The sequence below is a fragment of the Stenotrophomonas sp. genome, from assembly GCF_032099025.1.
GTDB lineage: Bacteria > Pseudomonadota > Gammaproteobacteria > Xanthomonadales > Xanthomonadaceae > Stenotrophomonas.
This window is the reverse complement of the sequence record NZ_DAMCID010000003.1, coordinates 125,831-183,501: the sequence shown is the minus strand read 5'-3', so window position 1 is coordinate 183,501 and position 57,671 is coordinate 125,831. Positions and strand designations below refer to the sequence as shown.

The 57,671-nt window shown below is 67.7% G+C and carries 43 protein-coding genes (1 of these 43 cut by a window edge); 17 read left to right on the top strand and 26 right to left on the bottom strand.

Annotated features, from left to right (window positions below; translation table 11 throughout):
* Together RT456_RS04065 and RT456_RS04060 are read left to right on the top strand one after the other, a co-directional pair.
* Positions 1-525, top strand: the 3' end of a protein-coding gene (locus RT456_RS04065) for a long-chain fatty acid--CoA ligase (RefSeq protein ID WP_313342840.1). Its footprint begins 1,152 nt before the window's first position; 525 of the gene's 1,677 nt are visible here — the last part of the coding sequence; its start codon lies beyond the left edge, outside the window; the stop codon is at positions 523-525.
* Positions 526-688: 163 nt separating this feature from the next.
* Positions 689-1,555, top strand: a complete 867-nt coding sequence (locus RT456_RS04060; protein WP_313342837.1) for a crotonase/enoyl-CoA hydratase family protein — start codon at positions 689-691, stop codon at positions 1,553-1,555.
* 14 nt (positions 1,556-1,569) lie between these two features.
* On the opposite strand, the gene RT456_RS04055 is transcribed toward RT456_RS04060, so the two are convergent.
* The 6 genes from RT456_RS04055 to RT456_RS04030 all read right to left on the bottom strand — a co-directional run bounded on the left by RT456_RS04055 (position 1,570) and on the right by RT456_RS04030 (position 11,781).
* The gene (locus RT456_RS04055; RefSeq protein WP_313342835.1) at positions 1,570-3,723 is read right to left on the bottom strand and encodes a response regulator; all 2,154 of its coding nucleotides are present in this window, start codon (positions 3,721-3,723) and stop codon (positions 1,570-1,572) included.
* Position 3,724: 1 nt separating this feature from the next.
* Positions 3,725-4,864: a two-component system response regulator gene (locus RT456_RS04050; RefSeq protein WP_313342833.1), complete on the bottom strand. Its 1,140-nt coding sequence runs from the start codon at positions 4,862-4,864 to the stop codon at positions 3,725-3,727.
* Between the two features lie 203 nt (positions 4,865-5,067).
* Positions 5,068-6,585, bottom strand: a complete 1,518-nt coding sequence (gene lysS, locus RT456_RS04045; RefSeq protein ID WP_313342831.1) for a lysine--tRNA ligase — start codon at positions 6,583-6,585, stop codon at positions 5,068-5,070.
* A gap of 123 nt (positions 6,586-6,708) precedes the next feature.
* Positions 6,709-7,834, bottom strand: a protein-coding gene (gene prfB, locus RT456_RS04040) for a peptide chain release factor 2 (protein WP_313342829.1) whose coding sequence is annotated in 2 segments (ribosomal slippage) — positions 6,709-7,758 and positions 7,760-7,834 — 1,125 coding nt in all. Because the reading frame shifts where the segments join, the coding sequence is not laid out codon by codon here.
* 55 nt (positions 7,835-7,889) lie between these two features.
* Entirely contained in the window at positions 7,890-8,819 is a 930-nt protein-coding gene (locus RT456_RS04035; RefSeq protein ID WP_313342827.1) for a LytTR family DNA-binding domain-containing protein, read from the bottom strand.
* Positions 8,820-8,835: 16 nt separating this feature from the next.
* Positions 8,836-11,781 (bottom strand): VIT domain-containing protein, encoded by a 2,946-nt coding sequence (locus RT456_RS04030; protein WP_313342825.1) that lies wholly within the window; start codon positions 11,779-11,781, stop codon positions 8,836-8,838.
* Between the two features lie 150 nt (positions 11,782-11,931).
* On the opposite strand from RT456_RS04030, the gene RT456_RS04025 reads away from it, so the two are divergent.
* Positions 11,932-12,993 carry a DUF1176 domain-containing protein gene (locus RT456_RS04025; RefSeq protein WP_313342823.1) on the top strand — a complete coding sequence of 354 codons (1,062 nt, stop codon included), beginning with the start codon at positions 11,932-11,934 and terminating at the stop codon, positions 12,991-12,993.
* Between the two features lie 8 nt (positions 12,994-13,001).
* Here the strand turns inward: RT456_RS04025 and recJ are convergent, their stop codons facing one another.
* The 9 genes from recJ to RT456_RS03980 all read right to left on the bottom strand — a co-directional run bounded on the left by recJ (position 13,002) and on the right by RT456_RS03980 (position 24,480).
* Positions 13,002-14,735 (bottom strand): single-stranded-DNA-specific exonuclease RecJ, encoded by a 1,734-nt coding sequence (gene recJ, locus RT456_RS04020; RefSeq protein WP_313342821.1) that lies wholly within the window; start codon positions 14,733-14,735, stop codon positions 13,002-13,004.
* 182 nt (positions 14,736-14,917) lie between these two features.
* Positions 14,918-15,838 carry a phosphoglycerate mutase gene (locus RT456_RS04015; RefSeq protein ID WP_313342819.1) on the bottom strand — a complete coding sequence of 307 codons (921 nt, stop codon included), beginning with the start codon at positions 15,836-15,838 and terminating at the stop codon, positions 14,918-14,920.
* 7 nt (positions 15,839-15,845) lie between these two features.
* Positions 15,846-16,310, bottom strand: coding sequence for a transcription elongation factor GreA (gene greA, locus RT456_RS04010; RefSeq protein ID WP_313342909.1), 465 nt, complete (start codon positions 16,308-16,310; stop codon positions 15,846-15,848).
* A gap of 8 nt (positions 16,311-16,318) precedes the next feature.
* Positions 16,319-19,561, bottom strand: coding sequence for a carbamoyl-phosphate synthase large subunit (carB, locus tag RT456_RS04005; protein ID WP_313342817.1), 3,243 nt, complete (start codon positions 19,559-19,561; stop codon positions 16,319-16,321).
* Between the two features lie 153 nt (positions 19,562-19,714).
* Positions 19,715-20,845 carry a glutamine-hydrolyzing carbamoyl-phosphate synthase small subunit gene (gene carA / locus RT456_RS04000; protein ID WP_313342815.1) on the bottom strand — a complete coding sequence of 377 codons (1,131 nt, stop codon included), beginning with the start codon at positions 20,843-20,845 and terminating at the stop codon, positions 19,715-19,717.
* A 226-nt stretch (positions 20,846-21,071) separates the two neighbouring features.
* Positions 21,072-21,800 carry a 4-hydroxy-tetrahydrodipicolinate reductase gene (dapB, locus tag RT456_RS03995; RefSeq protein WP_313342814.1) on the bottom strand — a complete coding sequence of 243 codons (729 nt, stop codon included), beginning with the start codon at positions 21,798-21,800 and terminating at the stop codon, positions 21,072-21,074.
* Positions 21,801-22,115: 315 nt separating this feature from the next.
* A complete protein-coding gene (locus RT456_RS03990; protein WP_313342812.1) occupies positions 22,116-22,370 on the bottom strand; it encodes a DUF6587 family protein in 255 nt (84 codons plus the stop codon).
* A complete protein-coding gene (gene feoB, locus RT456_RS03985; protein WP_313342810.1) occupies positions 22,370-24,229 on the bottom strand; it encodes a ferrous iron transport protein B in 1,860 nt (619 codons plus the stop codon). The genes RT456_RS03990 and feoB overlap by 1 nt, the downstream gene beginning before the upstream one ends.
* Entirely contained in the window at positions 24,226-24,480 is a 255-nt protein-coding gene (locus RT456_RS03980; protein ID WP_093536239.1) for a FeoA family protein, read from the bottom strand. The genes feoB and RT456_RS03980 overlap by 4 nt, the downstream gene beginning before the upstream one ends.
* Before the next feature lie 117 nt (positions 24,481-24,597).
* Here RT456_RS03980 and RT456_RS03975 point away from each other — a divergent pair, with 117 nt between their 5' ends.
* The 7 genes from RT456_RS03975 to RT456_RS03945 all read left to right on the top strand — a co-directional run bounded on the left by RT456_RS03975 (position 24,598) and on the right by RT456_RS03945 (position 31,399).
* Positions 24,598-25,386 carry an enoyl-CoA hydratase-related protein gene (locus RT456_RS03975; protein WP_313342802.1) on the top strand — a complete coding sequence of 263 codons (789 nt, stop codon included), beginning with the start codon at positions 24,598-24,600 and terminating at the stop codon, positions 25,384-25,386.
* Positions 25,387-25,396: 10 nt separating this feature from the next.
* Positions 25,397-25,783 (top strand): VOC family protein, encoded by a 387-nt coding sequence (locus RT456_RS03970; protein ID WP_313342800.1) that lies wholly within the window; start codon positions 25,397-25,399, stop codon positions 25,781-25,783.
* 156 nt (positions 25,784-25,939) lie between these two features.
* The gene (locus RT456_RS03965) at positions 25,940-26,833 is read left to right on the top strand and encodes a hydroxymethylglutaryl-CoA lyase (RefSeq protein ID WP_313342797.1); all 894 of its coding nucleotides are present in this window, start codon (positions 25,940-25,942) and stop codon (positions 26,831-26,833) included.
* Positions 26,830-29,394 carry an EAL domain-containing protein gene (locus tag RT456_RS03960; protein WP_313342794.1) on the top strand — a complete coding sequence of 855 codons (2,565 nt, stop codon included), beginning with the start codon at positions 26,830-26,832 and terminating at the stop codon, positions 29,392-29,394. The genes RT456_RS03965 and RT456_RS03960 overlap by 4 nt, the downstream gene beginning before the upstream one ends.
* Before the next feature lie 78 nt (positions 29,395-29,472).
* Positions 29,473-30,243, top strand: a complete 771-nt coding sequence (locus tag RT456_RS03955; protein WP_313342792.1) for an SDR family NAD(P)-dependent oxidoreductase — start codon at positions 29,473-29,475, stop codon at positions 30,241-30,243.
* A gap of 38 nt (positions 30,244-30,281) precedes the next feature.
* Positions 30,282-30,848 carry an elongation factor P-like protein YeiP gene (gene yeiP, locus RT456_RS03950; RefSeq protein ID WP_313342790.1) on the top strand — a complete coding sequence of 189 codons (567 nt, stop codon included), beginning with the start codon at positions 30,282-30,284 and terminating at the stop codon, positions 30,846-30,848.
* Between the two features lie 2 nt (positions 30,849-30,850).
* Complete coding sequence (locus RT456_RS03945) at positions 30,851-31,399, top strand: hypothetical protein (RefSeq protein WP_313342787.1); 549 nt, start codon at positions 30,851-30,853, stop codon at positions 31,397-31,399.
* A 21-nt stretch (positions 31,400-31,420) separates the two neighbouring features.
* On the opposite strand, the gene RT456_RS03940 is transcribed toward RT456_RS03945, so the two are convergent.
* The 4 genes from RT456_RS03940 to RT456_RS03925 form a co-directional block, all read right to left on the bottom strand.
* Positions 31,421-32,155, bottom strand: a complete 735-nt coding sequence (locus tag RT456_RS03940; RefSeq protein WP_313342784.1) for an MliC family protein — start codon at positions 32,153-32,155, stop codon at positions 31,421-31,423.
* Positions 32,156-32,373: 218 nt separating this feature from the next.
* Complete coding sequence (locus RT456_RS03935; RefSeq protein WP_313342782.1) at positions 32,374-34,164, bottom strand: DUF4105 domain-containing protein; 1,791 nt, start codon at positions 34,162-34,164, stop codon at positions 32,374-32,376.
* Positions 34,164-34,460 carry a DUF2388 domain-containing protein gene (locus tag RT456_RS03930; RefSeq protein WP_313342779.1) on the bottom strand — a complete coding sequence of 99 codons (297 nt, stop codon included), beginning with the start codon at positions 34,458-34,460 and terminating at the stop codon, positions 34,164-34,166. The genes RT456_RS03935 and RT456_RS03930 overlap by 1 nt, the downstream gene beginning before the upstream one ends.
* Positions 34,461-34,522: 62 nt before the next feature.
* A complete protein-coding gene (locus tag RT456_RS03925; protein WP_313342776.1) occupies positions 34,523-35,911 on the bottom strand; it encodes an FAD-binding oxidoreductase in 1,389 nt (462 codons plus the stop codon).
* Positions 35,912-36,082: 171 nt separating this feature from the next.
* On the opposite strand from RT456_RS03925, the gene serA reads away from it, so the two are divergent.
* Positions 36,083-37,324, top strand: coding sequence for a phosphoglycerate dehydrogenase (gene serA, locus RT456_RS03920; RefSeq protein WP_313342774.1), 1,242 nt, complete (start codon positions 36,083-36,085; stop codon positions 37,322-37,324).
* A gap of 49 nt (positions 37,325-37,373) precedes the next feature.
* On the opposite strand, the gene RT456_RS03915 is transcribed toward serA, so the two are convergent.
* On the bottom strand, positions 37,374-37,955 hold the full coding sequence (locus tag RT456_RS03915) for an NUDIX hydrolase (protein WP_313342771.1): 582 nt from the start codon (positions 37,953-37,955) through the stop codon (positions 37,374-37,376).
* 203 nt (positions 37,956-38,158) lie between these two features.
* On the opposite strand from RT456_RS03915, the gene RT456_RS03910 reads away from it, so the two are divergent.
* From RT456_RS03910 to mtnC, 5 genes are all read left to right on the top strand, one after another.
* The gene (locus RT456_RS03910; protein ID WP_313342768.1) at positions 38,159-39,634 is read left to right on the top strand and encodes an amino acid permease; all 1,476 of its coding nucleotides are present in this window, start codon (positions 38,159-38,161) and stop codon (positions 39,632-39,634) included.
* 3 nt (positions 39,635-39,637) lie between these two features.
* Complete coding sequence (locus tag RT456_RS03905) at positions 39,638-41,062, top strand: amino acid permease (RefSeq protein ID WP_313342765.1); 1,425 nt, start codon at positions 39,638-39,640, stop codon at positions 41,060-41,062.
* 152 nt (positions 41,063-41,214) lie between these two features.
* The gene (locus RT456_RS03900; RefSeq protein WP_313342762.1) at positions 41,215-41,853 is read left to right on the top strand and encodes a methylthioribulose 1-phosphate dehydratase; all 639 of its coding nucleotides are present in this window, start codon (positions 41,215-41,217) and stop codon (positions 41,851-41,853) included.
* Between the two features lie 320 nt (positions 41,854-42,173).
* Positions 42,174-42,731 (top strand): acireductone dioxygenase, encoded by a 558-nt coding sequence (locus RT456_RS03895; protein WP_313342759.1) that lies wholly within the window; start codon positions 42,174-42,176, stop codon positions 42,729-42,731.
* A 3-nt stretch (positions 42,732-42,734) separates the two neighbouring features.
* A complete protein-coding gene (gene mtnC, locus RT456_RS03890; protein WP_313342756.1) occupies positions 42,735-43,433 on the top strand; it encodes an acireductone synthase in 699 nt (232 codons plus the stop codon).
* Positions 43,434-43,471: 38 nt separating this feature from the next.
* Here the strand turns inward: mtnC and RT456_RS03885 are convergent, their stop codons facing one another.
* From RT456_RS03885 to RT456_RS03860, 6 genes are all read right to left on the bottom strand, one after another.
* Positions 43,472-46,093 carry a glycoside hydrolase family 2 protein gene (locus RT456_RS03885; RefSeq protein ID WP_313342753.1) on the bottom strand — a complete coding sequence of 874 codons (2,622 nt, stop codon included), beginning with the start codon at positions 46,091-46,093 and terminating at the stop codon, positions 43,472-43,474.
* A 23-nt stretch (positions 46,094-46,116) separates the two neighbouring features.
* Positions 46,117-47,310, bottom strand: coding sequence for an AGE family epimerase/isomerase (locus RT456_RS03880; protein WP_313342750.1), 1,194 nt, complete (start codon positions 47,308-47,310; stop codon positions 46,117-46,119).
* Entirely contained in the window at positions 47,307-48,305 is a 999-nt protein-coding gene (locus tag RT456_RS03875) for a carbohydrate kinase (RefSeq protein WP_313342747.1), read from the bottom strand. Before RT456_RS03875 ends, RT456_RS03880 begins: the two co-directional genes overlap by 4 nt.
* A gap of 7 nt (positions 48,306-48,312) precedes the next feature.
* On the bottom strand, positions 48,313-49,626 hold the full coding sequence (gene fucP / locus RT456_RS03870; protein ID WP_313342744.1) for an L-fucose:H+ symporter permease: 1,314 nt from the start codon (positions 49,624-49,626) through the stop codon (positions 48,313-48,315).
* A 44-nt stretch (positions 49,627-49,670) separates the two neighbouring features.
* Complete coding sequence (locus RT456_RS03865; RefSeq protein ID WP_313342742.1) at positions 49,671-50,744, bottom strand: LacI family DNA-binding transcriptional regulator; 1,074 nt, start codon at positions 50,742-50,744, stop codon at positions 49,671-49,673.
* Between the two features lie 119 nt (positions 50,745-50,863).
* Entirely contained in the window at positions 50,864-53,326 is a 2,463-nt protein-coding gene (locus RT456_RS03860) for a GH92 family glycosyl hydrolase (RefSeq protein ID WP_313342739.1), read from the bottom strand.
* 548 nt (positions 53,327-53,874) lie between these two features.
* Here RT456_RS03860 and RT456_RS03855 point away from each other — a divergent pair.
* On the top strand, positions 53,875-56,955 hold the full coding sequence (locus tag RT456_RS03855) for a TonB-dependent receptor (protein WP_313342737.1): 3,081 nt from the start codon (positions 53,875-53,877) through the stop codon (positions 56,953-56,955).
* Positions 56,956-57,671: the final 716 nt, after the last annotated feature.

The following is a 57,671-nucleotide window of genomic DNA, read 5'->3' as shown; positions in this document are numbered from 1 at the left end:
CCGATCCCGTCCACCGACGCCTGCGTGAAGGACGACAACGGCGTGACCCTGCCGGCCGGCGACGTGGGCGAACTGTGCATCCGCGGCCCGCAGGTGATGAAGGGCTACTGGCAGCGCCCGGAAGAAACCGCCAAGGCGATCGACGCCGAGGGCTGGCTGCACACCGGCGACATGGCACGCATGGATGAGCAGGGCTTCTTCTTCATCGTGGACCGCAAGAAGGACATGATCCTGGTGTCCGGCTTCAACGTGTACCCAAATGAGGTCGAAGACGTCATCGCGATGATGCCCGGCGTGCTGGAAGTGGCGGCAGTGGGCGTGCCCGACGAGAAGTCCGGTGAAGTGGTCAAGGTGGTCATCGTCAAGAAGGACCCCAACCTGACCGCCGAGATGGTCAAGGAGCACGCCCGGGCCAACCTGACCGGCTACAAGCACCCCAGAATCGTCGAATTCCGCAAGGAACTGCCGAAGACCAACGTCGGCAAGATCCTGCGCCGCGAACTGCGGGATGCGCCCGCCGCGTAAGGGTTTCACCCAGCAGACAGGGCCGTGCCAGCGCCCGCAGGGAGTCTCCTTGCGGGCGCTTCACTTTGCGCGCATAGAATCACTGGCCACCGCGCGTTTCCTCCCGCCCCCTTGATTCTCCGTCCGCAATGCGGTCGGCCGGACGGTCCTACGGAGAACTCCCATGTCTGCCATCCATCCCTTCGTTCGTCCCCACCTCCACCCGACCCTGCGCATCACGGAAGAGACCCAGCGCGACGTCTACTGGATCCACATGCACGCCAACCTGGTGGAACAGCCCGGCCGGCCGTGCTTCTCCTCCGGCCTGGTCGACGACATCGTCAACTACCAGCGCAACCTCGCCGAGCGCCTGGTCATCGCCCATGCGCAGTCACCCCATGTCGTGCTTGCCTCGGACAGCGACGTCTTCAACCTGGGCGGCGACCTTGACCTGTTCTGCCGGTTGATCCGCGAAGGCGACCGCCCGCGCCTGCTCGACTACGCGCAGCGCTGCGTGCGGGGCGTGCACGCCTTCCATGCCGGCCTGGGCGTGCAGGCCCACAGCATCGCCCTGGTCCAGGGCAACGCGCTGGGCGGCGGGTTCGAGGCGGCACTGAGCTGCCACACCATCGTGGCCGAGGAAGGCGCGATGATGGGCCTGCCCGAAGTGCTGTTCGACCTGTTCCCCGGCATGGGTGCCTATTCCTTCATGTGCCAGCGCATCAGCCCGCGTCTGGCGGAGAAGATCATGCTGGAGGGCAATGTCTACAGTGCCCGTGAGCTGCTGGCGATGGGCCTGGTGGACCGGGTGGTGCCGGCGGGCGAAGGCGTGGCCGCGGTGGAACAGGTGATCCGCGAAAGCAAGCGGATTCCGCATGCCTGGAAGGCGATGCGCCAGGTGCGTGAAGTGGCCGGCATGGTGCCGCTGCACGAGATGATGCGCATCACCGAAATCTGGGTGGATACGGCCATGCAGCTGGGCGAGAGGTCGCTGCGCACCATGGACCGGCTGGTGCGGGCGCAGGGCCGTCGCACCAGCGAACCGTCCTGACCCGGCTCATGTCGTCAGGAAGGGGAGCACTCGTCGCCGTCCGAGCGCCGCAGGGATGCGGCACGGGCATCGAGTGCCTTCCTGCCCTGGCGCAACGCACCGGTGACGCCGGCCACGCGTGAGCGCCACTCCGCGCTGAGCTGCCAGTCGGGCATCGACATCAGCTCGCCGCCGGCCTGGGCTACCCGGACCAGGCCCAGGTTGCTGGACACGCCGCGCAGTGCATGTGCGTGTTCACGAAGTTCGTTCCATGCCTGATCGTTGCCGGCACGCTGGATCTGCATCAGGCAGTTGTCGGCATCGCTCATGCACTGAGCCACGAATTCCGCTTCAAACCCGTCGCCCATGCCCAGTGCCGCCAGCTCGTCGAGCAGGCTCGGGTCGAGCGCGCCGCCGGCCAGCCTCGGCGTCGCGGTCTCCACCACCTGGGTGGTTTCCAGTCGTGCCTGGGCATTGCCGGCGACATCGGCCAGCGTATCCAGCAGCCGGGTCGCCACCACCGGCTTGGCCAGGAACGCGCGTGCGCCGGCCTGCTCGCAGCGCAGGATGGAATCGGGGGTCACATCGGCGCTGAGGATCAGCACCGGCGTGTACGGCAAGCCGCTGACCTGCATCACCCGCAGCTGCTTGAGCATGTCCAGGCCACTCATGCCCGGCATATGCAGGTCCGCGATGACCGCATCGAAACTGCTTTCCGACAGCAGGTCCAGCACCTGCTCGCCGCCGTTGACGCAGACCACCTTGTGCCCCGCCTTCTCCAGCAGCCGCTGCATGACCATGCGGTTGGCCTCGTGGTCGTCGGCCACCAGCAGGCGCATGCTGCGGACCCGCGCGCGATGGCGCAGGAATGGGTTGGAGAAGGCGATGATGTTGCCGCCCTCCACCGGATCCGGCACCGGCGCGGTGGACACCGTGGCGGCGCTGAAGCCGATCTCGAACCAGAACAGGCTGCCGTGCGGCAGGTTCGGCTGGTAGCCGATCCGCCCGCCCATCGATTCGACCAGGCCCTTGGCGATGCTGGTCCCCAGGCCGGTGCCTTCGTGGCGCCGGGCCAGGCCCACGTCGGCCTGCTCGAAGGGGTCGAACAGGCGTTCCTGCAGGGAGACCGGCACACCAATGCCGCTATCCAGTATTTCGAAACGCAGCTGCACCCGCTCCGCGGTGGCCTGGGCGGCGCGCACCACGCGCAGCTGCACGAACCCGGCATCGGTGAATTTCACCGCGTTGCCCATCAGGTTGAGCAGCACCTGCTGCAGGTGCCCGGCGTCGCCGCTGAGTCGCGGCGGCACGCTGTCGCCGACCAGCACGCGGTAGTCCAGGCGCTTGCTGCGCGCCTGCGGGGTGAGGATCAGATCGACCGCCTGCAGCACGTCCGCCAAGGCGAACTCGTGCTGTTCCACGCGGACCTTGCCCGCCTCGATCGCCGAGATGTCCAGCACCTCCTCGACCAGTGCCAGCAGGCTGCGCGCCGACGCCTGGATGGTGTTCACGCACTCGCGCTGTTCCTCGTCCAGGCGCGTGGTCGCCAGCACTTCGGTCATGCCCGACAGGCCGTTCAAGGGCGTGCGGAACTCATGGCTCATGTTGGCCAGGAAGCGGCTCTTGGCCTCATTCGCTTGGCGCGCTTCCGCCACTGCGCGGGTCAGCGCGTGAAGCAGCGAATCGAAGTACAGCGGAATCGCACCCAGGCCCAGCAGCAGGCCCCACGCCAGGTAGCTGTGCGCCTGCCAGTACGGGGAGAACAGCACCGCGCAGAGGAAACCGGTGCAGCCCATGGCCGTGGCCACGCGCAGGTAGGTGCTGCCATAGCGCATGCCGTTGCCGATGGTGACCCACATCAGCACGGCATACAGGGGCGCGGCCGATTCGCCCTGGATCAGCATGATCACGCCCATGCACGAGTAGTCGGTCAGCATGCCGATCACCCGGCGCACGTGCGACACCCCCGGCTGGACCAGGATCGCGGCCAGCAGGCCCGCGGACACCGTCAGCTCGAAGCCCAGGATCAACCAGGTGGCCAACGGCGTGCCGCCACGTCCATCCAGGTAACGCCAGCCCAGGAACGCGATGAACAGCGTGGTGATGGCGATGCGGATCAGGTTCTGCGCGTGCTCGCTGTCCGGGCGATTGGACAGGCGTTCCTTCAGGCGGGAAAACGGCCCATGCATGTCACATCCCCGGTCGGGATGAGGCGGTGGAGTGCTGCGCACAGATCGCGTCCAGCTGCTCGCGACCGCGCAGCAGCGCGTCCACGCAGCGCGGATCGAACAGGCGTCCGCGCTGGGCGTACAGATAGGCCAGCGTGGCTTCCATCGTCCAGGCTTCCTTGTACGGGCGCGGCGAGATCAGGGCGTCGAACACATCGGCCACTGCCACGATCCGCGCTTCCAGGGGAATCGCTTCGCCCACCAGGCCGTCGGGATAGCCGCTGCCGTCGTAGCGCTCGTGATGGCGCAGCGCGATCAGCGCGCCCACCTGGATGAAGCGGTTCTGGCTGCCACTGAGCAGCTCATAGCCGATGCGCGGGTGACGGCGCATGATCGCCATCTCTTCCTCATTGAGCTTGCCCTGCTTGAGCAGTACCGAATCGGGAATGGCGATCTTGCCCATGTCGTGCAGCGGCGCGGCCATTTCGATCAGCTTGACCTCGTCTTCCGGCAGGCCGAGCTGCTCGGCGATCAGGCCGGTGACGTGCGACATGCGCTCCAGGTACGCGCTGGTGCCCGCATCGCGGAACTCGATGGCGCGGGCCAGCCGCGACAGCGTCTCGCGCTCGCGCTCCTCGACCTCATGCATGCTGGCCAGCAGGCGCTGCTCCAGCGACAGGGCGCGCTGTTTGACGTTCTCGGTCTGCTGGCGCAGCTGCAGCAGGTTGTAGCAGCGCGCACGCAGTTCGCGCGGGCGGATCGGCTTGACCAGGAAGTCGATCACGCCCGCTTCGAGCGCGGCCTGGCGGATCGGCTCGTCACCCACCACGGTGATCAGGATCACCGGAATATCGCGATGCTTGGGCAGCCGACGGAAGCGGCGGGCGAACTCCAGCCCATCCATCTCCGGCATGCGGTAGTCGAGCAGCAGCAGGTCGACCCCATGCGACTCGCACCACGCCAGCGCCGTGAGCGGGTCGCCGAAATCATGCACGCTCAGTTCTGGCGCGATGTCTTCGATGACATGCCGCAGCATGGTGCGCGCGGACGTTTGATCGTCAACGATGACTATGTTCAAGGCTGCTTCCGTCGTCTTCCTGGACCACACTGGAACATGCTGCGGAAAGGATACTCCGCCGCTTTGCATACCGGCACCTTGCATCGGACCACCTCCGTCATGATCTCCCCAGTTCATGATCGTGGTCATGGTGTGATGCGCATGTCATTCACACCTGGTCCCGTCATGGTCCGTGGCCACAACGTCCCGGGGGACGCTTCTCAAGGCCACGCGGAAACCATACCCGCCCGGCCACGGTAGCGGAACCCCACAGGACGGCCCGGATGGGGGCCATCCTGACGGAAGTCTCAGTTTTCCGGGCGCATATAGGGGAACAGCAGCACATCACGGATGGAACTGCTGCCGGTCAGAAGCATGACCAGGCGATCAATACCGATGCCGAGGCCACCGGTCGGGGCCATACCGTACTCCAGCGCACGGATGTAGTCCGCGTCGAAGTGCATGGCCTCGTCGTCGCCGCCTTCCTTGGCCGTCACCTGCGCCTGGAAGCGTGCCGCCTGGTCTTCGGGGTCGTTCAGCTCGGAGAAGCCGTTGGCCAGCTCCTTGCCGTTGATGAACAGCTCGAAGCGGTCGGTGTAGCCCGGCTGGTCGTCGTTGGCGCGGGCCAGCGGCGAGACCTCGACCGGGTGGTCGGTGATGAAGGTCGGCTGCACCAGGGTGTGCTCGACGGTGGCCTCGAAGATCTCCAGCAGCAGCTTGCCCCAGCCGTAGGACGGCTTGACCCGGATCTTCAGGCGTTCGCAATGGCGCAGCAGCGCCTCGCGGTCGGTGCAGTCGGCCGCGCTGATCTCGGGGTTGTGGTGGCGGACGGCCTCGTCCATGCGCCAGCGGCGGAACGCCGGGGCCAGGTCGATGGTCGCGCCGTCCCACTCCACCGTGGTGGTGCCCAGCACCTTGCTGGCCACGTCACGGATCACGCCCTCGGTCAGGTCCATCACTTCGGTGTACGTGGCGTAGGCCTCGTACAGCTCCATCATGGTGAATTCGGGGTTGTGGCGGGTGCTGACGCCTTCGTTGCGGAAGTTGCGGTTGATCTCGTACACGCGTTCCAGGCCACCCACGACCAGGCGCTTGAGGTACAGCTCCGGGGCCACGCGCAGGTACAGGTCCAGGTCCAGCGCGTTGTGGTGGGTGGTGAACGGCTTGGCCGTGGCGCCGCCGGGGATGTAATGCATCATCGGCGTTTCGACTTCCAGGAAGTCGCGGTTGTCCAGCCAGGCGCGCATGGCGCGGATGATCCGCGAGCGCTTGATGAACACCTCGCGCGACTCCGGGGTCACGATCAGGTCCACGTAGCGCTGGCGGTAGCGCTGCTCGACGTCGGCCAGGCCGTGCCACTTGTCCGGCAGCGGGCGCAGCGACTTGGTCAGCAGGCGGATGCTGGTGGCCTTGACCGACAGCTCGCCGGTCTTGGTGCGGGTCAGCCCGCCCTCGACAGCGATGATGTCGCCCACGTCCCAGCCCTTGAAGGCGGTGTAGACATCGCCCAGCGCGTTGCCCTGCAGGAACAGCTGGATGCGGCCGGACTCGTCCTGGATCTGGGCGAAGCTGGCCTTGCCCATCACCCGCTTGGCCATCAGCCGGCCGGCCATCTTCACGTGGCGGTCGGTGGCTTCCAGGGCCTCCGCGGTCCACTGTTCGGCGTCGGCAAACTCGGTCTGCAGCGCGCCGGCGAAGTGTTCGCGGCGGAAGTCGTTCGGGTAGGCGATGCCCTGCCCGCGCAGCGCGGTCAGTTTCGCGCGGCGCTCGGCGATGAGGCTGTTCTCGTCGACGGGAGGCTGCGGCGCGGGGGTCTGATCGTTCATGGCGTGGGTCTATGTCCGTGGGGAGGTGCGAACCCCGCCATCATGCCGATGGACGGGGCAGAGTGCGAAAGCCCCGGCAGTGGCCGGGGCGACAGCGCCGGGCCGCGCGTGGCGGCCCGACGGTCAGGCGTCGATGCGTTTGGAGCCGACTTCCAGGCCGGACTTCAGGCTGGCCTCGACGAACTCGTCGAGATCGCCGTCCAGCACCTTCTGCGTGTCCGAGCGCTCGATGCCGGTGCGCAGGTCCTTGATACGGCTCTGGTCGAGCACGTAATTGCGGATCTGGCTGCCCCAGCCGATGTCGGACTTGGTGGCTTCCACCGCGTCGCGTTCGGCGTTGCGCTTCTGGATTTCCAGCTCGTACAGCTTGGCGGCCAGCATCTTCATCGCGTTGTCGCGGTTCTGGTGCTGGCTGCGGCCGGTCTGGCAGGCCACGACCGTATTGGTCGGAATGTGCGTGATACGCACCGCCGACTCGGTCTTGTTGACGTGCTGACCACCGGCACCGGACGAGCGGTACACGTCGGTGCGCAGGTCGGCCGGGTTGATGTCGATTTCAATGTTGTTGTCGACTTCCGGCGACACGAACACCGAGGTGAAGCTGGTGTGGCGGCGGTTGTCGGAATCGAACGGCGACTTGCGCACCAGGCGGTGCACGCCGGTTTCGGTCTTCAGCCAGCCATAGGCGTAATCGCCTTCCACGCGCAGCGTGGCCGACTTGATGCCGGCAACATCGCCACCGGACACTTCCATCAGCTCGGTCTTCCAGCCACGCGATTCGCACCAGCGCAGGTACATGCGCAGCAGGATTTCCGCCCAGTCCTGGGCTTCGGTACCGCCGGCACCGGCCTGGATGTCGACGAACGCCGGGGCGTTGTCCATCTTGCCGGAGAACATGCGCTGGAATTCCAGCTGCTCCACGTGCTTCTGGTACTTGTCCAGGTCGGCGACCACGGCCAGGGCGGTGTCCTCGTCCTGTTCGCTTTCAGCCAGTTCCAGCAGTTCGCCCGATTCGGTCAGCCCATCGAGGATGGTGGCGATGCCGCCCACGGTCTTTTCAAGGCTGGAACGCTCGCGGCCCAGGGTCTGGGCGTATTCGGCGTTGTTCCAGATATCGGGGTTTTCCAGTTCCCGGGTTACTTCTTCCAGACGCTCTTTCTTGGCGTCGTAGTCAAAGATACCCCCTGAGCGAGAGCACGCGATCGGTCAGATCGGTGATTCGCTGGCGCACGGGATTGAGCTCGATCATATCGGCGGTTTTTAAGGCTTGGGACAAGACCGGAATTGTAGCCCAGAGTGCCCGTTCATGTAGATGCACCTGCCGGCGCACCGGCCGGGGCGGTTTCCACGCCACCCGCGCCACTGCCCTGCCCCAGCGCGGCGCGCAGGCCAGGCAGCTGGCGGCGGCTGCACGGCAGCACGGTGCCGTCGGCCAGGTGAACCCGGGCCTCGCCGCTGTCCAGCGGCTCGATCGAGACCAGCACCGCCAGGTTGAGCAGGTAGCTGCGGTGGATACGCACGAACCGCGCCGGGTCCAGCCGCGCCTCCAGCGCCGCCAGGGTACTGCGCAGCGGGTAGTCATGGCCGCGCACGCGCAGGTTCATGTAGTTGCCGGCCGCTTGGGCGTACTCGACATCATCCGTGGCGACCAGGAAATCACGGCCCAGCTTGCGGACCAGGAAGCGCCCGGGCCGGTCCACCGGCTCCACCGGCGGCGCGTCCTCGGGCGCGGCCAGCAGGTGGGCCTCGCCCTGCCGACGGCGTCCGAACCAGCTGAAGAAGTGCTCGATGGCCACGAAGGTGAAGAACGCGCGGACGTCCTTCAGGTACTCGTACAGCAGGCGTGTGGGCCAGCTGGACCCGTCCACGTAGTGTTCGCCGACGCCGGCATAGGCCAGGTGGCGCAGCCCCATCATGCCCACCACGTGGACCAGCGACCAGGCCACGCTGGCGAGCAGGTACACCGGCAGCCGCCGCCGCCAGGTATCGGCGTGCAGCGGCCAGCGCTGGCAGCCCCACCACAGCACCGGCAGCGTGAACAGAATCAGCGTGACACTGCTCAGCTCCCAGACCATCGGCTCCCACAGCGCCAGCACCTCGCCGCGGCGCTGCGCATCCATCACGTCGACGAAGGCATTGGCCACCCCGCTGCCGAGCAGGATGGCACCCCACACCAGCAGGCGGGCAGCAGGTCGCCAGCGGGCGGGGGTGCGCGAGGTCGTTGATTGATCCATCTGCAGAGCTTAAGCGCTAGCGCACCTCGAACTCACCCACCAGCACGGTGTCGGCTTGATCCTTCAAGCGCATCGTGACCTGCTGGTCCTGCTGACGGCGGCTGCCCCAGTGCGTGGTCAGGCGCAGGCTCAGGGTGGTGGCGCCGGTGATCAGCTGCTCGCGGCTGCCGAAGTAGTTTGCCTCCACCTTGTACTTGCCCGGCTTGGCCGCGCGCAGCGAGAACTGTTCGGGTCCGTAGCCGCCGGTGAAGTCCTGCGACATCTGCCCGCCCTGGTAGGTCAAGCGGTTGCCGTAGTACGCACGTTCGCCGTTGGGGTCGGTCACCCACAGGTCCATGTCGCTGTTGTCGCTGTCCCAGCTGAGCACCACGCGCAGGTCGAGCGGCATGGCGCGGCGCAGGCGCGGATCGATCGCGCTGGCATCGACCCGCTCGCGGGCGACCAGGGTGGTGAGCTCGTCCAGCGCGATCAGCGAAATGCCATCGAAGCGGCTGTCCCACGGGCGCACCACGACCTCGTACAGCGACGCCACCGCCGCCGGGTACTGCCCCGCCGCTTCCAGCGCCAGGCCCAGGTCACGGAAGCTCTGCGGCTCTTCCTCGCCCATGGCCAGTACATCGCGGAACACCGGCACCGCCAGCGCCGGCGCCTTGGCCTGCACCAGCCGGTAGCCCAGCACGCGCAGCACGTGGCGGTTCTCCAGCTGCATCTCGGCCAGGTTGGAGAGCACGCGCAGTGCCAGGTCGCGCTGGCCCTTGGCCAGCAGCAGATCGGCCACGTCCAGATAGAACGCGCTGCTGTCGCTATGCTGTTCGCGCTCGGCCAGGTAGGTGGCGTACAGCTGTGCAGGACTCGCGTCGCGCAGCCGGCGTGCGTAGGCCGAATCGGGTTCCCACGCCGCCAGCGTGACCGCAATGGCACCCCGGTTGGCCGGGTCCGCGGCCCCCTTGGACCGCATGCCGCCCGCCAGCTCCTGGCGCGCTTCGGCAGCGCTTTCGCGTGCCGCGCTTGCCCGGCTGCGCAACGCCGTCGCATCGGCCGCCGCGGGTGCAGGGGTCACGATGTCGTTCGGCCTGGGCTCGGGGACCTCCACCACGGGCGCCATGGGCGCCGGCGGCGCGGATGCAACCGCCATGACCATCGGCGCCTGTTTGGCCACAGCCTGCTGCGGCGGCGCGCCCTTTGGCCACGGCGTGTTCCACCAGCGCTCGCGCTCGGCAAACTGCAGCGCGACGCGGTCCAGCCGCTGCGCGCGCGAGGTCTGTTCGTCATTGATCCGCACGGCATGCAGGCGGTCATACGCCTCGCGCAACGGCGCCGGTGCACGGATGCCGTAACGCAGGTAGTCATCCAACGTTTCCAGCACCAGCAGCGAGGTCTCCGCGTCCACCAGGCCGAAGCGCTGCGACAGCGCCCGGATGGCCTCGCGGTTGGCCTCCGGCGCGGCGGCCAGCTGCTGCCGCCACGCCGCCGCCCAGGCATGCGCAACGAGCGCGCCGCCGCTGTCCCTTGCCTGCGCCAGCGGGACCGTGACGGTTCGACGCGTCCCGTCCGCCGCCGGCAGCTGCAGCCGCAGCTGGCCATCGGCACGCTGCACGCGCCCCAGCACCCGCACCCAGCCCTGTCCGGCACCCTCGGCATCCACCGAAAGATCCGTTACGCCATCGCCCTGCACCGCGACGTCGCCTGCATCTTCGCGCAGCAGGCGTGCGCCCACGGCCTCGACCTCTTCCGCACCGGACAGCACCAGCAGCTGTCCCCGCCCCGCACGCGCCCATGCGCGCAGGCGCAGGCTGTCGGTACGCGCACCGGCGCCGCTCAGTGCATACAGGCGCTGGCTCTCACGCAGCGCCGGACGTTCGCGTCGGCCGTAGTTGGCCAGCCCATCGCTGACCAGCAGGTACTCGTCGATATCGGCCTGCGCGGTCCAGTCCCCCAGCGCACTGGCACCGTCGTAGGGCAGCGCCTCGATGTGCTGACGCAGCGCGCTCCAGTCGCCGTTGCGGATCGCGAAGCGGCGGGTCGGCTCGGCACGATCACGCAGTACGGTGAGCTGCACCTCGCCATTGCCGATCGCGCGGAAGTAGCGGTCCAGCACCGCAAGCTCAGCGGCCGTATTGCGCGTGCGCGCCGAACCAGACGCATCCCAGAGCAGGCCGATGCGGTGTGGCAGCACGCGGGCGCGCGGCTGCACGGACACCGGCACCTGCACCATCACGTAGTGCTCGCCCGCGAAGTCACCCCGCACCGCCTCCACGCCGTGCGCCATCGGCAGGGTCCACCCGAGCTGCGCAGGCAGCGCGCTGCCCTGCCCCGTCCATGCGGCCTGCCATGCACCGTCGCGCAGCGCCAGCGCCAGCGGTGCCTTGCCGGTGGCGGTCGGCACGCCGACACCCACCGCCTGCAGACGTATCTTCACGTTCTGCGCGCCGAGCGCGAACTGCAGCGGCAGCGTCCAGCGCAGGCCCTGCGCGCCTATCGGCAATGCCTCACGCACGGTCAGCGCCACCCGCCGCGTGCCGAGCGCCGGGATCGGATAGATGCGCAGACGGAACTGGTTGCCGGCGGTCTGCTCCAGCAGGCCGGGGTCGACCCGGCGCCGCTCGATGGCTTCAAACACCTGGCGTCCCTGCGCCTTGGGCACCGGCACCGCATCGCGCAGCACGCCGTCGATGTCGAGCGCGAACCCCGCCACCTGCTGGCCCTCGGCCAACGGGAATTCCAGCGCGCCTTCCAGCACGCGGCGGTTCGGATTGCGGAACACCAGCTCGATGCGCGTCTCGCCCAGGCCGGCGGCGACACGGCTGTCGATCTGCGCCAGTTCAAGCTGCACCGGCTGCTCGGCGCCGGCCACCTTCAGCACCGGATCGGCGGTGCGCTGTGCCAACGCCGCCGGCATGCCCGCTCCCATCCCAATCCACAGCACCATCCCCATCCCGATACCGCGCAGCACGCTGCCCATGTGACGCTCCAGATCCGTTGACGAAGGGTTGAACGCACCAGCGCCGCAAACGGGGTTGCACCGGCCAGCCGCCCGTCCCGGTCATGGACAAGCACGGTCCCCGGGTTCAGGATTCCAGCCCCACGGAACGTTGTCCAACAAGGATCGCCCATGCGCCAGTACCTCACCCTCCTGATGCTCGCCGGCCTGCTGCCCGCAGCGGCCCATGCCGCGCCCACGGCGGCCGTCGCGCCCGGCATCGACTTCGGTCACGAGGACTGGACCGTGGCCTGCGACAACACCCGCACCTGCCGCGCAGCGGGCTACCAGCGCGACGACGGCGACAGCGAACCGGTCTCGATCCTGCTTACCCGCGAGGGCGGGCCCGGGCAGCCGGTGACCGCGACGGCGATGCTGGGCCAGTACGACGAGACCACCCTGCCGCAGACGCTGCGCCTGCAGATCAACGGCACCGCGCTGGGGCCGCTCGAGTACAACGCCGGCGACGGCACCGCCGAACTGTCGGCCAAGCAGGTCGCTGCGCTGCTGGCCGCGTTGAACCGCGACAGCCGCATCGTGCTGGTGGGCGACGATGGCCGGCAGTGGACCGTGTCCGATCGCGGCGCCTCGGCCGTGCTGCTGAAGATGGACGAATTCCAGGGCCGGCTCGGCACGCCGGGCGCGCTGGTGCGCAAGGGCACGCGCGCGGAGGCCTCGGTGCTGCCCGCCCTTCCGGTTCCGGTGATCGTGCTGGGCAGGACGGTCCCCACCCGCCCCGCCGACCTGGCCCTGGCGGACGCGCCGGCCTTGCGTGCGGCGCTGGTGGCGGCCACCCCGGCCGACGAATGCGAAGCGCTGCGTCCCGACGGAACCATGTTCGGCGACGAGGGTCCGCAGGACATCACCGTGCAGCGCCTGTCGACGGGCAAGCTGCTGGTCTCGCAGAGCTGCTGGCGTGCCGCCTACAACACCGGCGACGGCTACTGGGTGGTCAACGACCGCGCGCCGTACGCACCGACCCTGGTGACCGCGTCGGCCGTGGACGATGACCTGCGCACGATCCAGGAAGCGCACAAGGGGCGCGGCCTCGGCGACTGCTGGCACACGACCAGCTGGGGCTGGACCGGCACCACCTTCGTCAAGACGGCAGAAGCGGGCTCGGGCCTGTGCCGCCTGGTCGCCGCCGGCGGCGCGTGGGACATGCCGACGCTGGTGACCAACGTGCAGCCGTAGGCCTGGCGCTACGCGTCGGCGCAATGCTCGACGATCAGCTGGATCGCGCCGCCGCCACGGTAATCGTCACTGACCAGCCGATACGCGATGTGCACCTGGTTGGCCGGGGCATTGCCCCGCCAACCGCTGAAATGAATCGCGCTGATCGGCTCCGCGCGACCGGGCACGCGCAGGCTCAGCTTGAGGTGCTTCTCCTTCAGCACCTGCCAGCGCGCCACCTGGAAATGCCCGTCGAACAGTGGCTCCGGGAAGCCCTGCCCCCACGGACCGGCCAACCGCAGCGCTTCGGCGTGGCGGAAATCCAGCTCATCGGGGGCCAGCTCACCATCGCTGAGCAGCATCTGCTGCAACGCGGCCGGGTCCATGCTGGCATCGACCACCGCGACGAAGGCCTGCTGGAACTCGGCGAAACGCGCCTGTGGCAGGCTCAATCCGGCGGCCATGGCGTGGCCGCCGAACTTGTCGATCAATCCGGGATGCGATGCGTTGACCAGCGCCAGCGCGTCACGGATGTGGAAGCCGGCGATCGACCGCGCCGACCCGCGCAGCGAATCGCTGCCCGGCTCGGACGGTGCGAACGCGATGACCGGACGATGCAGGCGATCCTTCATCTTCGATGCAACCAGCCCCACCACGCCCGGGTGCCACTCCGCGTCGAACAGGCAGGCCGCCACCGGGCGCTCGCCCTCGGCAAGCAGCAACGCGCGCGACACGGCCAGTTCGGCGTCGTCGGTCATCAGCTGCTGTACCGCGCGGCGCTCCGCATTGATCTGCTCCAGCGTCTGCGCCATCTCGCGGGCCTGGCTGCGGTCTTCGGTCAGCAGCAGCTCGATGCCCAGCGCCATGTCTTCCAGGCGGCCGGCGGCATTGAGGCGTGGGCCAAGTGCGAAGCCGATGTCGGTGGCACTCAGCCGTGCCGGGTCGCGCCCGCTCGCCTCGATCAGCGCCTGCAGGCCCACGCAGCCCTGCCCCGCACGCAGTCGGCGCAGGCCGGCCGAGACCAGGGCGCGGTTGTTGGCATCCAGTGCCACCAGGTCGGCCACCGTACCGACCGCCACCAGGTCCAGCAGCGTCAACAGATCCGGCTCGGCCGTAGCAGCGAACGCGCCCTGCACCCGCAGGTGGCGGCGCAGCGCCATGAGCACGTAGAAGATGACGCCCACGCCGGCCAGCGCCTTGCTGGGGAAGGCATCGCCATTGATGTTCGGGTCGACGATCGCGTCGGCGCCCGGCAGCTGTTCGCCCGGCAGATGGTGATCGGTGACCAGCACCTTCCAGCCCAGCGCCTTGGCCGCCGCCACGCCGGCATGGCAGGCGATGCCATGGTCGACCGTGACCAGCAGGCCGGGGTGCAGCGGGGCCAGTTCGGCCACCAGCGACGGTGACAGGCCGTAGCCGTGCAGCATGCGGTTGGGCACCGCATGCACCACGTCGCGTGCGCCCAGCATGCGCAGGCCGCGCACGCCCACGGCGCAGGCCGTGGCGCCATCGCAATCGAAATCGCCCACCACCAGGATCCGTTCGTCGGCCGCGATGGCCGCCGCCAGCAGGTCAACTGCCGCCTGCATGCTGCCCATCAGTTCCGGCGCATGCAGCTGGGCCAGCTTGGGCTGCGCCTGCGCCGCATCGCTGACCCCGCGCGCCGCGTACAACCGCTGCAGCAGCGGCAGCATGTCGCCCGGCCATTGGCCAAGCTCAGCAACGGGACGGCGTCGGATCTGGAGCGAATCAGGAGAAGTCAACGCGGGCTCGATAAACAGCGCGAACGCCGATGTCCGCCATGATACCCGCGGCAGATCGATATGGCAGACCCGGCCAGCGTAGAGCCACGCCCTGCGTGGCTGCGCGGTGTCGGATGGTTACGCGGTGTCGGGACGCAGAGCAGCCACGCAGGGCGTGGCTCTACGTGCTATCGACCTGACGGTCAGACGTCGTGAAGCTGCACCGGCTTCTTCCAGAACCGCCAGCGTTGGGCCTTGTCCAGCTCGAACCGCGCGCCGTCCTCGAAATCCAGTACCAGCCGGCGCAGTTCGCCGCGCTGCAGGGCCGACAACAGCGGCCGGATCGCATCGTTGCCCAGCTGGTCGAGCGAGCGCAGCTGGCGCAGGTCCACCAGCGCGTCCACCTGCTGGTCGCCGTCGGCATGCACGCCGGCGGCCTTGGCCAATGCCTGGAGCAGCGCATCGCGACTGCGTACCTGCGCGTGCGCGGTCTGCACGCGCGCCGGCAATTCCCCGCCGCCCCAGAACCACAGCGAATTGATCGCGCGCTTGCCGGCGCTGACCCGCTCCTGGTTCCACGGGTGCTGGTGCAGCACCACCTGCGCCTCGGTCAACAAGGCGCGCCAGCGTCGGCCGGCATCGCCTTGCGGCAGGTGCTCGAACAGATCGTCGCCCAGCACATCGTCCGGTGCGGCGAACGCCGGCAGCGTGGTGCCCGGCGGCAGGCGCAGGTACCAGCGCGACGGCGTCGGCGCATCCAGGGAAAAGCCGTAGCCGGCAAACAGCGGCTGCAGCGCCGGCAGCAACGCAGCCACATCGTCGTCATCGGGCCGCAGCGTGTCGCCATGGCCCATCATGCGCGCGCCGTGCATGTCCGGCACCACGTTGGCCGGATCCGCACGCAGCCACACGCCATCGACCGCATCACCCACGTCGAGCTGGCGGGTAAGCGCGGCTACCGGCCACTGCGCCGGCTGCAGCTGGAAATGCCGCTGCAGCTGGGCACGCTCACCGGCATCCACACGACTGCGCTCGGCCTGGCCGAGCGCTTTCGCCACATCTTCCGGCAACGCCGCCGCCGGGAAGCGGTTGCGCGCCGGCAGCAACAGGGTTGCCGTGGCCATGGTCAGGTCAGTCCAGGTACTGGACGCTGACGATTTCGTACTCGCGCTGCCCGGCCGGGGCGTCGATCACGATGCTGTCGCCCTCGTTCTTGCCGATCATCGCGCGCGCGACCGGCGAAGAAATCGCGACCAGGCCGAGTTTGATGTCGGCTTCCAGGTCACCCACGATCTGGTAGCGCTTCTCTTCATCGCTTTCCACATCGGCCAGTTCGACGGTGGCGCCGAACACGACCTTGCTGCCCGCGTTGAGCTTGGTGATGTCGATGATCTCGGCATGCGAGAGCTCGCCTTCCAGCTGCTTGATGCGGCCTTCGATGAAGCCCTGCTCCTCGCGCGCGGCGTGGTACTCGGCGTTCTCCTTGAGATCGCCGTGCTCACGCGCCTCGGCGATCGCCGCGATGACCTTGGGGCGCTTGACCGACTTGAGGTGGTCAAGCTCTTCGCGCAGACGCTGCGCGCCCTTCAGGGTGATCGGTGCTCTCATGCGTTCAACTCCTTGTGCAGTTCCTGCAGCGACCAGACCGGGCCGGTACCGCGGAATTCAAGCGATTGCACCAGCGCCTTGGCGCCGGCAATGGTGGTCGAATAGGTGACGCGGTGCTGCAGCGCCTCGCGACGGATCGAGAACGAGTCGTTGATCGCCGCGCGACCTTCGGTCGTGTTGACGATATACACGATTTCGCCGTTCTTGATCGAGTCCACGATGTGCGGACGGCCTTCGACCACCTTGTTGACGATCTCGCAGTCCATGCCGTGCTGCTGCAGCCATGCACCGGTGCCACGGGTAGCCACCAGCGTATAGCCACGCTCCAGCAGGAGCTTGGCCACCGGCAGCACGCGCTGCTTGTCCGGGTCACGCACCGACACGAAGGCCTTGCCCAGCGGCGGCGCCTTGATGCCACCGGCTTCCTGCGCACGCGCGAACGCGGCGCTGAAGCTGCGGCCCACGCCCATCACCTCACCGGTGGAGCGCATCTCCGGCCCGAGGATCGGGTCCACGCCCTGGAACTTGGCGAACGGGAAGATCGCTTCCTTGACCGAGAAGTACTCCGGCACGATTTCCTTGAGGGCGCCCTGCTCGGCCAGCGTCTTGCCGGCCATGCAGCGTGCGGCAATCTTGGCCAGCGGCATGCCGGTGGCCTTGGACACGAACGGCACGGTGCGCGAGGCACGCGGGTTCACTTCCAGCAGGTAGACGATGTCTTCGCCGTTTTCACCGGCCTGGATGGCGAACTGGGTGTTCATCAGGCCGACCACGTTCAGGGCCTTGGCCAGCTCCACGACCTGGCGGCGCAGCTCGGCCTGGGTCTCGGCCGACAGCGAGTACGGCGGCAGCGAGCAGGACGAATCGCCCGAATGCACGCCGGCCTCTTCGATGTGTTCCATCACGCCGCCGATCAGCACGTTGCCGTCCTTGTCGGCAATGATGTCCACGTCCACTTCCACCGCGTTGTCGAGGAAGCGGTCGAGCAGCACCGGGGAGTCGTTGGAGACCTTGACCGCATCGCGCACGTAGCGCGCCAGGTCGGATTCGCCGTACACGATTTCCATCGCGCGGCCGCCCAGCACGTAGCTCGGGCGCACCACCAGCGGGTAGCCGATCTCGCGGGCCAGCAGCAGCGCTTCCTGGTCGTTGCGGGCAATGCGGTTCGGCGGCTGCTTCAGGCCCAGCTTGTCCACCAGCTGCTGGAAGCGCTCACGGTCTTCGGCCAGGTCGATGGAGTCCGGCGAGGTGCCGATCACCGGCACGCCGTTGGCTTCCAGCGCGCGCGCCAGCTTCAGCGGCGTCTGGCCACCGTACTGCACGATCACGCCCTTCGGCTGTTCCAGCTCGACGATTTCCAGCACGTCTTCCAGCGTCAGCGGCTCGAAGTACAGGCGGTCGGAGGTGTCGTAGTCGGTGGAGACGGTTTCCGGGTTGCAGTTGACCATGATGGTTTCAAAACCATCTTCGCGCAGGGCCAGTGCCGCGTGCACGCAGCAGTAGTCGAACTCGATGCCCTGGCCGATGCGGTTCGGACCGCCGCCCAGGATCATGATCTTGTCGCGGTTGCTCGGCGCCGCTTCGCACTCGTCCTCGTAGGTCGAATACAGATAGGCGGTGCTGGTGGAGAACTCGGCCGCGCAGGAGTCGACGCGCTTGTAGACCGGGCGCACCTTGTGGGCACGACGCAGCGCGCGCACGGCCGCTTCGTTGGTACCGGTCAGTTCGGCCAGGCGTGCATCGGAGAAACCGGCGCGCTTGAGCTTGCGCAGGCGCGCGGCGTCCAGCGCATCGATGCCGTCGGCTGCGACCTGGGTTTCGGCCTGGATGATCTCTTCGATCTGGTCCAGGAACCACGGGTCGATGTGCGAGAGCGCGAACACTTCTTCAACGCTGAAGCCGGCACGGAACGCATCACCCACGAAGAACAGGCGCTCCGGGCCCGGGGCCTTGAGCTCGCGCTTCATCGTGGTGATGTCGTCTTCGTTGGACAGGTCCAGGCCGGTCGGGTCGAGGCCGACCTTGCCGGTCTCCAGGCCACGCAGCGCCTTCTGCAGCGACTCCTGGAAGGTGCGGCCCATGGCCATCACTTCACCCACCGACTTCATCTGGGTGGTCAGGCGCGCGTCGGCGGCCGGGAATTTCTCGAAGGCGAAGCGCGGGATCTTGGTGACGACGTAATCGATCGACGGCTCGAACGAGGCCGGGGTCAGGCCACCGGTGATTTCGTTCTTCAATTCGTCCAGGGTGTAGCCGACCGCCAGCTTGGCGGCGACCTTGGCGATCGGGAAGCCGGTAGCCTTGGAGGCGAGCGCGGACGAGCGCGACACGCGCGGGTTCATTTCGATCACGACCACGCGGCCGGTGGTCGGGCTGATGCCGAACTGCACGTTCGAACCGCCGGTATCCACGCCGATCTTGCGCAGCACGGCGATGGAGGCATCGCGCAGGCGCTGGTATTCCTTGTCGGTCAGGGTCTGGGCCGGGGCCACGGTGATCGAGTCACCGGTGTGCACGCCCATCGGGTCCAGGTTCTCGATCGAGCAGACAATGATGCAGTTGTCGGCGGTGTCGCGCACCACCTCCATCTCGAACTCCTTCCAGCCCAGCACCGACTCTTCCACCAGCACTTCGGTGGTCGGCGACAGTTCCAGGCCGCGGGTCACGATATCGATCAGCTCTTCGCGGTTGTAGGCGATGCCACCGCCACTGCCGCCCAGGGTGAAGCTGGGGCGGATGATGGTCGGGTAGCCGACGCGGGTCTGGATGTCGATCGCTTCTTCCAGCGTGTGCGCCACCGCGGCGGACGGGCACTCCAGGCCGATCTCGCCCATGGCCACGCGGAACAGCTCGCGGTCTTCGGCCATGCGGATCGCATCGCGCTTGGCGCCGATCAGTTCGACGTTGTACTTCTCCAGCACGCCGTTGTCGGCCAGGTCCAGCGCGCAGTTCAGCGCGGTCTGGCCGCCCATGGTCGGCAGCAGGGCGTCGGGCTTTTCCTTGGCGATGATCTTCTCGACCGTCTGCCAGTTGATCGGCTCGATGTAGACGGCGTCGGCCATCTCCGGGTCGGTCATGATGGTGGCCGGATTGCTGTTGACCAGCACCACGCGGTACCCCTCGTCACGCAGGGCCTTGCAGGCCTGGGCGCCGGAGTAGTCGAACTCGCAGGCCTGGCCGATGACGATCGGGCCGGCACCGATGATGAGGATGGTTTTAAGGTCAGTGCGCTTGGGCATTGTCTTCTCTAAGTCAGTACAGCGTGTCGGGGGTGATCGCACGCTGTCGATCAGGAAACTTCCGGAGCTGCAGCGCCGCGCCGATGGCAGCGGCCCTGCAGGGTGTCGCGATCCGTCGCGCGGTGCCGCCGGCCAGGCCGTCGGCGTGGCGCATCAGGCCTTGGCCTGCGCCATCAGGGCAATGAAACGGTCGAACAGCGGGGCCACGTCGTGCGGGCCCGGGGACGCTTCCGGGTGGCCCTGGAAGGAGAACGCCGGCACGTCGGTGCGGGCGATGCCCTGGTTGGTGCCGTCGAACAGCGACCGGTGGGTCACGCGCAGGGTGGCCGGCAGCGTGGCTTCATCCACCGCGAAGCCGTGATTCTGCGAGGTGATCATCACGCGGCCGTCGTCCAGGTCCTGCACCGGGTGGTTGGCACCGTGGTGGCCATGACCCATCTTCACGGTCTTGGCGCCGGAGGCCAGCGCCAGCAGCTGATGGCCCAGGCAGATGCCGAACACCGGCACCTTCTTGTCCAGGAACACCTTGATCGCCTCGATGGCGTAGTCGCACGGTTCCGGATCGCCCGGGCCGTTGGACAGGAACACGCCGTCCGGGTTCATCGCCAGCACGTCGGCGGCCGGGGTCTGGGCCGGGACCACGGTGATGTCGCAGCCGCGTTCGGCCAGCATGCGCAGGATGTTGAGCTTGGCGCCGAAGTCATAGGCCACCACCTTGTACTGGGGGGCGGCGCTGGCGAACGTATTGGAATCCAGGTCGAGCTGGCCCTCGTTCCAGCTGTAGGCCTTGTCGGTGCTGGTCACCTTGGCCAGGTCCATGCCCTTCAGGCCCGGGAACTTGCGTGCGGCTTCCAGTGCGATGTCCACGTTGATGTCATCGCCCGCCATCAGCGCGCCGTTCTGGGCGCCGCGCTCGCGCAGGATGCGGGTCAACTTGCGGGTGTCGATGCCGGAGATGGCGACCACGCCACGCTGCAGCAGCCAGTCCTGCAGCGAGACCTGGCTGCGCCAGTTGCTGGGACGGCGCGGTACATCGCGCACGATCAGGCCGGCCGACCACACTTTGTGGGCCTCGTCATCCTGGTCGGTCATGCCGGTGTTGCCGATATGCGGGTAGGTCAGCGTGACCATCTGCCGGGCGTAGGAGGGATCAGTCAGCACTTCCTGGTAACCGGTCATGGCGGTGTTGAACACCACCTCACCGACGGACAGGCCGGGCGCGCCTACGGATTCGCCCTCGAATACGGTGCCGTCTTCGAGGACGAGGATTGCGGCTTGGGTCACGGGAATCTCACTTTGGCTACCGAGGGGTCACCGAAGTCACGCCACGCTTCACGGAAAAGCGGTTGCAAAAAAGCGCGGACTGCGGTGCGGGACCGGTCCGGCTGTCGTGATTCGGCGAGCGGGAATTGTAAAGGCAAGCACCCTCGGACGCCAGCGTTTGCATGCAATCGCCAGCGTACGGCTGCGTCCGGCCACCCTGGGGTTCAGGCGTGGCCGGCATGCCTGTTCAGGTTGGACTGGCTGCTACCAGATCCCGCACACGGTAGCTGCCGGGCGCGCGCCCGTTCAGCTGGAGGGCGGCAAACAGCGCGCCCCGGGCGAAGATGTCGCGGTTGGTGGCGCGGTGGACCAGCTCGATGCGCTCGCCCAGGCCCGTGAACTGGACCAGATGTTCGCCGACGATGTCGCCGGCGCGCAGGCTGGCGTAATGCGGCGCGGCGCCGCCCTTCTGGGCGGCGGCACCCAGCGTGAGCGCGGTGCCGGACGGGGCGTCCTGCTTGTGCACATGGTGCGATTCGACGATGTCGCAGTCCCAGCCGGCCAGGGCGGCGGCGGCGCGTTCGACCAGCTCGTCGAGCACGGCCACGCCCAGGCTGAAGTTGGAGGCCCACACCAGCGGAATGCGCGCGGCGGCCTGGATCAGGGCCTGGCGCTGGGTCTCGGTGATACCGGTGGTGCCCGAGACCAGCCCTGCCCCGCGCTCGACGCACAGGGCCAGGACGGGATCAAAGCCCTCCGGCAGGCTGAAGTCGATGGCGACATCGAACTGCGGCGCACCGTGCAGCTCGCTGGCGGCGAAGTGCGGCACGCCCTCGACCACCCGCTGGGCGGGCGAGCGGCGGGTAACGGCGGCAACGACCTGCAGGTCGTCGCGCTCGGCGGCCAGGCGCAGCAGGGCCTGGCCCATGCGACCGGACGCGCCGTGGATGAGCAAACGAAGGGGGGGAGTAGTCATGTCCGCAGGCTAGCTGAAAGGCATTCGAAGCGGTAGGGCAACGTCAACAGCATCGGCTCTGCGCTGTTATCTGGCTGGGCGGGACCGGGGCAGGCTTGCGGGGACGCCGTAAACCCATCCATGCGGGGCTTGGTCGCGGCTTGCGCGTGCGCGCTGTCCTGCGCGCACGGCAAGACCGGGGTTGGGCTCCTGCCCAACCCGTCGGGCGTATACGCCCGACCCATGCGGCTCACACCCCCGCAACCCTGCCCCGGCTCCACCCTCGACAGTTTCTCGATGACGGAAACGAAAACCGGGTCGCGTCGCGTCGCGTGGTCAATGCTGCTTCGGCGTGGTCGGCCCACAACTGTCGCAACCACCACATGCACCGCCACCGCCGGTAGCGGGTGGTGCGATCTTTCGGCCCAGCGCCTGCATCCAGGTGGCGCGCTGCGGTTTCACCAAGCCTAGTGCGATTGCCCCGCGCGCCTTGCGCACCGTGCCTGGAAACTGCTTTTTCAGCACTACCCAGGCGCTGAGCAGGACGATCAGCGCGACCACGATGTACTGCAGCAGCAGGCCGGTCGCCATCAGCCGCCGCCCAGCGCCACGGTCACCTGGTAGGTGACCAGCGCCGCCAGGTAGGCGGCGGCGAAGAGGTAGAAGGTGGCGAAGCCAACCTGCTTCCAGGAGTTGGTTTCGCGCTTGATCGTGGCCAGGGTGGAAATGCACATCGGCGCGTAGATGAACCACACCAGCAGCGACAGCCCGGTGGCCAACGACCAGCCATGGGCGACCACCGGCGTCAGCGCCTGGATGGCGGCGTCGTCGTCGGCGGCCGACAGCGCATAGATGGTGGCCAGCGAGGACACCGCCACTTCGCGCGCGCCCATGCCGGGGATCAGCGCGATGCAGATCTGCCAGTTGAAGCCCAGCGGGGCGAAGACGATCGCCATCGCGTGGCCGATCTGGCCGGCGAAGCTGTAGTCGATCGCCGGCATCGTGGCGTTCTCCGGCGCACCCGGGAAGGACAGCAGCACCCACAGCAGGATGGTCAGCGAGAGGATGATGCCGCCCACGCGCTTGAGGAAGATCATGCCGCGCTCGTACAGGCCTACCGCCAGGTCACGCGGATGCGGAATGCGGTAGGACGGCAGCTCCAGCATCAACGGATGCTCGCTCTTGTCGCGACGCCACTTCTTCATCACCCAGGACATCGCCAGTGCGCTGAAGATGCCGGCCGCATACAGGCCGAACAGCACCAGGCCCTGCTGGCTGACAAAGCCCCACAGCGTCTTCTGCGGAATGAAGGCGCCGATCAGCAGCGCGTACACCGGCAGGCGTGCCGAGCAGGTCATCAGCGGTGCGACCAGGATGGTAGCCAGGCGGTCGCGCGGGTCCTGGATGCTGCGGGTGGCCATGATGCCGGGAACCGCGCAGGCGAAGCTGGACAGCAGCGGGATGAACGAACGCCCGGAGAGCCCGGCCGAGGCCATCATGCGGTCGAGCAGGAACGCCGCGCGCGGCAGGTAACCCGATTCCTCCAGCGCCAGGATGAAGGCGAACAGGATCAGGATCTGCGGCAGGAACACCACCACCCCGCCCACGCCGGCGATGATGCCGTCGGTGAGCAGGCTGGTCAGCGGGCCCGGGGGCAGGTTGGCGCCCACCACCTCGCCCAGCCAGCCGAAGCCGGCCTCGATGCCGTCCATCATCGGTGTGGCCCAGGCGAACACCGCCTGGAAGATCAGGAACATCACCACCACCAGGGTGATCAGCCCGAATACCGGGTGCAGCAGCCAGCGGTCCAGCGCGTCGTCGATCTTCGCGGTACGGGTGGGCATGCTGACCGCGGCGGCGAGGATGCCGCGCACCTGGGCGTGGTAGTCCGCTTCCCCGGCCACAGCCGCCACCAGCGGGGCATCCAGGTGCGGCACCATCGCGTCCAGCCGTTCCACCAGCGCCTGCGCGCCGTTGCGGCGCACCGCCACGGTTTCCACCACCGGCACGCCCAGCGCCTGTTCCAGCGCCGGTACGTCGATCTTGATGCCGCGGCGCTCGGCCGCATCCACCATGTTCAGCGCCACGATCATCGGCTTGCCCAGCTCGCGCAGTTCCAGCGCGAAGCGCAGATGCAGGCGCAGGTTGGTGGCGTCGATCACGCACAGCAGCACGTCCGGCGCGGCCTCGCCGGGATAGAAACCCCGGCACAGGTCGCGGGTGATCGCCTCGTCCAGGCTGGCCGGCTGCAGGCTGTAGGCGCCCGGCAGATCCAGCACGGCGAACTCGCGCCCGGACGGCGCGCGCAGGCGGCCTTCCTTGCGTTCCACCGTGACACCGGTGTAATTGGCCACCTTCTGGCGACTGCCGGTGAGCTGGTTGAACAGCGCGGTCTTGCCGCTGTTGGGGTTGCCGACCAGGGCGATGCGCAGGGTGGCGGCGGCGCTCATGCGGCCGCTCCGTCTGCAACCGCGGTGATGTCGATGCGCTTGGCTTCGGAAATCCGCAGCGCGAACCGGGTGAACCCGACCTGCACCAGCAGCGGTTCGCCGCCGATCGGACCACGGGCTACCAGACGCACATCTTCACCTTTGACGAAACCCAGTTCCCTGAGCCGGCGGGCGATGGCGTCGTTTGCATGGAGGTCGCGCACCGATTCCACCAGAGCGGAGCCGTGCAGCGGCAGATCGGACAACGTCACAGGTCGCCTTCGGTCGATAAGAATGGTTATCAATTCTAGCATCGCCGCGTCGCGTCATGGCCCGGGCCCCATGGCCCGCTATGATCCATACATGTATGGAGCAGGCGCAGGTCCCCGATGAGTGACGCTTTACGGATTGAACGCAGCGCGGCCGTGCTGACCCTGTGGCTGAACCGCCCCACCCTGCACAACGCCTTCGACGCCGGGCTGATCGCCCAGCTCACGGCGGGGCTGGAAGCGGCCGGCCGCGACGAGCAGGTCCGTGCGGTGGTGCTGGCCGCCACCGGCGCCTCGTTCTCGGCCGGTGCCGACATGCAATGGATGCGCGGCATGGCCGCGGCCAGCGAGGAAGACAACCGCCAGGACTCGATGGCGCTGGCCCGGCTGATGCGTACCCTGGATGAACTGCCCAAGCCCACCATCGCGCGGGTGCACGGGGCGGCGTTTGGCGGCGGGGTCGGCCTGGTGGCCTGCTGCGATATCGCCATTGCCAGCACCACCGCCCGCTTCGGCCTGACCGAAAGCCGGCTGGGCCTGCTGCCGGCCGTGATCTCCCCCTACGTGATCGACGCGATCGGCCAGCGCCAGGCCCGGCGCTGGTTCGCCACCGGTGAGCATTTCGACGCCGACACCGCGCTGCGGATCGGCCTGGTCCACCAGCTGATCGAACCTGAACGGATCGACGAAGCGGTCCAGCGCCAGCTCGGCCTGCTCGACAAGGCCGGCCCGATCGCCTCGTCGTCGGCCAAGGAGCTGGTGCGCCGGGTCACGATCGCTCGCGATCGCGACGCAACCGACCGCGACAATGCCGCGCTGATCGCCCGCCTGCGGGTGTCCGACGAAGGTCAGGAGGGCCTGGGTGCCTTCCTGGACAAGCGCGCCCCTCATTGGGTTACCCAGGACTGAAGGACCTCCCATGCTCGACCACATCGGTATCCGCTGCAGCGATTTCGCGCGCAGCCTGGCCTTCTACCAGCAGGCGCTGGCTCCCTTGGGCATCCGCGTGGTGATGGAGGTCACCGCCGAACAGACCGGCGCCGACGCCCACGCCGGGTTCGGCCGTACCGGCAAGCCGGATTTCTGGATCGGCAACGCGCCCGGTGCCCATGGCGGCGTGCACGTGGCCTTCAGTGCCGGCAGCCGGGACGAGGTGGATGCGTTCCACCGCGCCGCGCTGGCCGCTGGCGGCCGCGACAACGGCGCGCCCGGCATCCGCGAGCACTACCACCCCGACTACTACGGGGCGTTCGTGCTGGATCCGGACGGCAACAATGTCGAAGCGGTCTGCCACCGCCCCACCTGACGGTGGGCTGGCCGCTTTGCCGCCCATCCCGCGTATCCCCCTTTCATGGCCCACAGGGAAACCTGGGCCGCTCCACGTCGCCAGGAACTTCCGTGACCCCATCCCCCACCCGTCCGCGTCAGGCTGTGCGTCTTCCCACCCACGGGGAGCATCGCCATGGATGATTTCGTGCGCATCGTCGAGGTCGGCCCGCGCGATGGGCTGCAGAATGAAGCCCAGCCGGTGGCCACCGCCGACAAGATCGAGCTGATCCGCCAGCTGTCGCTGACCGGCCTGCGCACCATTGAAGCCACCAGCTTCGTCAGCCCGCGCTGGGTGCCGCAGCTGGCCGATGCGGCCGAGGTCTACACCGGGATCGAGCGGATGCCCGGCATCGCCTATCCGGTGCTGGTGCCCAACGAACAGGGCTACGACCGCGCCCGCGCGGTGGGCGTACAGGAAGTGGCGGTGTTCACCGCCGCGTCGGAGACCTTCAACCGCACCAACACCAACGCAGGCATCGACGAATCGCTGGCCCGCTTCGCCCCGATCCTCGAACGCGCCCGCGCCGACGGAGTGAAGGTGCGCGGCTATGTATCCACCGTGCTCGGCTGCCCCTACCAGGGCGACGTGCCGGTCAGCGAGGTGGTCCGCGTGGCGCGCGCGCTGCACAGGATGGGGTGTTACGAAATCTCGCTGGGCGACACCATCGGGGTGGGCACGCCGCGCAAGGCGCGGGCCATGCTGCATGCGGTCGCCGCCGAAGTGCCGATGACGGCGTTGGCCGTGCACTTCCATGACACCTACGGCCAGGCCCTGGCCAACATCGATGCGTGCCTGGAGGAAGGCGTGCGCGTGGTCGATTCGGCCGTGTCCGGGGCCGGCGGTTGCCCGTACGCCAAGGGCGCCAGCGGCAACGTCGCCAGCGAGGACGTGGTGTACCTGCTGCAGGGCATTGGCATGCAGACCGGCATCGACCTTCCCGCATTGGCCGCGACCGGCCGCTGGCTCGCCGCCCTGCTCGGTCGCGAAACCGGCAGCAAGGCGGGAAAGGCACTGGCCGCCACATGAGTCGACGCCGCCCGCGCAAGGATGCAGCGGTCGGTGACCACCTCACCGCGCACGTGCATGCGCTGGCGGCCCTGCAGCAGGCGCTGGCGCAGCCGCCCGGCGAAGACGTGCACGGCCTGCTTCGCAACGTGCAGCAGGCCCTGCAGGAGGCGATGGACGAACGCCAGCTGGCGCTGCGGCGCTACACCGCGCTGTTCGATGCGGTGCCCGACCCGGTGAGCATCCTCAGCGAATCGGGGGTGGTGCTGGACCTCAACAAGGCCGGCGTGCGCGCCTACGGCCGGGCCCGCGAAGACATCATTGGCCAGCCCATCGAGCTGTTGAACCCGGACCTGCCCAGCGACCACCTGGACCCGGTCTGGGAAGCGCTTCGGCGCGGGGAGACCTACGTCATCGAGGTCACCAACATGCGCGGCGACGGCAGCCGGTTTCCGGTGGAGGTGCATTCGGCCGGGTTCGAACACCAGGACGAGCACTGCATCGTGGCGGTGGCGCGCGACCTGAGCAGCCGCTGGCAGGCCGAATCGCGCTACCGGCTGCTGATGGAATCCATCGACAAGGGCGTGATCCTGTTCGACCGCAACCTGCACGTGGTGTCGGCCAACCCGGCCGCGCACCGCATCCTGGGCACCCAGGGCAACGGCGGCAGCCTGAAGGCGCTGCTGGCAGCCGAGGACTGGATCAGCGTGGACGAGCACGGCCACCCGCTGACCCGCGAACAGTGGCCGGCCAGTGAGGCGTTGCACCGCGGGCGCATCGTACGGAGCACGATCGTGGGCCTGTACCACCGCCCGCGCGGGCGGATGATCTGGATCTCCACCACCAACGTGCCCGTGTACGGCACCGGCCGCGATACGCCCGACCACGTGTTCGGGCTGTTCAGCGACATCACCGAGCTCAAGCGCAACAACACCCTGTTCGACCGCGCGCAGTCGCTGGCCCACATCGGCGGCTGGGAATGGGACCGGGGCCTGCAGCGCCTGTACCTCACCGATGAGGCCGCGCGCATCCTCGGCCAGGAACCGCCGCTGCAGGACATGGCGCACCTGATGGAGTGCCTGCGCCTGGACGACCGCTCCCAGCTGCAGCAGGCGCTGCTGGATGTGATCGACCGCCAGGCACCGTTCGAGCTGGAACTGCAGGGGCAACGCAGCGACGGGCATTCGTTCTGGGTGCGCATGATCGGCGAGGCCGAGGCCGGCGACGTCAATGCCGCGCGCATCGCGGGCACCGTGCAGGACATCACCTCGCGCAAGCATGCCGAAGAAACCCTGCGCATCCAGGCGCGCACCGATCCACTCACCGGCATCATGAACCGCGATGCGGTGCTGACCGACCTGGCCACGCGCATGGCCAGCCCCACCCACTGCCGGGTGGGGGTGCTGTACATCGACCTGGACCGGTTCAAGACCGTCAACGACCTGCTCGGCCACAACGCCGGCGACGAACTGCTGATCGATGCCACCCGCCGCATCTCCACCGCGATCGGTACCGAAGGGCTGGTGGCCCGCTTCGGCGGCGACGAGTTCCTGGTGGTGTGCGACACCCGCGACCAGCCGGACCAGCCCGAGCGCCTGGCCGAGGCGATCACCCACGCCTTCTCCACCCCGTTCCGCTTCGGCAGCGACGAGTTCGCCGTGACCACCAGCATCGGCATCGCGCGGGCCCCGCAGGACGGGCTGCGCCCGCAGCAGCTGATCCAGAACGCCGACATCGCCATGTACGACTGCAAACGCCGCACCCGCAACGGCTGGCAGGTGTTCTCACCCGAACTGGCGCAGCGCCAGCACGATCGGCTGCAGATCGAAAGCAAGCTGCACCGCGCGCTGGACGACGACGAGTTCCATCTGGTCTACCAGCCACAGGTGAACCTGCACACCGGCCAGATGGTGGCCGCCGAGGCCCTGATCCGCTGGCGCAACACACAGCTGGGCGAGCTGCGCCCGGACATCTTCATCGGCCATGCCGAAAGTACCGGCGACATCGTGCGCATCGGGCTGTGGGTGTTGAACGAAGCCTGCCGGCAGGTCCGCCAGTGGCAGGATGCGGGGCTGGGCATCGTGCGGGTCGCGGTCAACGTCTCCTACCGCCAGTTCGTGGGCGAGGACCTGGCGCGCAACGTGCGCCAGGCACTGGACCAGTACGGCCTGCCCGGGAGCGCGCTGGAACTGGAATTCACCGAGCGGGTGCTGATCGAAGACGCGCCGGACACCCTGCAGACCTTCGCCCGGCTGCGCGAAATGGGGGTGCTGCTGACCATCGACGACTTCGGCGAAGGCTACAGCGCGCTCAACTACCTGCGCCGGCTGCCGATCCACGGGCTCAAGCTCAGCCAGCTGTTCGTCGAGGGCGTGCCGGGCAACCGATCGGACGTGGCCGTCTGCGAGGCGGTATGCGGCATCGCACGCAGCCTGGGGCTGGGCCTGGTCGCCGAAGGCATCGAATCGGAGGAGCAGCGGCGGTTCCTGCATGGCATGGGCGTGACGGTCGGCCAGGGCTTCCTGTTCGCGCCTGGCCTGGCCCCGGACGAGTTTGCCCGGCGGCTGGCGCCGCGCCACTGAGCCCTGCACGCGCTGCACAACGGCGAACGCGCCGGCATCCGCTAGAATCGGCGGCTCTTGAACCAGCGGGATCGTGCAATGCAGCTGTCTTCTGTCCGCGCCGTTGTCACCGGCGGCGTTTCCGGCCTTGGCCTGTCCGTCGCCCAGTTCCTGGTCGGCCAGGGCGCCAAGGTGGCCCTGTTCGACCTCAATGACGACAAGGGTGCGGCCGCCGTGGCCGACCTGGGCGAGGCCAATGCCCGCTACTTCAGCACCAACGTCAGCGACGAGGCCGCCGTGGCCACGCAGATCGATGCCGCGCACGACTTCCTGGGCGGCCTCAATGCCGTGGTCAGCTGCGCCGGCATCCTCGGTGCCGGCCGCGTGCTGGGCAAGGAGGCGCCGATGGCGCTGTCCACGTTCCAGAACACGATCATGGTCAACCTGGTGGGCAGCTTCAACGTCGCCAAGGCCGCCGCCAACCGCATGCAGCACAACACGCCCGGCGAAGACGGCGAGCGCGGCGTGATCATCAACACCGCCAGCGTGGCCGCGTACGAAGGCCAGATCGGCCAGGCCGCCTACGCCGCGTCCAAGGGTGGCGTGGTCAGCATGACCCTGCCGATGGCCCGCGAACTGTCGCGTTTCGGCATCCGCGTGATGACCATCGCGCCGGGCATCTTCTGGACCCCGATGGTCGACGGCATGCCGCCGGCCGTGCAGGAGTCGCTGGCCGCCTCGATTCCGTTCCCGCCCCGCCTGGGCAAGCCGGACGACTTCGCCAGCCTGGTCGGACACATCCTCGGCAACACCTACCTCAATGGCGAAACCATCCGCCTGGACGGTGCCGTGCGCCTGGCACCCAAGTAAGCAAGCACCCTACCTCCCACGAACCGACCTTCATTCCCATGAAAGCCAACGACATCAAGAAAGGCAACGTCGTCGAATACAACGGCGGCGTTTACCAGATCCGCGACATCGAGCGCAGCTCGCCACAGGGCCGCGGCGGCAACGTCCGCTTCCGCTTCATCATGTACAGCGTGCCGGGCGGCAACAAGCTCGACGCCAGCTTCGACGCCGACGACAATCTGCCGGAAGTCGAGCTGCTGCGCCGCCAGTCCACCTATTCGTACAAGGACGGCGATGCGTTCGTCTTCATGGACGATGAGGATTACACGCCCTACACCCTGGATGCCGATGTCATCGGCGACGACGCCGGTTACATCACCGACGGACTGACCGGCATCTACGTGCAGGTCATCGACGACCAGCCGGTGGCCGTGCAGATGCCGAGCAGCGTGGTGCTGGAAGTGGTCGAGACCCCGCCCGAGCTGAAGGGTGGCACCGCCACCAAGCGCCCGAAGCCGGCCAGGCTCAGCACCGGCCTCGAAATCATGGTGCCGGAGTACATCTCCAACGGCGAACGCGTGCTGGTCAACACCGCCACCGGCGAATTCGCCGGTCGCGCCGATTGACCGTGCGTAGCGCCACCCCATGGGTGGCTGCCTGCACCACGGCCCTGCTCGTCCTGCTCGCGGCGTGTTCGCCGCGGGCAGCCGACCAGCACGTGGACGCCAGCGCCGCTGACCCAGTGCCTCCGGCAACGGACGTGGCTGCGGTCAGCGCGGCTGCGCCCGCACAGGACGCGGCGGCGGTGGCCGATACGCCCGACCCATTCGACGCACTGCAACGTGCCCGTGCCGATGCCGGCTGCGAGGTGTCCGACGATGTCTACGATCTGGACGACATCCGCGTCTACTGCAGCGTGCCTGCGGATGTCCGCGCCTTCCTGGCGCGCGAGAACACCTGCCAGCATTTTGCCGGTGAAGAAGCCTATGACGAGGCGCGCCGCCGTGAGCTGGAACAGGCGAGCGCGGAATTCTGCGACGGGCGCGAACAGCAGTTCGCCGACCTGTTCGAGCAGCACCGCGATGACTGCTCCCTCCGCGGCGCGCTCATCAACATCGGCAACCGCTACGACCTGTTCACCCTGGTCGCGCCGGACCCGTGCCGCGCACAGGACTGAGCTCGCTTGCGGTCGCCCCGCTCAGGGACGCTCGGCCAGCGACGGCGCACCCGCGAAGTCGCCGCACCCGTGGTACTGGCGTGCCCCCACCGTCAGCATCACCGTGGCACCGAATCCCTGCCCGCTCATGGTGTCCTGGCAGACGGTGCGCTGGAAACTGAGCTTGATGTCGGTGCCATCGGCGGCCTTGCCTGACCAGCCGTCCTTGCCCTGGGTGGGCGAGGCAACCTCGAACGTCTGTTCGCCGTAGCCGGTCTCCACGTGGAGACGGGGAGCGTCGCCCGCGCTTACCTGGGCCAACCAGCCGGGCTCGTTGCCGGTGGCACGGAAGGCCGTCGCGGCAACGGGAGCGGCGGCCGCCACGACCTCGCCTTCCTTCCCGGAACCGGTGCAGGCACGCTCAGGCTCACCCTTGAGCGAGAGCGTGCCCTCGGTGGTGCCCTTGGTCCAGAAGGTGTTGCCCTGCCCGTCGCCGTACCTGGCGCCGGAGGCCGCCACTTCGTTGGCCATCGCGAAGGTGCGGTTGCCCGCCACCAGGGTCGCGGCGTCCTGTCCGCGATAGGTTGCCTGCACGGCAAGATCACCGCACTGGAAGGCATAGACGCGTTCGTCGGAGGTGGGCGCGGCCGCGGGCGGCGCCACTTCATTCCCGGCGGGGCTGGCGCCGGGCGGTGTGCCCCCGGCCTGTTGTGCCGGCTGGCACGCCGCCAGGGCGGCGGCGATGGCCAGGCTGGAAATCAAGGGAGATGCACGCATGTTCGACTCCTTGCCGATGTTCTGGTTCAACCGGAGATGCTAGCGCCCGCCGTGTTAGCGGGGGTGAAACGCCTGCGGCGCCGCGTCGCGCGGTGGACACGCATGGCGTGTCTCTACGAACCGTTACGTGCACAGGACGATTACGCTGAAATCCCGTAGAGCCACGCCATGCGTGGCTGTTTTTCGCCGGGCACCGCGCAGCCACGCAGGGCGTGGCTCTACGGTGCGCGCGCGAGCTGGCGCATGCGGTTGCCCAGACGGTTCAGCGTTTCGTCGATCGTCGCCAGCTCCTGCTGCTCGTGCGCCGGCAGCTGCGCGCGCAACTGCGCCTGCAGCGCCGTCCACGCCGGGATGCCGCGCGCGCTGATCTGGCGTGTGGCGTCGGCAGCGATGACCCGCTCTTCCGCCGTCGGCAAGCCATACCCATTGCTGCCAACCAGCCCTGCCGGATTCACCAGTTGCCCCGCGTCGTCCAGCAGTGCGCGCAGCGACGCGAGCGCCGCATCCTCGCCGGCGCCTGAACCCTCCAACGCACGCTTCAACCCGTCGCGCGCCCGCAGCTCTTCCCGGTTGCGCGCTGCCTGCTCCAGCAGCAACAGCGCCGAGGTGGCGCGCAAGCCGCCGCGTTCGGCCCATGCCGCGCGCTGCGCGGCGGGCAGCTGCAGCCACGCGGTGACCTGCGCGGTCGGGAGCACCAGTTCCGCGCGCGCCACATCGAACAGCTGCTGGTAATGCGCCTGCGCCGACGGAAAGTAGTAGCCCAACCGCATGGCCTCGCGCCGATCCTCCAACACTGCGCCATCCGCACGCCCCTGCCGCTCCAGCCGACGGAGCAGGCCACTCGGGCTGAGCCGGTTCAGCCCAGGGTCGGCCCAACGCGGCACGCCTTCCTGCAGCAACTTGCCGGTTTCCACCGCGCAGTTGTTGCTCACGAATCGGTACCGCCCGTCATAGCTCCAATGCACCTGCCCTACCCGCTCCAGCAGCGTGGCGATGTCGCCCGGCTGCAACGCCAGCGGTACCGACACCAGGCCGCGCAGCTCCAACTGGGTGTATTCGTTGATGACCTGGTTGAGCGGCAGCACGAACAAGCGCGATGGATACGCGCCGGTGAGGCCGCGCCAACTTGAAATCTGCACATCGCCGACGAAGGCACGGAACGACAACACCCGGTGGTGGGCCAGATCCAGCCGGCACCCCGGACCGCGTGGCCGTCCGGGGGCACAGATCACCAACCGCAGCATGCTGTGGCCCCAGCGGCTCATCAGTTGGTCGTTGCCTTCGGCCAGCAGGTAATCCACCGCGTACACCCGCTGCGGATCCAGTTCCAGCAGCGAGGCCTCGCCGGTGACATCGCCCGCCTGCACCAGCGCCACGCGCGGGTCGCACGCCGACTGCGGCCTGGCCCCGATGTGGTCGGCAAACCACGCCGCCAGTGCCGGGCGCCGGCAGGCATAGTTGGCATCAAGCAGGTAGTGCTCGGCATTGACCGCCAGGTACTCGGCCGGGCTGTGCCGTTCGTAGGGATCGGGGCTGCGGTCGGTGAACGCATTCGCGCCGCGGCCCAGCCGCCACGGACGCCGCTGCCAGCCGGCCAGGTCACGCCAGCGTGCGCTGTACGACCACCCGCCGCCGGGGGCGCGATCCAGCACATGGGTCAACTCATGGATCAGCGCGGCCTGCACCGCACGCGGCAACGGCTGGCCGGGCTGGACCTCGTCAAGCAGGCTGCGCCGCAGGGTGATGGCACCGTGCCGGGCACGACCATGCACGGTATCGGGGAGCCGATCCGACCATGACAGCGTTACGGGAGCGGCGAAGCGTGCCTGCCAGGACGCAGGTAACAGCGCGGGCGCCGCGTCCAGCACGGCGTTGGCCTTCGCGACCTGCTCGGGGTCGAGACCGTCCGCCTGCAACTGCAGCTTCAGGGCGGCATGGGCGGCCGGGGCGGACAGCAACGCCGCCAAGACCGCCGCGCATCGGCGCAGGGCCCGGCGGCGGGGTTGCATCAGCGGGCCAGCAGGGCCTGGGCGAGCTGCATGTCGCTGGCATCGCGCTGGGCGGCGCCGGTTTCACGCAGGTGCAGCAGCGCGGCCTCCAGGCGGGCACCGCGGATGGCACCGTCGGTGGCCACGAATGCGGCCGCATCTTCGCGGGCGTCGACCACCACCTTGTCGTCGTCCGAGCTGGACGACCCGGCCGACGACGCGCCGGAGGCGGAACCGGCCGAAGAACCGGCGAAGCTGGACGCGACGGCGGACAGCGGCAGCGCAAGCACGGCGAGGAGCAGGATCGATCGCATCATGTTCGGGTCATTCAAGACAGGAAAGCGCAAAGGGTATCGGCTGCGTGAAATCCTGTCGCCTGCTACAGGTCGAAAACCTTGCCGGGATTCAGCAGCCCTTGGGGATCAAACGCACGTTTGACCGCCTTCATCAGCGCTATTTCCGCCGCGCCACGGGTGCTGTCCAGGTAGCCCTTCTTGACCAGCCCGATGCCGTGTTCGGCCGAGATGCTGCCGTCGAAATCCTTCAGCACCTGCGCCAGCAGCTTGGTCACGTCCTCGCACTGCTGCAGGAACTGCGCGCCATCGGTGCCATCGGGCTTGAGCACGTTGATGTGCAGGTTGCCGTCGCCGATGTGGCCGAACCAGACCACGTCGAAGTGCGGGTAGGCCTCGCCGATCAGCGCCTGGGTGCGCGCCATGAACGCCGGCATGGCCGAGATCCGCACCGACACGTCGTTCTTGTAGGGCGTGTAGCGCGCCACCGCCTCGGTGATGCCTTCGCGCAGGCGCCACAGCTGCGCGGCCTGTGCATCACTCTGGCTGACTACGCCATCGCTGACCCAGCCCTGCTCCATGCAGGCTTCGAAGGCGGCCATCGCGGCGGCCTCCTGCGCGTCGTCGCCCGCCGCGAATTCGGTCACCACGTAGAAGGGGTGGACCTCGGCGAACGGGGCCTGCGCGCCATGCGCCAGCACGTGCTCCAGCGCCCGGTCGGTGAAGAATTCGAAGGCCTGCAGCTGCATGCGCTCGCGGAAGGCGGCGAACACCTGCATCAACACCTCGAACGACGGCAGCGCCAGCAGCATCACGTTGCTGGCCGGCGGCGGATCGGTGAGCTTCAGGGTGGCCTCGACGATCACGCCCAAGGTGCCCTCGGACGCGATCAGCAGCTGGCGGAAGTCATAGCCGCTGGAGTTCTTGATCAGCCCCTTGTTGAGTTCGAGCAGCTCGCCGCTGGCGGTGACCACCTTCAGCCCGGCGATCCATTCGCGGGTATTGCCGTAGCGGATCACGCGGATGCCGCCGGCATTGGTGGCGATGTTGCCGCCGATCGAGCACGAGCCACGCGCCGCGAAATCGACCGGGTAGATCAGGCCGTGATCGCGTGCGGCATTGTGGACCGCCTCCAGCGCCATGCCGGCCTGGACCGTCAGCGTGCGGTCCACCGCGTCGAAGGCCAGCGGCTTGTTCATGCGTTCCAGGCTGAGCACCAGCTCGCCCTGCGCTGCCACCGCGCCGCCACTCAGGCCGGTTCGCCCACCGGAGGGCACCACGGCCACGCCCTGGGCACTCGCCCAGCGCAGGATGGCCTGGACCTGTTCGACGCTGCCGGGCAGCGCGATCGCCAGGGGCGCCGGCGTCCAGCGACGGGTCCAGTCGCGCCCGTAGTGTTCCAGGTCGCCCGGCTCGGTCGTGAGCCGCAGCCCGGGGCAGTCCTGCAGGAGCGATTCAAGGCGCGGGTCGGTCATGGGAACAAGAGCGGGCGGGAATCGGAAAGGGTAGCGCACGCCCGTGGGTCGTGCGACCTCGGCCGATATTGGTCGCATCTGAAACCGTCCGCACCGGCCATGGCGCACCGCACCATCGGCGCCCGATCTGGCATAGTGGGCAGCTCCCGTCCAACATGCTGCCGCTCGCCCATGTCGCCGAAGAAGACCTCGTTCCCGAAGCAGGATATCCGCGTGTTGTTGCTGGAGGGGGTGAGCCAGACCGCGATCGACGTGTTCAGCGCTGCCGGTTACTCCCAGATCGAACTGCACAGCAAGGCGCTGCCCGAGGACGAGCTGAAGGCCCGCATCGCCGAAGCGCACATCGTGGGCATCCGCTCGCGCACCCAGCTCAGCGCCGACGTGCTGTCGCACGCCAAGCGCCTGATGGCGGTGGGCTGCTTCTGCATCGGCACCAACCAGGTGGACCTGGATGCCGCCGAACTGGCCGGCATACCGGTCTTCAATGCCCCCTATTCCAATACGCGCAGCGTGGCCGAACTGGTGATCGCCGAGGCGATCATGTTGACCCGCGGCATTCCGCAGAAGAACGCCGAATGCCATCGCGGCGGCTGGTCGAAGTCGGCCGCGGGCAGCCACGAAGTGCGCGGCAAGACCCTGGGCATCATCGGTTACGGCCACATCGGCACCCAGGTGGGGGTGATGGCCGAAGCAATGGGCATGCAGGTGATCTTCCACGACATCGAAACCAAGCTGTCGCTCGGCAACGCGCGCGCGGCGATCGATCTGGACGACCTGCTGTCCCGCGCCGACATCGTCACCGTGCACGTGCCCGAGACGCCGGCCACCCAGTGGCTGATCGGCGCACCGCAGCTGGCCCGCATGCGTGCCGGCGCGCACCTGATCAACGCCGCGCGCGGCACCGTGGTCGACATCGATGCGCTGGATGCGGCGCTGCGTTCGGGCCACATCGGCGGCGCGGCGCTGGACGTGTTTCCGGTCGAGCCCAAGGGCAACGGCGACGCGTTCGTGTCGCCGCTGACCGCGCACGACAATGTCATCCTCACCCCGCACGTGGGGGGCAGCACGCTCGAAGCGCAGGACAACATCGGCATCGAAGTGGCGGCCAAGCTGGTGCGCTACAGCGACAACGGCAGCACCCTGTCGGCGGTCAACTTCCCGGAAGTGACCCTGCCCGAGCATGAGGACAGCCTGCGCCTGCTGCACATCCACCAGAACGTGCCGGGCGTGCTGTCCAAGGTCAACGAGATCTTCTCGCGCCACAATGTCAACATCGACGGCCAGTTCCTGCGCACCGATCCGAAGGTGGGCTACGTGGTGATCGACATCACCGCCAGCGAGGCACAGGCCGGCGCCGTGCGTGACGAGCTGGCCGCGATTCCGGGCACCTTGCGGACGCGCGTTCTGTATTGATCGCAGCGGCGACAGACGGTGCGGGCGCGCGGCGCGATGCGCGTTGGAATCAGCGCGCCAGCCACCGTTTGGCCATGCGCGGCAACGAATCGTCGCCGTCAGGCGTCTCGATCGCCGCGTTGGCCACGTCGACCACCTCGCGCCAGGCCAGTGCCAGCGATTCCTCGCTGATCGCGAAGGTCTCGCTGCCCAGCGCACGGACCACATAGCGCGCGTCGTAATGCCAGTGCCCCGGAACGTCCGTACGTTCGGGAATCCAGTGCTTGTCGATGTCCAGCAGCACGCCGTCCTCCAGCACCAGCCCGCCCAGCCCGGATTCCTCCTCGGCCTCCTTCAGCGCCACCTGGGCCAGGTCGCGCTCGCCGTCGGCATGCCCGCCCAGCTGCAGCCAGCGGTCCAGCTTGCGGTGGTGGGTCAGCAGCACCCGCGCGCCGTCGGCGCTGACCAGCCAGGCGCTGCCGGTGAAGTGCCCGGCCAGGCGGCTGCGCAGGAACGGGTTCTCCGGGTCGTCCAGCAGTGTGCTGAATTCGTCAGCCAGCGCGGCGTGTTCGGGGTAACGACGGGCGTAATCGGCCAGTTGGGCGCGCAGCGCGGCGTCAAGTCCTACAACGGATTCAGGGATAAGGGACATGGCGACCGGGGTGGGAAGAAGAATATGACGATTATCGCCGGTCATGCTGCATTTGCGCTTGTGCGCAGGCTTCAGCTTTGGCTAAGGTACAGCGGTCGCCCTCGTGGGGGCGGCACAGCGATTCATCAAGGTGCGCGGCAATGCATCGCGCACCTACCTTTTTATTCAGCGGGGCCGAGCCCCGCTCTACTGGGAAGCATTGCATGCTGAAGTCTCTGTTGAGGGTCAAGCCGGTCGAACCGGCCGGCCACGTTGATGCCGGCGAGCCGGTCGAAGGCAGCCTGGACGGCGAAGCCACACTGAAACGGACCCTCACGGCGAAACACCTCATCATGCTCGGCATCGGCGCGGTGATCGGCGCCGGCATCTTCGTGCTGACCGGCCAAGCCGCCGCCAACCACGCCGGCCCGGCGGTGATGCTGTCCTTCGTGATCGCCGGCTTCGCCTGCGCCCTGGCCGGGCTGTGCTATGCCGAGTTCGCCGCGATGATGCCGGTCTCCGGCAGCGCCTACTCCTACTCCTACGCCACCCTGGGCGAAGGCATGGCCTGGTTCATCGGCTGGTGCCTGGTGCTGGAATACCTGTTCGCCTCGGCGTCGGTGGCGGTGGGCTGGTCGGCGTACCTGATCAGTTTCATCACCACCACATTGCACATGCCCTTCCCCGACGCGCTCAGCTCGGCCCCCATCGCCTGGACCGGTCATGAGTTCGTATCCTCCGGGAAGCTGTTCAACCTGCCGGCGGTACTGATCGTGGCGGCGGTGTCCGGCCTGCTGTACGTGGGCGTGACCCAGTCGGCCTTCGTCAACGCGATCATCGTGGCCATCAAGGTCACCGTGATCTGCCTGTTCATCGGCTTCGGCGCCATGTACATCGACCCGGCCAACTGGACGCCCTTCATCCCCGAAAACACCGGCGTGTCCGGCGAGTTCGGCTGGAGCGGCGTGTTCCGCGCGGCGACCATCGTGTTCTTCGCCTACATCGGCTTCGATGCGGTCTCCACCGCGGCAGGTGAAACCAAGGACCCGCAGCGCAACATGCCCATCGGCCTGCTCGGCTCGCTGGCCGTGTGCACCATTGTCTACATCATCGTGTGTGCGGTACTGACGGGCCTGCTGCCGTACAACCTGCTGGGCACCGACAAGCCGGTGGCCACGGCACTGGAAGCCTACCCGAGCCTGTCCTGGTTGAAGACCTTCGTGGAAATCGGCGCGATCGCCGGCCTGTCCTCGGTGGTGCTGGTGATGATGATGGGCCAGACCCGCATCGCCTACACCATCTCGCGCGACGGCCTGCTGCCGAAGATCTTCGGCAAGGTGCACCCCCGTTTCCGCACCCCGTACTGGGCGACCATCGTGGTCGGCGTCCTCGCCGCCACGCTGGCCGGCCTGATGCCGCTGAACGTGCTGGGCGAGCTGGTCTCGATGGGCACCCTGCTGGCCTTCGCCACCGTCTGCGTGGGCGTGCTGGTGCTGCGCTACACGCGCCCGGAGCTGACCCGTCCGTTCCGCGTGCCGGTGGTGTGGCTGATCTGCCCGGTGGGCGCGCTGTCCTGCCTGTTCCTGTTCTGGCAGGCGTTCGTGGTGCATTGGCACCTGTTCGTGGGCTGGACGGTACTGGGCCTGCTGATCTACTTCGGTTACGGCATCCGCCACAGCAAGCTCAACAAGGCGTCCTGATCCATGCTGAAACAACTGTGGGCCACCAAGCACCCGCATGCCGCCCATGAAGACGCCAACGGACTGAGCCTGCGCCGCACGCTCGGCCCGTGGGGCCTGACCGCGCTGGGCATCGGCGCGGTCATCGGCGGCGGCATCTTCGTCATCACCGGCCAGGCCGCGGCCAACCATGCCGGCCCGGCGATCATGCTGTCGTTCGTGCTCGCCGCGATCTGCTGCGCGTTCTGCGCCATGGCGTACGCCGAATTCGCCGCGATGGTGCCGGTCTCGGGCAGCGCCTACACCTACACCTACGCGACCTTCGGCGAGCTCTCGGCCTGGTTCATCGGCTGGATGCTGGTGCTGGAATATGGCGTCTCGGCGTCGGCGGTGGCGGTGAGCTGGACGGGTTATTTCCTGAGCCTGCTCAGCCATTTCGACCTCTACCTGCCAGCGGCGCTGGTCAGCGCACCGCTGGACGCGCAACTGCGCCCCACCGGATCGATCGCCAACCTGCCGGCCGCCATCCTGGTGCTGCTGCTGACCTGGCTGTGCTACGTAGGCATCAGCAAGTCGTCGGCGATGAACATGGCGATGGTGGTCCTCAAGACCGGCCTGATCGTGCTGGTGATCGTGGTCGGCTGGAAGTACGTGGACCCGGCCAACTGGACCCCGTTCATTCCGGCCAACGAAGGACCGGGCAAGTTCGGCTTCGACGGTGTCCTGCGGGGTGCCGCGATGGTGTTCTTCGCCTACATCGGCTTCGAGGCCGTGTCGGTCGCCGCCCAGGAATCGCACCGCCCGCAGCGCGACATGCCCATCGGCATGCTGCTCTCGCTGGTGGTCTGCACCGTGCTCTACATCGCGATGGCCGCAGTGATGACCGGGCTGGTGCCGTACACGATGCTGGGCACCGACGAGCCGGTGGTGACCGCGGTGGCCGCGCACCCGGGCCTGGGGTGGCTGCGCGTGGTGGTGGAGATCGGCGCCTTGATCGGCCTGTCCTCGGTGGTGCTGGTAATGGTGATCGCGCAGCCGCGCATCTTCATGATCATGGCCCGGGACGGCCTGCTGCCGCCGGTGTTCACCAAGATCCACCCGACGTACCGCACCCCGCACATCAACACCGTGATCACCGGCATCGGCATCGCCCTGCTGGCGGCCCTGTTCCCGCTGGACGTGCTGGGCGAACTGACCTCGATGGGCACCCTCATCGCCTTCGCCGCGGTCTGTGCCGGCGTCCTGATCCTGCGCCGCACCCAGCCCGACCTGCCCCGCCCGTTCCGCATCCCGGCCGCCTGGCTGATCTGCAGCCTGGGCGTGCTGAGCTGCCTGGCCCTGCTCTCGGCCATGACCCTGCACAACTGGATGCTGATGGGCGTCTGGACCGTCGTCGGCTTCGCGATCTACTTCGGCTACAGCATGAAACACAGCCGCCTCCGCGGCTGACGGAACGGCCGTCCCGACGGCCCCCGCGCATCACCCTGAAGAGCCGGCCAACATGCCGGCTCTGCTTTTCCCCCTCCCCAGAAATGCTGGCACTCGCCCGGCCCAGCCCATGAAACCTGCTTTTAACGCCTCACGAAGCTAAAATGCCAGCCATGAACTCCACCCCCTATGACACGGCCCGGCTCAGCGAACTGGCCCAGGTGCTGATCGACAACATCCGCGAGCTGGCCCAGGCCGGCTGGACGCCCGCGACCAGCAGCAACTTCTCGCATCGGCTGGACGACCGGCATGCGGCCATCACCGTGTCCGGCAAGGACAAGGGGCGCCTGATCGAAGACGACATCATGGTCGTCGACTTCGACGGCAAGGCCGTCGGCCGCCCGTTGCGCCCCTCCGCCGAGACCCTCCTGCATACCCAGCTGTACCGCCGCTTCCCCGAGATCGGCTGCGTGCTGCACACCCATTCCCCCGTGCAGACCATTGCCTCGCGCCTGTACGCCGCCAACGGCCATATCCGGCTGGAAGGCTACGAGCTGCTCAAGGCCTTCCACGGCAACAGCACCCATGAAACGGCGGTTGAAGTGCCCGTGTTCGCCAACACCCAGGACATGGACGAGCTCGCCGCCAAGGTCGAGGCCACGCTGGACGAAGGCTGCATGTGGGGCTACCTGATCGACGGCCACGGCCTGTATGCCTGGGGCCGCGACATGGCCGAAGCCCGCCGCCACCTGGAAGCCTTCGAGTTCCTGTTCCATTGCGAACTCGAGCTGCGCAAGTTGCGCGGGCCCTGAACGAACCCGTGTCGACCGGATACCGCCTGGAGCCGGCCAGCGGCCGGCACTACCGGCGCTGCCGACATCCGCTGTAGCGCCGGCCGCTGGCCGGCTCCCGGGAGCGCCTGGCATTTGCGTGGAGCCGGCCAGCGACCGACATCCGCTGTAGTGCCGGCCGCTGGCCGGCTCCCGGGAACGTCTGGCATGGCGTGGAGCCGGCCAGCGGCCGGCATTCGCTGTGGCGCCGGCACCTCATGCCTTGGCGTCATGAGGACGCATCCCCATTCAGCCCCCTGCGCTGATAATCTTTCACACCCCCCGACGTTCAAGCTGCCGCCATGAGCCGACTGCGCATCTACGACGACCACGCCCCCGACGCCCCGCTGCTGGACACCCAGGACGGCGCGATCATTGCCGACGCGTTGAAGAAGATCGGCGTGACCTTCGAACGCTGGACGGCTGCGCACGAGGTCGCGCCCGGCGCCAGCCAGGACGAGGTGTTCGCCGCCTACAGGACCGACATCGACCGCCTCGTCGCCGAGCACGGCTTCAAGAGCGTGGACGTGGCCTCGATCGCCCCGGACAACCCCAATCGCGCCGAACTGCGCAGGAAGTTCCTGGACGAACACCTGCACAAGGAAGACGAAGTGCGTTTCTTCGTCGCCGGCTCAGGCCTGTTCACCCTGCACGTGGACGCCAAGGTCTACGAGATCGAGTGCGTGAAGGATGACCTGATCGCGGTGCCGGACGGCACCACGCACTGGTTCGACATGGGCGACGAACCCAGCTTCGTGGCGATCCGCTTCTTCACCGAGCCGGATGGCTGGGTCGGGCACTTCACCGGCAGCGACATCGCGCAGAAATTCCCCCGCTACATTCCGACCAAGGCGTCCTGATCCATGCCCCACCCCACCGTCATCCTCACCGATATCGAAGGCACCACGAGCAGCATCTCGTTCGTCAAGAACGTGCTGTTTCCGTATGCGCGCAACGCCCTGCCCGGCTTCATCGCCGCGCACGGCCAGCAGCCCGAAGTACGTCGGTGGCTGGATGTGGTGGCCGTGGAGATCGGCGGCGCCTGCCAGGACAGCCTGATCGTGGAGACCCTGCAGGGCTGGATCGACCAGGATCGCAAGCACACCGCGCTCAAGGCGCTGCAGGGCATGATCTGGGAAGCCGGTTACCGCAACGGCGACTACAAGGCGCACTTCTACCCTGAAGTTGCGGCGATGCTCAGCGGCTGGCATGCAGAAGGCAAGCCGCTGTATGTGTATTCCTCCGGCTCGGTGCCGTCGCAGAAGCTGTTCTTCGGCTTCAGCGAGGCAGGTGATCTCACCGCGCTGGTGTCGGGATGGTTCGATACCGAGATCGGCGGCAAGCGCGACGCTGCCAGCTACCGCAACATCGTGCAGGCGATCGGCGTGCCGGCCAACCAGATCGTGTTCCTGTCCGATGTGGTCGAAGAACTCGATGCGGCCCGTGAAGCCGGCCTGCAGACCCGCCTGCTCGATCGCCTCGAGGATTACCCGCTGCCGCGCACCGGTGACGCCACCAACGGCCACGACCGCGTCGAGAATTTCCAGCAGATCACGCTGTAACGCGCGTCGGGAACCGCACAGCCACGCATGGCGTGGCTCTACCGCAGGACGTTGGCCAGCGAGGTCATTCGCATCGTCCGGCGTAGCGTCTGCAGGTCGGCATCGCTGCTCACGCGAATCGTCACAGGCTCGCCCGGCACCAGGTCCAGCGCGTTGTCCGTCAAGGTGACATCGCGCCCATCGAAGTCGATCCACAATGCGCGCACCAGGGACGGCGAGCGCAGCGTCAGCACGTACCCGCCGCCCTCGGTCTGCAGGTCGCTGTCGATCTGCACCTTCGGCAACTGCATGTCCTTGGCCGCCGCAAAGTACACCACCTGGCGCGACAGCACCCGCTGGCCTTCGAGCAGTTCCACCACCGCCACCGTCCGCGCCGGGTCCGCCTTGCCCAGCAGCTGCGCGTCCGTGAACCGCCCCACCTCCAGCGCCGACAGTACGGGTACCACCACCGCATGCTGCTGTCTGGACAGCTCGCGCCCATCCACATCCATCACCCGCAACCGCCATTGCGCCGTGAGCGGCGCCTGCAGGTCGTTGAGCAGGCTGACCCGGGTGACGCCGTCGTCGCGCAGCGCCGCCACCGCGTGGTCGGCAAAGAAGCGCCGGGCATGGAAATGCAGCGCCTTCCAGCGACCGGCATGGTCGATGCTCGACCACGATGCGCCGGGCCACACATCGTTGAGCTGCCAGTACAGCGAGCCCATCGTGTAGGGACGCGAGGCGCGGTGGTGCAGCGCGGCCAGCGCGATGCCCTCGGCCTGCATCACCTGGCTCAGGTAGACGAACTCCGCGAAGTCGCGCGGCGTCCCGAACTCGCGCTCGATGTACTGCAGCAACCGCTGGTTGCCCTCCCCCGCCATGAACTTCTGGTGGGCGCGCACCGTGGCGCTGTCCATCCGACGCTCGTCTGCCGGAATGATGCCGTCGAGCGTGCGCAGTACCGGCCAGGCCTGCAGCCCGTATTCGGACATGAAACGCGGGGTCTCGCGCAGGTAGGCCTGCACCGGCAGCGCCGGGTTTCCCCACACCTGCCAGTAGTGCTTGTCACCGCGCGTGGAGTCGTTGGCTACGGTGTCCAGGTCGTTGCTCGGCGAGCTGGACCAATACGGCACGCCCAGCCCCTCCTCGGCCACCACCTTGCGCAGGTCGTTGCCGAACAGATCCACGTAGCCCTGCCAGACGCGAGCGGCAAACACGGGATCGGCTGCCTTCAGGTCGCGACCGTGCCCCCAGTCCTTCCAGGCGGTCTCTTCCTCGTTGTTGCCACACCACAGCACCAGGCTGGGGTGGCGGCGCAGCCGGCGCACGTTGTCGCGCGCTTCGGCCACCACGTTCGCGCGGAAGGCCGGGGCGTAGCCGGGCTGCATGCCGCCGCCGAACATGAAGTCCTGCCAGACCAGCAGGCCCAGCTCGTCGGCAATGTCGAAGAACGCATCGTCCTCGTAGTAGCCGCCGCCCCAGTTGCGCAGCATGTTCATGTTGGCGTCGCGCGCGGCGGTCAGCTCACGCCGGATCCGCGCCGGGTCGACGCGCGCCGGGAACATGTCGAACGGAATGACGTTCGCGCCCTTGGCGAAGATCGGCACCCCGTTGATGACGAAGGTGAAGCCCTGCCCGCCCTTGGCATCGTTCTCACGGCGCAGCTCCACCGTGCGCAGCCCGGTGCGGATGCTGGCCTCCACGGCATCGCGGGTGCCTGCATCCACACTGGCACGCACCGTGTAACGGGCCTGCTCGCCCTGTCCCACCGGCCACCAGCGCCGCGGCTGCTCCAGCCGTACCGGCAGCGACACCACCTGCCGGCCTGCGCGCAGCGCAGCCGCCTGCTCCACGGTCGCGGCCACCCGCCCGTCCGGATCGATCAGCACCACGCGCACGCGGGCATCGCGCGCCGCTGCGCTCTCTACGTCCACCACCACCTGCAGCTCGGCACGCTTCGCATCCAGCGCCGTGGTCTTTACCGCGACATCGGTGATGCGCTGTGCGCCCCAGCTCTCCAGCCGCACCGGACGCCACACGCCGGCGGTGACATAGCGCGGGCCCCAGTCCCAACCGAAGTGGTAGCCCGGCTTGCGCACGAAGTTGCCGACCATCGCGTCCCTGGGCTCATCCCCGTACGGCGACGGGTAGTTGCCGGCGATCTTGTGCGGCATCGCCTGCACACCCGGCAGCAGCGTGGTGATCGGCGAGCGGAACACGATGCGCAGCACGTTGCCGGTGGCGCGCAGCTGCCCATCCACCCGCGCACGCCAGGTGCGGTGGCTGTTGTCGGCACGCAGCAGGGCGCGGTCATTGAGGCGGACCTCGGCGAACGTATCCAGCCCGTCGAAGGCCAGCTCGGCGTGAGCGCGTGCCAGCGTGGCCGCGTCCACGTCAAACGTTGCCTGGTACTCCCAGTCGGCCAGGCCGATCCACTGCAGCCCGGCCTCGGGTGCACCGGCATGGGGGTCGGGAATCACGCCATTGGCCAGCAGGTCGGTATGCACCGACCCGGGCACCGCCGCCGGCCGCCATTGCCCGGCCTCGGGATGCGCCGCCAGCTGCGCGTTGCCCGGCAGCAGCCGGAACGACCACTGCGCCTGCAACGGCACCGCACCTGCGGGCAGCGCATGAAGCGCAAGCAGCAGAACCAGTCCAACGCCCCACGCCCATCGCTTCATGCATCACCTCGCTGGAAGAAGCCTCAACGCACCACGTTGAGCACTTCGTAGCACGCGCCCATGGTGTGGTAATCGGTCTTGCCCGCCGGGCTCTTCTCATCGCTGTACTTGCGGTTGTCCGCATCCAGGATGCGGTACCACGCGCCGTAGCGGTGATCGATCATGTGCTGCCAGGCGTAAGCCCACAGACGGTCGTACCAGTCCCAGTAGACCGCGTCGCCCGTGCGTGTGGCCAGCAGCGCGGCCGTGGCCAGCGACTCGGCCTGCACCCAGAAGTACTTGTCGTCGTCGCACACGCTGCCATCCGGCGCGAAGCCGTAGTACAGACCGCCACGGGTCCCGTCCCAGCTGCGCGCCACGGCCGTGTCGAACAGGTGCCGTGCCGTGGGCACCAGCCAGTCGGCCTGCACATGGCGGTCCAGGATCAGCAGCAGCTTGGCCCACTCGGTCTGGTGGCCGGGCTGGAAGCCCCACGGGCGGAACAGGTGCTTGGGGTTGTCGCGGTTGTAGTCCCAGTCGATCTGCCACTGCGGGTCGTAGTGCTCCCAGACCAGGCCATCGGCCTGCGCGGCCTGGCGGCGGGTCATGTGGTCGGCCAGGAGCAGTGCACGATCGCGGTAGCGGGCTTCACCGCTGGCCTCGAACGCCGCCAGCATCGCCTCGCACATGTGCATGTTGGCGTTCTGGCCGCGGTACGCGCTGAAGTTCCAGTCCGCGTCGGCCTCGTCCTTGTACAGGCCGAACGCCGGTTCCCAGAAGCGCGCTTCCAGCAGCAACCAGGTTTCGTTCATCCATTCGCGCGCTTCGCCGATACCGGCCTTGAGCGCGCAGCTGTAGGCCAGCAGCACGAACGCGACGCCGTAGCAGTGGTTGGTGGCATCTTCCACCACCCCATCGCGCAGCGTCCACGCGTAGCCGCCGCTGACCGGATTGCGATGTACCTCGCGCAGGTAGCGGATGCCATGCTCGACGGCCTTCAGGTCCTCCGGCTTGCCAAACTCGCGGTACGCCATCGCGTGGTTGAACACGAAACGGGTGCTGCTCACCAGGTGGCGGTGGCTGCGGTCGTAGACGCTGCCATCGTCACGGTAATAGTGGAAGAAGCCACCGTCCGGGTCGATCTCGTTGGGCTGGTAGAAGGCCATGCTCTGCGCGATGTGGGCGCGCAGGAATTCGGGGGAACGGAAATCGGGCTGGGCTGGAAGGGTCGTGGTCATGCGGCATGTTCCTGTTGTTGCTGCAGCAGCTGCTGGACTTCGTCACGGCTGGGCATGGCGGCAAACGCGCCCTTGCGGGTGACGGCGAGTGCGCCGACGGCGGCACCGAAGCGAATGGCGTCCTGCAGGCCGCCCGGCTCGCGGCAGAACGCGGCGAAGGCAGCGCCGTCGGCGGCGCGTTCGCCGAGCGCGAACAGCAGCCCGCCAACGAAGGCATCGCCTGCGGCGGTGGTGTCCACGGTGGGCACCTCGAAGCCGCGGACCGACCCCTGGCCCTGGCGGGTGAACCAGCGCATCGGTGCGGCACCGTCGGTCACCACCACCGCCTGCGCGTGGGCGGCCAGCAGGCGCTCGATCACGGCCGTGTTGCCGTCCGCCCCGAGCGGCGCGGCCAGGTAGTCCAGTTCCTCACGCGAGAGCTTGACCAGCTCGGCCAGCGACAGCGCTTCCCACAGCCGCGGCAGCGGGTCCACCCCGGTCGGCCACAGCGCGGGGCGCAGGTTGAGGTCGATGCTGACCATCGCGCCCGCGTCGCGCGCACGGCGCATGCCGTCCAGCGTGGCGTCGGCGATCTCGGTTTCGGTGAGGCTGTTGGAACACACATGGAAGCTGCTGGTGCCGGCAAAGCAGTTGCCGTGGAAGTGTTCACTGCGGAACAGCAGGTCGGCCGCCGGCGGCCGGTAGAAGCTGAAGCTGCGCTCCCCGTGTGCGTCCAGCGCCACGAACGCCAGCGCGGTCTTGGCCGCGTCGGTGCGCACGATGCAGTCGGTCGCCACCCCGGCCTCCGCCAGGCTGTCGGCGAGGAAGTCGCCGAACATGTCCTGGCCGAGCATGCCGGCGAAATGGGTGTCGGCACCAAGCCGTGCGGCGGCCACGGCGACGTTGGCCGGCGCGCCACCGGCGTACTGCAGGAAGGCGCGCGGCGTCTCCGGCGTGGCCGGCGGTTGGGCAAGTAGATCGATCAAAATCTCGCCGAAACAGACAATCTTGCTCATTCGGGCCTCAGGCTCCCTGGCGGAATGCGGCGCTCGGGCGGGAGCCCGACAGGCCATAGAAAATGATGTAGCCGTAGCAGATCAGCGGCAGGATGAAGGACGGCTGCAGCCCGATATGGTCGGCCAGCACGCCCTGCAGGTACGGCACCACCGCACCACCGACGATGGCCATGATCAGCAGGCTGGACGCCTTGTTCGTCAGCGGCCCCAGGCGCTCGATGCTCAGCGCGAAGATGGTCGGGAACATGATCGAGTTGAACAGGCCCACCGCGACCACCGAGTACAGCGCCACATGGCCCGAGCTCAGCAGGGTCGTGCACAGCAGCAGCACGTTGACCGAGGCGAACAGGGTCAGCAGCACGCGCGGCGAGAACCGGGTCATGATCGCCGAACCGGCGAAACGGCCGATCATGGCCAGCGTCCAGTAGACCGACACGTAGTGCGTGGCCTGCTGTTCGGTGAAACCACCGACGGACGGCATGGACAGGTAGTTGACCAGGAAGCTGCCGATCGAGACCTCGGCCCCCACGTAGAAGAAGATCGCCAGCACGCCGAACAGCACGTGCTTGTGGCGCATCGCATCCAGCAGCGTGTGCGTGCCACCGCTGTCGGCCTGTTCGGTGGTCTCGGTCAGGGCCGGCAGGCGGAACAGGTAGACGAACACCGCCAGCAGCACGAGTGCGATGGCCAGGCCCACGTAGGGCCCCTGCACCGACTGCGCTTCCTGCACGCGGTAGGCGATCTGTTCGGCCGACGGCAAGGCGGCCAGTTCGTCGGCGCTCTTGACCGTGTTGCCCAGGATCAGCAGGCCGCCAAAGATCGGCGCGATCGCCGTGCCCAGCGAGTTCAGCGCCTGTGCCAGGGTCAGTCGACTCGATGCGGTCTGTTCCGGGCCCAGCAGCGCCACGTAGGGATTGGCCGCCACCTGCAGCACGGTGATGCCGGTGGCCAGCACGAACAGCGCGCCGAGGAAGGCTTCATACACACGCAGTTCGGCGGCGGGCCAGAAGCCCAGCGCACCGACCGCGGCGATGGCCAGTCCGGCCACGATGCCCTTCTTGTAGCCCAGATGCGCGACCAGACGGCCCGCCGGCAGCGACATCAGGAAATACGCGCCGAAGAAGGTGAACTGGACCAGCATCGCCTTGGCGTAGGTCAGTTCGAACACCGCCTTCAGGTGCGGAATGAGGATGTCGTTGAGGCAGGTCAGGAAGCCCCACATGAAGAAGATCGTGGTCGCCACGGCCAACGCCATGCGCGTGTTGACCACGGGCGCGGAGGAGGACGAGGTGGGCAGTCGGGGCGTTGGAGAAATGGGCATGCGGTACGCGCCTCAATGCGCGGGCAGGTGAAAGGGAGTCGGGGTCAGCGAACGGCGGGGCCGCTGCTGTCACGGATACGGAGCTGGACCGGTGCCACGGTGCGTCGTGGAGCGGCGGTGGGATCATCAAGCCGCTGCAGCAGCAGTTCGGCCGCCTGGCGGCCGCGCTCACGCGGGTTGACCGTCAGGGTGGTCAGCGGCGGCAGGGCCACCGCTGCCTCGGAAATATCATCGAAACCGGTCACCGCGAAATCGCGGCCTGGCTGCACGCCGCGCGATGCAAGGCCCAGCATCAGGCCCAGCGCCACGGTGTCGTTGTAGCAGACCGCAGCGGTAGGCACGCTGCCGTTGAACAGTTCGCCCGTACGCGCCGCCGCCTCGAGGCGGTTGGGCGCCGATTCGATCAGCCACGCCGGCTGCACGGCCAGGCCCGCTTCGGCCAGGGCCTGCGCATACCCGCTACGGCGCTGCTCGCAGGAGCTGGAATCGGCATGGCCGCCGAAGAAGGCGATCCGCTGGTGGCCGCGCTCGATCAGATGGCGCGTGGCCAGGTAGGCCCCCTGCTGGTTGTCCAGCGTGAGGAAGTCCCACTCGGCGCCCTTCAATTCGCGGTTGAACAGCAGTACGTTGGCATTGAAGCCCAGCGCCTGGCGCAGTTCGGTTGCATCGCTGCCTTCGGCCGGCGACAGGATCAGGCCCGCAGGCGTGTGTTCCATCAGCGTGGTCAGCACCGCCTGCTGCCGTGCCGGCGATTCGCCGGTACTGCCCAGCAGGGTCACGAACCCCTTGGCACCCAGCGCCTCGTCGACACCGGAGGCGAATTCGGCGAAGAACGGATTGGACAGATCGTTGATCACCAGCGCCACGCTGGTCGAGGTGCGCCGACGCAGGTTCGCCGCCCCCCGGTTGTAGACATAGCGCTGCCGACGCAGCTCGGCCTCCACGCGTGCGCGGGTATCCACGTTGACCAGCGGGCTGCCGCGCAGCACCAGCGACACCGTGGCGCGCGACACCCCGATCGCATCGGCGATGTCGGTCACGGTGACCGCGCGTGCGGCACCGGTGCGTGCGGCGCTGCCGGCACGCGTCCCCTTGGCGCTGGAGGTGTCCTTTTTCATCGTGGCGTGGCGATCCTCATGGTGGTGCAAGCCTAAACGATCACATCGGTCAGCGGATCAGGTCAGGCGCATGGGCCGATCACGACAGCAGGCCCCGGGGGGCCTGCCGCCGCAGCGGCTTATTCCAGCGCGGCGCCAGGAGTGGCGCACCAAGACACCGGCAGCGCCTCGGCGCGGGTCCCCCAACCGGTTTCCGGGGCTTGGGTGCCGAGCGTGAAGGCGATGGTGCCGCCCTGCTGCAGGCGGTTCCAGTCTACCCATACCGGCGCATGCGCCTGGCCATCGACCTGCACACCCTGCACGTACTGCAGCGTGCGGCCATCCGCGCCGGGCGCCTGCAGGCGCAGCGTGCGGCCCTGCCCCAGGTCCACTTCAACCTTGGCGAAGCGCGGGGTGTGCAGCAGGAACTGGCCGCTGCCCGGCACGGCCGGGTACAGGCCCAGCGCACTGAACAGGTACCAGGCCGACATCGTGCCCAGGTCGTCGTTGCCGGTCACGCCGTTGGGCGCATTGGTGAACAGCTGCTGGGCGGCGCGCACCACCGTGGCGGTCTTCCACGGCTGGCCGATCAGCGTGTACATCCACGGCGCGTGCAGGTCCGGCTCGTTGTTGGGGTTGTAGCGGTACTGGTTGTAGTAGCTGTACGGCCCCACCACCCATTCCTTGCGCGCGGCCTGCAGCGGCGACTGCAGCAGCGCGTCGTAGGCGAAGAAGGCATCCAGGCGCTTGCCGGCCTGGTCGCGGCCGTGCATCGCCTGCACCAGCCCGGGCATGTCCTGCTGGGCCAGCCACTGGTACTGCCACGCAGTGCCTTCATGGAAACCGTGGTGCGAACGCGGGCTGTAATGGCCATCGGCCGGCACATACCACTTGCCATCGTCCATGCGCGGACGCGGGAAGCCGCTCATGCCGGTCTCCTCGTCACGCACCGCCGGATCCCACACCTTCTGCCAGTTGCGGCCGCGCTCGCGCAGCAGGCCCGCATCGTCGGCATGGCCCAGACCATCGGCCATCTGCGACAGCGCGCAGTCGGCCAGGGCGTATTCCAGCGTGGCCGAGCCACCGTGGTGCGGATCGACGTCCATGCCCTTTGACGGGAACGCACGATCGTAAGCCACGTAGCCGTTGTCGACGTAGCCGGGATTGCCCGAGCGGCCGGCGTGGCGCGAGTTCATCGGCGGCAGCTCGAACGCATTGCGGCGCAGCGCGGTGTAGGCCTCGGCTTCACGCCCTGCCAGCGCGCCGAAGCGCCACAGGTCAACCATGAACGGCGTCACCGGATCGCCGGTCATGATGTTGGTTTCGAAGTTGGCATAGCCCCAGCGCGGCAGCCACCCGCCCTGCTCGTTGATCGCCAGCAGGCTGCGGCCGATGTCACGGGTCACCTGTGGCCGGGTCAGCGCCAGCCACTGGTTCTGTGCGCGGTAGGTGTCCCACAACGAGAAGTACTCGTAGTAGGTCCAGCCATCGGCACGGTGGATGTTATTGTCGTAGCCCCGGTAGCGGCCGTCGGCATCGCTGCCGGTCAGCGGCTGCAGCAGTGCGTGGTACAGCGCGGTGTACAGCACGGTGCGGTCATCGGCGTGCTTGCTGTCCACGCGCACCGTGGACAGCTCCTTGCGCCATTGCTGCTGCGACAGCGTGCGCATGCGCTCGAAGCCGAGCAGGCGGTCGCCCTGCATGCCCTCGCTGCGCAGGTTCGCCCGCGCGCCGTCCGCGTCCACGTGCGAAATGGCACTCACCGCGGTGACCGCGCGGCCCTTGGACAGATCGAAGCTCAACCACGCGCCGCTGGGCTTGAGCTCGCCTTCCATGCCGTGACGCGCGCCGGGCAGGCCACCGCCTTCGCCCCAGGTACCGAACGCCTTGAACGGACGGTCGAATTCCATGCGGAACCAGGTCGTGTACTGATGGCCACCGCAGAAGCTCTTGGTGACCAGCTTGCCCTCGACCACGCGGTCACCGACCACATCGATCACGCTGCCGATCACCGAATGGCGTTCGTTGGCCTGGCCGACGTTGACCAGCACGTGGCCGGTGCCGGCGTCGGCCGGGAAGGTGTAGCGCTCGGCGGCGGCACGGGTGCGCGCGGTGGCCTCGGCGTCGATGCCGCCGTAGCCGGTCAGGCGCACCTTGTAGTAACCGGCCTGGCCGACCTCGCCCTCATGGGTGTAGCCCGAGGCATAGGCCTTGTGGTCGAAGCTCTTGGCGCTGTCGGTATCGAAGTCGCCGCCCGGTCCGATGGTGCCGGTCACGGGCAGCACCGAGACCTGGCCGCCCTGCTCCCAGCAGCCGGCCCCGGACAGGAACGAATGGCCGAACCCACGGATCTTCGGGTCGTCGTAGCGCCAGCCGGCGTAGTGTTCTCCGATCGGGCTGACCTGGATCAGGCCGAACGGCGCCGAGGCACCCGGGAAGGTGTTGCCGTCATCCTTGCTGCCGATGAAGGTGTTGACCTCGCGTTCCAGTCCGGCCGGGGCGGCCTGGAGCATGGGAGCGAAGGCCAGCACGGCCAGGCAGGCCAACCCGGCCACCGGACGGCGTACGGGAGGAAGAGCGAAGATGGACGGCAATCGGCGCATGTAGGGGTTCCTGTAGGTCGATGACGGTGCGACGAGGCGGCGGGCACGCGCCGCCGGCGAGCCTGCAGCCCCCTGCGAACGTCCCCACACCGCCCCTTTGGATCGCTCCAAACTCACCCTTCGATGAATTTAGATCGATTTAAGTAAACCATGCGGAATTCCCGGGATGCATTCTGCGGCGCAACATAGCCAGCGCTGGGAGCGCGATTTGCCCGGTCGGAGCGACATTCGGCGGGCTGGGCGACCCAGGTTCCAACCTGCCCGGCCCGCCGCCCCGCCTGCGCCTAGGCACATATGCCCCCTCGCCGTCCATATTGCGCAGCAGCATGCTTCCCCCGCTCCGCCGTGTTAAAAATTCGCGGCCAGCGGTTTAGATCGATCCAACTTTGAACCGTCACATTACCGGCCGTGGCGAGCTGGGGGGCTCACCACGCGGGGAAGGCGGCACGACCACCGGACCCCGAAACCCCAGAAGAAGTCGGCTCCAGAATTTAGATCGATACAACTACGTGTCAGCCAAACGGTTCAATCCAGAGGGAGAGAGTGGAATGAAGCAGATGTCCCGCATGCACGGCCGCGACGCGTTGTCGGCCGCCATTACGTTCGCATTGGCCGCCGCCGCATTCGTGCCGGCCACCGTGTTTGCCCAACAGGCCGCTACCCCGTCCGAGACTCCCTCGGCGACCACGCTCGACAGCGTGCAGGTCACCGGCTACCGGTACGCCATCGAAAAGAGCCTCCAGCAGAAGCGCGACGCGAATGCGGTGGTGGAAGTGATCACCGCCGAAGACGTGGGCAAGTTCCCCGACAAGAACGTGGCCGATTCGCTGCAGCGCGTGCCTGGCGTGGTCATCACCCGCGATGGCGGCGAAGGCAAGAGCGTCAGCGTGCGCGGCCTGGATCCGGACCTGACCCTGACCCAGTTGAACGGCAACTACATCGCCACCTCGGAAACCAACGACGAGGCCAGCCGTTCCTTCAACTACACCCTGCTGCCGTCGAACATGCTGTCCAGCGCCGAGCTGTTCAAGTCGCCCGAAGCGCGCATCGACGAAGGCGGCATCGGCGGCACGGTCATCCTGCATACCCGTCGCCCGCTGGAGATGGAAGCCAATTCCGGCTACGTGACCCTGGAAGGTACTTCCTCGGACACCAGCCACGACGTTGATCCGCAGGCATCGGCGCTGTACTCCTGGCACAGCGAGGACGAGCGCTTCGGTGTGCTGGTCGGCGTGACCCAGCAGAAGCGCACCAGCCGCACCATGGAAGCCACCACGGAGAACTTCCAGTGGTACGGCACCGACACCACCGCGCGTGATGTCAACGGCACCCCGATGAACCAGGGGGGCGTCAATTACTGGTGGGGCAACTCCGGTTTCAACGACCAGAACGGGCGCAACTACACCGACTTCTTCATGCCTACCTCGGTGAACTTCGCCGTGAAGGAAGAAGAGCGTGAGCGCAAGGGTGGCCAGTTGACCTTCCAGTTCAAGCCGACCGACAACGTCACGTTGACCGCGAACTACTTCCGCTTCGAGCTGGAGGGTGATTACACCCAGAACATGCTCAAGATTCCGGAATGGAACATGGCGCGTTACAACCAGGACGGCAACTGGGCCGGCGGCCGCCTGCTCAACGGGCTGACCATGGACCCGAGCGGCAGCATCGTCACCGGTGCGCAGTTCGAAAAGCTGGCCGGCAAGACCTACTACTGCAGCGAAGACGAGGCCGCAGCGGCCGGCCTGGCGCCGGGTGGCTGGGGTCCGGACGACTGCACCATCCCCACCCCGCAGCTGACCGGCGGCTACAGCCGCGAAAAGGCGCTGTCGCAGACGGCCGACCTGAGCATCGATTGGGACATCAGCCCGCTGTGGAAAGCGTCCTTCAGCGGCGGCCGCACGTGGTCCGAAGGTGGGCCGTCGATGAACTTCCGCATGTCGGCCAAGCCGCGCCGCCGCGTGGATGGGGTGTGGCAGACCGGCAACCAGTATTCGGCGTGGGACCTCACCGGCACGCCGTCGGCCACGTTCTCGCCTGACCTGCAGCAGCAGCTGATGAACGGCATCGCGGAAGTGGACACCGGCTCGACCGATTCGTCCTGGATGCAGACCGAGGTCAAGCAGAACCACTTCCAGGCCGACTTCACCAAGCTGTTCGAGACCGGCGTGCTGGATTCGTTCCAGTTCGGCGCCAAGTACAGCGATGGCAAGGTCCACCGCAATACGGGCAACACGTATTGGGTCTGCCCGGGCACCGATCCGGCCGACTACGACAACAACCGCTACCAGGCAGGCTGTGACAACACGGCGGGCATCGCGCAGCCGGGCTTCTTCCTGTCCAATCCGATCAGCAACATTGCCGGTGGTTTCGACGCCAACGTGTTCCCGGGCATCAACTTCCCGTCCTACATCAACTACCTCAACGACCGGTATGGCGGTTCGCACAACCGCACCGAAGAAGACTTCGTCTACAACGTCAACGAGAAGGTCTACGCGGGCTACTTCCAGGCCAACTTCCGTACCGAGCGCCTGCGCGGCAACGTGGGTGTGCGCGTGGTACGTACCGAGCAGTTCGCGCAGTCGAGCGATTCGATCGAACGCTTCAACGACTACTTCCTGGACAACGCGTCCGGTGCGCCGATGTCGTGCAACGACCCGGCGGCGGCGGCCTTCCCGGGCTACGGTTGCGAGAGTGGCTTCGTCCGCCTGCCCGACAGCCTGGCGCGCCAGAAGTCGTTCGAGCTGATCGGCACGGACAAGACCTATACGGACTTCCTGCCGAGCTTCAACATCGCCTGGGACATCACCGACAATCTGGTGCTGCGCGGTGCGGCGTCGAAGGTCATCGCACGCCCGAGCTACACCAGCATCGCGGCTCCGGGCGCGCTGAACTACTACAGCGCCGAGTATGTCAATGACCGCCGTGTGGCCGGTGGCGCGCCGCAGGAAGGCTGGCAGGGCCACGGCAGCAACAAGAACCTGGAGCCGTTCGAGGCGACGCAGTTCGACGTGGGCCTGGAGTGGTACTTCCAGCCGGGTGCGGTTGCGGGTATCGGTCTGTTCCGCAAGAACGTGGACAACTTCACGGTGCCGGTGGTGCGTGACGTGCAGCTGGTGGTCGGCGGTGAGTCGGTCACGGTGCAGGACTACGAGACCCAGGCCAACGGCCGCGATGGCGTGTCGCAGGGCGTGGAGCTGTACGGCCAGTACACCTTCGACATGGGCTTCGGTGTGCAGGCCAACTACACCTACAACGACACCAACCTGGCGTCGATCGTGCTGGATGGTGAGAGCATCGGTTCGTCGCCGCTGGTCGGCAGCGCCAAGAACCAGGCCAACGTGACGGTGTTCTACGAGAACGAAAAGTTCCTGGCGCGTGCGTCGTACAACCGCCGTGGCGAGGTGGTGGGCGGCCTGAACGGCGGCATGACCGAGTACACGGAGCCGTACGCGCAGCTCGACCTCAACGTGGCCTACAACTTCACCGACGCGCTGACGTTCACTGCGTCGGTGCTGAATGCCACCAAGGAAGAACAGCGCATCCACCTCGGCAACGACACGGATGCCCGCCTGGTCTCCAGCCTGTACTCGGGTCGTCAGCTGTACTTCGGCGCGACCTACAAGTTCTGAGCCTTTCCACCCCCGCCTACGGGCGGGGGCAACGCTCCTCCACGGCAACCGCGCTTTCTCAGGTGGTTGCCGTTTTTTTTGGGTGCTGGAGCTGGAGCTGGAGCCGGAGCCGGAGCCAGAGCCGGAGCCGGAGCCGGAGCTGGAGCCGGAGCCAGAGCCGTCGTTTGCCTGAGCACGCGCGCAGGGCCGGCGGGTGCCGGGGTACGGGACACGCCGTAAATACGTCCATGTAGGCTCGTAGAAAACATCCATGTTTTCTACGGTCCCGTACCCCGGCACCCGCCGACCCTCTGACGGTTGGTTGGTGGCCTCGGAGGGTCAAGAGCGGTTTCGATCAGTTCAATGCGTTATCGGATGTGGGAGATTTCAAAGCAGTCGTTTGGGAATCGACCCTACCGGGGCGCAGAACCGCGCACGCACACCAGCACTACTCACCGTATCGCGCATGCGTAATGCCCAATACGTAATACGTAATGCGTAGGGACACGCCATGCGTGTCTGCTTCTTCCCACCGCACCCTGCCAACCGTCGGGGAGGCAGGCGGGTAGCCCCTGTAGGGACTGTCGAAAACATGGATGTTTTTGCCAAGCCTACACGGACGTACTTGCGGCGTGTCCCGTAAGGGGCTACCCGCCTGCCTCCCTGCTCGTAGCACCGGAGACGCTGCCGTTGCCCTTGCCGTTGCCCTTGCCGTTGCCCTTGCCGTTGCCCTTGCC

What these genes read in the sequence shown, in the direction of transcription:
- carB (WP_313342817.1), bottom strand. Translation starts at nt 19,561, where the DNA reads ATGCCCAAGCGCACTGACCTTAAAACCATCCTCATCATCGGTGCCGGC.
- fucP (WP_313342744.1), bottom strand. Translation starts at nt 49,626, where the DNA reads ATGCCCATTTCTCCAACGCCCCGACTGCCCACCTCGTCCTCCTCCGCG.
- RT456_RS03865 (WP_313342742.1), bottom strand. Translation starts at nt 50,744, where the DNA reads ATGAAAAAGGACACCTCCAGCGCCAAGGGGACGCGTGCCGGCAGCGCC.
- feoB (WP_313342810.1), bottom strand. Translation starts at nt 24,229, where the DNA reads ATGAGCGCCGCCGCCACCCTGCGCATCGCCCTGGTCGGCAACCCCAAC.
- RT456_RS03860 (WP_313342739.1), bottom strand. Translation starts at nt 53,326, where the DNA reads ATGCGCCGATTGCCGTCCATCTTCGCTCTTCCTCCCGTACGCCGTCCG.
- RT456_RS03925 (WP_313342776.1), bottom strand. Translation starts at nt 35,911, where the DNA reads ATGACCGACCCGCGCCTTGAATCGCTCCTGCAGGACTGCCCCGGGCTG.
- RT456_RS03875 (WP_313342747.1), bottom strand. Translation starts at nt 48,305, where the DNA reads ATGAGCAAGATTGTCTGTTTCGGCGAGATTTTGATCGATCTACTTGCC.
- mtnC (WP_313342756.1), top strand. Translation starts at nt 42,735, where the DNA reads ATGCCCCACCCCACCGTCATCCTCACCGATATCGAAGGCACCACGAGC.
- RT456_RS04025 (WP_313342823.1), top strand. Translation starts at nt 11,932, where the DNA reads ATGCGCCAGTACCTCACCCTCCTGATGCTCGCCGGCCTGCTGCCCGCA.
- RT456_RS03965 (WP_313342797.1), top strand. Translation starts at nt 25,940, where the DNA reads ATGGATGATTTCGTGCGCATCGTCGAGGTCGGCCCGCGCGATGGGCTG.
- RT456_RS03885 (WP_313342753.1), bottom strand. Translation starts at nt 46,093, where the DNA reads ATGAAGCGATGGGCGTGGGGCGTTGGACTGGTTCTGCTGCTTGCGCTT.
- RT456_RS04060 (WP_313342837.1), top strand. Translation starts at nt 689, where the DNA reads ATGTCTGCCATCCATCCCTTCGTTCGTCCCCACCTCCACCCGACCCTG.
- RT456_RS04055 (WP_313342835.1), bottom strand. Translation starts at nt 3,723, where the DNA reads ATGCATGGGCCGTTTTCCCGCCTGAAGGAACGCCTGTCCAATCGCCCG.
- RT456_RS03915 (WP_313342771.1), bottom strand. Translation starts at nt 37,955, where the DNA reads ATGTCCCTTATCCCTGAATCCGTTGTAGGACTTGACGCCGCGCTGCGC.
- RT456_RS03900 (WP_313342762.1), top strand. Translation starts at nt 41,215, where the DNA reads ATGAACTCCACCCCCTATGACACGGCCCGGCTCAGCGAACTGGCCCAG.
- RT456_RS03930 (WP_313342779.1), bottom strand. Translation starts at nt 34,460, where the DNA reads ATGATGCGATCGATCCTGCTCCTCGCCGTGCTTGCGCTGCCGCTGTCC.
- RT456_RS03975 (WP_313342802.1), top strand. Translation starts at nt 24,598, where the DNA reads ATGAGTGACGCTTTACGGATTGAACGCAGCGCGGCCGTGCTGACCCTG.
- serA (WP_313342774.1), top strand. Translation starts at nt 36,083, where the DNA reads ATGTCGCCGAAGAAGACCTCGTTCCCGAAGCAGGATATCCGCGTGTTG.
- dapB (WP_313342814.1), bottom strand. Translation starts at nt 21,800, where the DNA reads ATGACTACTCCCCCCCTTCGTTTGCTCATCCACGGCGCGTCCGGTCGC.
- RT456_RS04030 (WP_313342825.1), bottom strand. Translation starts at nt 11,781, where the DNA reads ATGGGCAGCGTGCTGCGCGGTATCGGGATGGGGATGGTGCTGTGGATT.
- RT456_RS03955 (WP_313342792.1), top strand. Translation starts at nt 29,473, where the DNA reads ATGCAGCTGTCTTCTGTCCGCGCCGTTGTCACCGGCGGCGTTTCCGGC.
- RT456_RS03905 (WP_313342765.1), top strand. Translation starts at nt 39,638, where the DNA reads ATGCTGAAACAACTGTGGGCCACCAAGCACCCGCATGCCGCCCATGAA.
- RT456_RS03895 (WP_313342759.1), top strand. Translation starts at nt 42,174, where the DNA reads ATGAGCCGACTGCGCATCTACGACGACCACGCCCCCGACGCCCCGCTG.
- RT456_RS03880 (WP_313342750.1), bottom strand. Translation starts at nt 47,310, where the DNA reads ATGACCACGACCCTTCCAGCCCAGCCCGATTTCCGTTCCCCCGAATTC.
- RT456_RS03990 (WP_313342812.1), bottom strand. Translation starts at nt 22,370, where the DNA reads ATGGCGACCGGCCTGCTGCTGCAGTACATCGTGGTCGCGCTGATCGTC.
- RT456_RS03910 (WP_313342768.1), top strand. Translation starts at nt 38,159, where the DNA reads ATGCTGAAGTCTCTGTTGAGGGTCAAGCCGGTCGAACCGGCCGGCCAC.
- yeiP (WP_313342790.1), top strand. Translation starts at nt 30,282, where the DNA reads ATGAAAGCCAACGACATCAAGAAAGGCAACGTCGTCGAATACAACGGC.
- RT456_RS04015 (WP_313342819.1), bottom strand. Translation starts at nt 15,838, where the DNA reads ATGGCCACGGCAACCCTGTTGCTGCCGGCGCGCAACCGCTTCCCGGCG.
- RT456_RS03855 (WP_313342737.1), top strand. Translation starts at nt 53,875, where the DNA reads ATGAAGCAGATGTCCCGCATGCACGGCCGCGACGCGTTGTCGGCCGCC.
- RT456_RS04035 (WP_313342827.1), bottom strand. Translation starts at nt 8,819, where the DNA reads ATGGATCAATCAACGACCTCGCGCACCCCCGCCCGCTGGCGACCTGCT.
- RT456_RS03935 (WP_313342782.1), bottom strand. Translation starts at nt 34,164, where the DNA reads ATGCAACCCCGCCGCCGGGCCCTGCGCCGATGCGCGGCGGTCTTGGCG.
- RT456_RS03960 (WP_313342794.1), top strand. Translation starts at nt 26,830, where the DNA reads ATGAGTCGACGCCGCCCGCGCAAGGATGCAGCGGTCGGTGACCACCTC.
- lysS (WP_313342831.1), bottom strand. Translation starts at nt 6,585, where the DNA reads ATGAACGATCAGACCCCCGCGCCGCAGCCTCCCGTCGACGAGAACAGC.
- RT456_RS03970 (WP_313342800.1), top strand. Translation starts at nt 25,397, where the DNA reads ATGCTCGACCACATCGGTATCCGCTGCAGCGATTTCGCGCGCAGCCTG.
- RT456_RS04050 (WP_313342833.1), bottom strand. Translation starts at nt 4,864, where the DNA reads ATGCAAGGTGCCGGTATGCAAAGCGGCGGAGTATCCTTTCCGCAGCAT.
- RT456_RS03940 (WP_313342784.1), bottom strand. Translation starts at nt 32,155, where the DNA reads ATGCGTGCATCTCCCTTGATTTCCAGCCTGGCCATCGCCGCCGCCCTG.